We start from the raw sequence: 56,637 nt of genomic DNA, 5'->3' as shown, positions 1-56,637 counted from the left end.
GATCAGGTCAGGCCTGATCAATCGAGTGATGTGTTGCCAAGCAGGCGCCCGCCAAATCCCACCTTGATCAGGCGTTCGATAACCTGCTGGGCATGGACGGTATCACGGACTTCCAAAACCATATCGACGTCGGTCTGTTTTGCCGGCACGTCATAAAAATGACGCTGGTGATAGACTTCGATGATATTGGCTTCTTCTTCGCCGATCAGCGAACTGATGGTTGCCAGCGCACCCGGCACATCGGGAATTTCAATACGAACGCGAACAAGACGTCCCTGACGGGCCATGCCGCGCATCAGCACCTGGGCAAGAAGGCGGGTATCGATATTGCCGCCGCTGACAATCAGGCAAACTTTCTTGCCCTTGAATTTTTCGGGATGGTCAAGCAGGGCCGCAAGCGGCGCCGCACCGGCACCTTCGACCACGCTTTTTTCAATCTCGATCAGCATCTGGATGGACCGTTCGATACTGCTTTCATCAACCAGTACGACGTCGTCGAGCTTTTCCTTGCAGATTTCAAGCGTCAGACCACCGGGCTGTTTGACCGCAATGCCTTCGGCAATGGTGACACCACCGCCGGTATATTCTTCGCCGCGAATGCCCTCATACATGCTGGGATAAAGCTTGGTCTCGACACCGATAATCTCGATATCGGGGCGGCGTGATTTGACAGCCGTTGCCACCCCCGATGCCAGGCCACCACCGCCAATCGGCACGACGATGGTGTCGATATCGACATTTTCGTTCAGGATTTCGAGCCCGACCGTACCTTGGCCGGCAATGATATGGGCATCGTCAAACGGGTGGACAAAGGTCAGGCCGCGCTCTTTTTGAATGCGTCCGGCGGCCTCAAGGCTTTCGGCGAACACATTCCCGGTCAGGACAACTTCCGCCCCGTGGGATCGCGTATGATGGACCTTTGTAAAGGGGGTGTTTTTGGGCATGACGATGGTTGCCGGAATGCCAAGCCGCTTGGCGTTATAGGCAACACCTTGGGCATGGTTTCCGGCCGAAACGGCAATAACGCCGTTTTCGCGTTCTTCGGGCGTCAGGCTGGCAAGTTTGACATAGGCGCCACGTTCCTTGAACGAGGCGGTATATTGCTGGTTTTCAAGTTTAAGATAAACTTCTGCCTGGCAAATACTTGAAAGCGTAAGTGATTTTACCAGTGGTGTTTTGGCGACAATGCCATCAAGCAAGCCGGATGCGCGTACAATATCGTGATAGGAAACAGTCATAATTTCCATGCTCCTGCGGCCACCATCGGTGTGATGTGGTGGCAATAATATCATGTGGTGGGTGAATAACGGTAGTTAACCGGACCTGTCATCCGCAGATGACAGGGATCACATTCGCAGGTCGGAAATCCCCATAATCATGGCCATCGCACCGGCACGAAGCGTCGGACGGGAATGCGATGAAAGGATGTCAGTATATGCAGACATAGCCATGTTCTTTCTGGGTTAAAGATGTGTTTTCAAGCGGCAGCTTTGCGGATAAGTCGCCCAAGGTCAAGTGCCGCAATAGAAAAACCGGGTTGCGTGTACCGCAACCCGGCCAAGTGGAACGCCTGGTTTGGGGATCGGGCGTTATTCCATATTCAGAATGACGGTTTTCTTGTAGGTGAAATGTTCAAGCATGCTTTCAAGCGATGCTTCCTTGCCAAGTCCCGACAACTTGATGCCGCCATAGGACAGGTTCGGCTGAACAACAAGGTTCTGGTTGACCTGAACAAAGCCAGCTTCAAGGCGCTTGGTGGCGACAAGGGCGGTTTTCAGATCCGTGGTCCAGACCGTTGCCGCAAGGCCAAAGTCGCTGTCATTTGCCAGTTCAAGGGCTTCTTCAAAGGTCTTGAATTTGAAGACGCAGGCAACCGGGCCAAAGATTTCTTCGCGGGCGATCCGGGCATTCGGGTCAACATTGGTGAAAATTACCGGGCGGACAAAAAGGCCGTCGGAAAGCTCGGCGTCCGCGGGAAGGGTGCTGAGCTCGTGCTTGGTTGCACCTTCTTTTTCCCCGATATCGATATAGCCGCATACCTTGTCGAACTGTTTGCGGTTGATGATGGTGCCGATATCGGTTTCTTCATCAAGCGGGTTGCCCATTTTGAGGGTATTAACCTTGTCAATCAGTCGCTTGACGAACTCATCATGAAGTTTCTCATGAACCAGCATGCGTGACGATGCGGTGCAGCTCTGACCCTGACGGGTGAAGCGCATGCCGCCGATTGCGCCGGCAACCGCCTTGTCGAGATCGGCGTCATCCATCACGATCATCGGCGACTTGCCGCCAAGTTCAAGGGTGACCGGGATCAGCTTTTCAGCCGCGGCCTTATACACCGTGCGACCGGTTTCAACCGATCCGGTAAAGGAAACCTTTTTGACATCCTTGTGTTCCACAAGCGGGCCACCGCAAGACGGGCCAAAGCCCGACAGGATGTTCAAAACGCCAGCCGGAAGAATTTCCTGCATGATCTGGCAGACGCGCAGCACGGTAAGCGGGGTGTCTTCGGCGGATTTCACCACAACCGTGTTGCCGGCAACCAGCGCCGGGGCAACCTTGATCGCCATCAGAAGTAGCGGGACGTTCCACGGAATGATGGCGCCGACCACACCAACGGCTTCGCGGGTGGTCAGGGTCATCATGTTGGGGTTGAAGGGAACGGTTTCACCTTTGAGTTCCGAAGCAAGCCCGCCAAAGAAGACAAACATGTCGGCCAGAACCGATGCTTCGACGCGGCTTTCAGTGCGCAGCGCCTTGCCCGATTCCAGGGCGACCAGTCGTCCGAGTTCCTCTGTATGGGCCATCAGGACGCGACCGCATTCGGCAACCAGCTTGCCACGTTCACGGGCAGGGCGCTCTGCCCAGTCTTTCTGCGCTTTCTTGGCAATATCAACTGCAATTGCCACATCGTCGGCATCGCCGTCGGCTGCCTGACCGATAACCTTGCCGGTGGCCGGGTTGATGACGTCAAAGGTCTTGCCGTTTTTGGGGGCAACAAGTTTGCCATCAATCAGGTGGTGGCCGGAGAGTTCCGTCGCCAAAGACATCGGATCAAGGTTCGGTTCGAAAGGCATTTCAGGCTCCCTGTGGGTTGTGTGTGGTTGCGCTTTTTTGCGTGGGGCACACGATATTGGTTATTCGGTATTGGTTTACCAAATTATCGACAGGATGCCGCAATATCAAGATCAATTCGTGTTTACAGGCATGACAGTTTCGCAAAGGGCTGATAACCTTGTCGTGCAAAAAGGCCAGCCCGGCGGCGGTACGTGTCTGGGCGCCAGCATTTCGCAAACGATGGAGTATTTATGCCACGTCATTTCGATACGACGTTCGATGTTGTTAAGGAACTCAAGCCTTCCTATCCGGTTTATTGTCTCAGACCCAATATTCTTCGAGAAACAGCGCAGCGCTTTGTCGAAATGTTCCCGGGCGACGTCCTTTATGCCGTGAAATGTAATCCGCATCCCGAAGTGATGCGCTATCTCCATGAAGGGGGTGTTCGACATTTCGACACGGCATCGCCAGAAGAAATTTCGCTGGTGCGTCGCCAGTTTCCGGGCATGAAGGCCTATTTCATGCATCCGGTCAAAAGCCGCGATGCCATCCGGAATGCGCATCGTGTGTATGGCATTGATCACTATGTCATCGACACGATCGAAGAGCTCGAGAAAATCCGCGAAGAAACCGAAGGCGACAAGAACCTTGTCATTCATGTGCGCCTGGCAACGCCCCCGGCCGGGGCGACCTATAACCTGTCGGCGAAGTTTGGTGCGCGTCCGATGGTCGCCGCAGAGCTTCTTAAGAAGGTTGATGAATACGGATATGAAGCCGGTCTTTGCTTCCATGTCGGGTCGCAATGCACCACGCCGAACGGCTATCGGATCGCGGTTGAGCTGATCCGCCAGGTTGTCGATTTCTCAGGTGTTCAGGTCAAACACATCGACGTCGGTGGCGGTTTCCCGGGTCAGTATATGAACCAGCGCGGTGCCAGCCTTGAAGAATTCATGGACGAGATCAAGGATTGCATTCGCTGGCTTGATATGCCCGAAACGACCTTTATGTGCGAACCGGGTCGTGCACTTGTTTCAAGTGGCATTTCCCTGATTACCCAGGTTCACCTGCGCAAGGAAGATACCCTGTTTATCAATGACGGTGTGTATGGAAGCCTGTCTGAAACCGTGACGGGGCAGCTTCGATATCCGGTGCGGCCCATGCGGATCAATGGTGAATTCATCGAAGATGAAACGCTTGATTTCACCATTTATGGCCCGACCTGCGATAATATGGATGTGTTGCCAGCGGCTGTTTCCTTGCCGGCGGATATCCGCGAAGGGGACTGGATCGAATTTGGCCATATTGGGGCCTATAGCAACGCACTTGCGACCCACTTCAACGGGTTCTTCCCGGAAATGCAGGTCACGGTTGGCGAAGCATTCCCGTTTGTGGATGGCGAATTCCCCTATGTGGCCTGACCGCGCACCGAGTTGCGACGGTTAATTGATTACCGTGCGGGTAAGCAGTTTCTCTGCTTACCCGTTTTTCTTGGGGTGTCGCGTTTGGAAAATATCATTATCGGTAAAAAGGTACTTGTTTACCGATAATGATTGATTGCACTATGTTGCCCGCATTCGGAACCGGCAGGGGATCTGTCGGTCAAAAGACCAATCTTCGGGGAAGCAATACAGTGACCAACAGCCTTTTCATGCGTATCCGTGACCGGTTTCCAAAAGACCTTTCATCGGTTCTGATCGAAACGCCGACCGGCAAGACATACAGTTATGCCGACGCGGATACGTCATCGGCACAGATTGCCGGTTTGTTGACGTCACTTGGTGCGCGCAAAGGGGATCGGGTGGCTGTTCAGGTCGATAAATCCCCCGAGGCACTGTTCCTGTATCTGGGGTGCATCCGGGCTGGCTTGGTTTACTTGCCGCTGAACACCGCCTACCAGGCCGGGGAACTTTCATATTTCATGGGCAATGCATCTCCGGTGGTGTTTGTTTGTCAGCCCCATCGATTGGAAGAAGTCACCGCAATCGCCAAGGAGCAGGGCGTGACCCATGTTCTGACACTTGGCACCAGGGGTGATGGCAGTCTTATGGATGGTGCCGCCGGACAATCCGGGCGGTTTGCACCTGTGGCCTGTGCCGATGATGATCTGGCCGCGATCCTTTATACGTCAGGCACCACGGGAAAGCCCAAAGGCGCAATGATGACCCAGATGAACCTGTGGTCCAATGCGGCAACGCTTGAAAAGCTGTGGGGCTTTAACGGGGATGATACCCTTTTGCATGCCTTGCCGATTTTCCACACCCACGGGCTTTTCATCGCCTGTCACTGTGTGATGTTGTCGGGCTCAAAGATGTTCTTCCTGCCGAAATTTGACCGTGACGAGGTCATGGCGCTTTTGCCGCGCAGTACGGTGATGATGGGTGTTCCAACATTCTATGTGCGATTGCTGGCAGAAGATGACTTTGATGCGGATGTTACCGCTAACATGCGCTTGTTTATATCGGGATCCGCCCCGTTGTTGCCAGAAACTTTCACTGCGTTCAAGCAGCGTACAGGCAAGGCTTTGCTGGAACGTTATGGCATGACGGAAATGGGGATGGCGACGTCCAACCCGCTGGACGGGGAGCGTATTGTTCATACTGTTGGCCCGGCACTTCCCGATGTTGAGGTTCGCGTCTGTGATGGGGACGGTAACGTTCTGGGAACCGACGAGATCGGCGTTCTTGAAGCGCGCGGGCCGAATGTTTTTGCCGGTTACTGGCAGATGCCGGAAAAAACAGCAGAAGAATTTCGCCAGGACGGCTTTTTCATTACCGGCGATATCGCCAAGATCGACGCCAAGGGCTATGTCCATATTGTCGGACGGGCCAAGGATCTTGTGATTTCTGGCGGCTTTAACGTGTATCCGAAAGAAATCGAAACCCTGATCGATAAAATGGAAGGGGTTGTTGAAAGTGCCGTGATCGGTGTTCAACATCCCGACTTTGGCGAGGCGGTTGTTGCCATAATCGTTCCGACCCACAAGGAGGCCCTGTCAGAGGATGGGGTAATCGGCGCCATCAAATCGCAGCTTGCGAACTTCAAGGTGCCCAAGCGGGTGTTCTTTGTCGAAGAATTGCCACGCAATGCGATGGGCAAAGTCCAGAAGAATGTCCTGCGCGACGACTATAAGGGCCTGTTTGCAAGCTAGGCGATTGGGCCGCCACGATGTTGAGGCCGCATGAGTGCGGACGTGGCTGAATACTGACGATGCTGAAATGCGGACAAAGAAAAACCCCGGCAGATCATCTGCCGGGGTTTTTCTCAAGGACGCTACGGTCGTGGCTTAGCGACCGAAAGCAACACGGTGTGCTACATCGTCGATCATGTCGCGGTTCAGACCGATGTCAGCCAGTTCGCGCGTATCAAGTTTACGCAGCGCAACCTGGGTCTGGTACTGAACGCGAAGAGCGCGAAGGAAAGCGAAGATTTTAGTTACGATCATTTCATCACCTATTTCAAACCGGCCGTTTCACACGGCGTCTATTCAGATAACCGGCATGTTCTCACCGAAGGTATTCCGCGAAGGAATAGTTAACTGGTTTGACGTGTCGGTTTGTTTACAATGTATCGAATGATCATCTGCTTGATGGCGCATTTACCAGTCGATACGTCCTATTCATTTGGTGAAGGCAATCTACGTCTGATTGTTGTGTTAATCCAATGCGTTTTTTGCATGGCAGCGGCTTGGAAAGCGCAGAAAGTCACCAAATTGCAATGAATTGGCGATAATACGGTTACATGAGGCTTCTTTTGCAATTTTAATTGCTATGCTAATGGTGCATGGCTAATGAAATTGCGCGACGCGTGTCGGTTGATTTTGGCAGTTGCGCGCATTTAACAGGAATTGGGATGTATTTGGGGTCGCAATCAGCCGGAAAAGACCGTAACTTGCGCGACCAAATGCACGAACAGGAGAATTGACCATGAGCATCAATCGGCCGCGTTTGAATTTTACGCAGGCAATCGACGCATATTTGCAATATGCGCCGCGATTGCCGCAAGTGCAGGCTGATGCTGTTCCGGCAAAAACCGACTATGTCGAAAATCTTCTGGCGATTTCCGATCAGTTTGATCTGATTGTGTTTGACGCGTTTGGCGTTCTCAATAGCGGCCCGACGGCCATTCCCGGTGCTGTAAAAACCATCGCCACGCTTCAGGAAGCGGGCAAGAAGATTGCCGTTGTCACCAACGATGCGTCCAGTTCGGCAGAGGCCATCCTTGCCCGCCATCGCAAGCGCGGATTTGATTTTGACAACAGCAACCTGATCAGCAGCCAGCAATTCATTGCACCACTGATGCATGAACATGCCGATATTACCCATTGGGGGGCAATGGCCCCGGCGGACTGGCCGTTTCATGTCTTGCCCGACACTGTCGAGCCGCTTGGCGCGGACCGCGCACTCTATGACCGTGTCGATGGTTTTCTGTTGATTGATTCGGAAAACTGGTCAGATCAGCAGCAGGAAATGCTGGAACAAAGCCTTGCCGCCAATCCGCGGCCAATTTTGGTAGGCAATCCGGATATCTGTGCACCAATGGGGGACTTCCTGTCCGTGGAATCGGGCTATTTCGCCCATCTGGCGGCGGATGCATGCGGGGTGATTCCCCAATGTGTCGGCAAACCGTATCATCACGTGTTTGAAGAAGTTCTGCGCCGCCACCCGGATGTCAGCCGTGATCGCGTCCTGATGGTTGGCGATACGGTGCATACGGATGTCCTGGGCGGTCTTGCATCGGGGATCAAGACGCTTCTGGTGCATCAGGGGGGATTCCTTGATGGTCAGGATATCGAAAGTGTCTTTGCCAAATCCGGTCTGCGGCCACATTTCTGCGCGCGTGCAATCGGCCATGGTATCGCCGATCCGGTCAGCGAAGCGGCCTGTTGTGCCTGATCATCTGGCTTTATGATCCCGGGAAATGCAAAAGGGCCTCGTTTGAGGCCCTTTTTTGTGTTCTGGATCGGGATTGTGTGCCGTGGCTTATCCTTCAAGCGCCTCGGCGACTTCAATGGCGCTATAGGTCAGAACCCCGGATGCGCCCGCACGTTTGAAGCATGAAAGCGTTTCAATCGCGCAGCCGATATAATCCAGCCAGCCATTCTGGCCCGCAGCCCGCAACATCGCATATTCCCCCGATACCTGATAGGCAAAAACCGGCACACCAAATTCCTGGCGCACGCGATAGAGAACATCGAGATACGGAAGACCCGGTTTGACGATGACCGAGTCTGCACCTTCTTCGAGGTCATAGGCAACTTCACGCATCGCTTCGTCGCTATTGGCAGGGTCAAGCTGATAGGTTTTCTTGTCTGCCTTGCCCAGCGCGCTTGCAGAACCGATGGCGTCACGGAACGGTCCATAGAAAGAGGACGCGTATTTCGCGGAATAGGCCATGATCTGAACGTTCTTGAGACTTTCGCCTTCAAGTGTTTTGCGGATCGCACCGATGCGGCCATCCATCATGTCGGATGGCGCGACAACGTCACAACCTGCCTGGGCCTGGACAAGAGCCTGACGGACCAATGCTTCGGTGGTTTCGTCATTCAAAATCTGACCATCGACGACGATCCCGTCCTGACCGTCGGAATTGAACGGATCAAGGGCGACATCGGTGATGATGCCGATATTGGGGCAGGCATCCTTGATCGCCTTGGTCGCACGGCAGACGACATTGTCGGGGTTATAGGCTTCGCGCGCGTCCTTGGTTTTGAGGTTCGCTTCGATATAGGGAAACAGTGCCAGGGCAGGGATGCCAAGTTTTTCTGCATGTTTGGCGGTTTCGACCAATACATCGACAGACTGGCGTTCAACGCCGGGCATGGACGGGATCGGGGTGCGCTGGTTGGTGCCATCAATCACAAAGACCGGCAAAATCAGATCATGTGCGGTCAAGCGGCTTTCCGCGACCATGCGACGGGACCAATCGGACATGCGGTTACGACGCTGCCGGGTGCTGGGAAATGTGCCATAGGCGAATTTATTGGCCATGATCTGTACTCTGTTCTGTGAGGCGGGGCGAACCTTGGATCCTGCCCGAGGAGTGGACAGGCCAATTTATGGGACAGATTTCATGCGCAATCAACCATTGCTGGCGAATTGCAGCCGTGCACGCATGGTCAGAAGGTAAACCGGGATAATCAGGGCAAGGAAGCTGGCGGTGATGGCAAATGCTGTGACAAGGCCGGCCACCTGACCGATTGCGCCAATAATCGGCGGTCCTGCCATGATTGCCGAATAACCGGTGGCCGCGATGATCGACACCACCGCACCGCCACCTTTGCCCGTGGCCTTTGATGCCGCCGACAGCAAAAGCGGAAGAATAACCGCAAGCCCGGTGCCGGCAATGCCGCACCCGATCCAGGCCACGATATAATGCGGTGACAGGGCGATGATAAAGGTGCCAAGGGATGCCAGAACAGAGCTTGTCAAAAGAACCGGTGCACGGCCGAATTTCATCACCAGTGCATCACCCGACAGCCGGGTTGCAGCCATTGCGCAGGAATAAATGGCAAAGCCGACAGCGGCCATGGTCGCACCCGATGACAGCTCGCTATTCATAAAGACTGTCGCCCAATCGGTAATGACGCCTTCGCCGAATTGCCCGATAAAGGCACAAACACCGAACGGAAGCAGCATCAGGAACATGGGGCGGTCCTTTTGCGCGTCGGATGTTCCCGCATTCCCGGTGGCAGCATGGTCTGCCGTTTCCTGATTGTCCTGCAAGATGGCGATTGCATCCCGGTCGGACAAAAGTTTGGTTTGGGCAATGATATGGGCGATCAGAAAGACCGAAAGAATGACGGGCAGGTGATAGCTGTTATCAAAGGGCAGGGCGAACCATGCCGCGGCAATACCGGCACCGGCAAAGCCGCCAAGGCTCCAACAGCCATGAAGGCCTGACATGATGCTGCGTCCTTTGACCCGTTCGACATTCAGGCCATTGGCATTCATTGCCACATCAAGAAACGCACCGGAAAATCCAAGGGCAAACATCGCAACAGAGATGCTGACATAGGATTGCATGAAAACCGGAATGCCAACCGCGATGAAATAGGCCAGCCCGGAATAGCGCACGACCAGCTCGCTTCCGATGCGATCGGAAAGGCGGCCGGCGATCGGCATCACGGCAAGCACCCCAATGGCTGCAGCCAGCAGAATACCACCCAGTTCGTCATGACCAAGGCCAAGCCGTTCCTGCACCAGGGGGATATGCGGCACCCAGCTTGAAAAGGCAGCGCCATGCAAAAAGAAGATTGTGCGTACCCGGTTATGGGGCTGGGAATAATTTTGCATCTTTGGTGGCTCCGGTCACTGGGCGTTTGGGCAATCAGGCCTGAACAACGTTCATTCCGCGCTTGGCATAGTTTTTGAGATATCCGGCCGAAAGTTTGCGACCTGTTACAAGGTGGGATATCGCATCAATATCACACACCCGGAATGGCAGGCTGGTTTCAAGTTTGTCGGCGGTGGTGACAGCGATGATTTCGGCTGATTGGCTGATCATTGCGGCCTTTGATGCGCGTTCATCGGGGTGGCTGGTGGACAGTCCCGACTCAGGATGCAGGGCACAGGTCCCGAGCAATGCCAGATCTGCATTATATTTGCGGATTTCATCAATTGTGGTCGGTCCACAGACGACCATGTCATTTTTCAGAAGCGTACCGCCCAGCATGATAACCCGGGCGTTCGGGTGGGCGGCCAGCTCGACGGCAATCATCGGGTTGACGGTAATAACCGTGCCGCGAAAGGACGGTTTGAGGTGCCGTGCCACTTCGCAAATGGTGGTGCCACTGTCAAAAAATACCACGGCGTCATCCGGGATCAAATCGCGGGCGGTTTTCTGGGCAATGGCCGTGCGTTCGGGCTGAAGATCACGTGCGCGTTCTTCATAGGTTTCGCTTGGCTTGTTGGGAAGCACCGCGCCACCATGGATGCGGCGGAGCTGTCCTTCCTCTTCAAGCTGGCGCAAATCGCGGCGGATGGTATCAAGGGATGCATGAAACAGGGCAGCCAGGTCATGAATATGAACTGTTCCCATGTTTCGCAGCAGTTTCAGGATTTCATCCTGACGGGTAATGACGCTCGACATTGCGTTGCCTGTTTTGCATGTTGTGCATGTTTTGCCGATTTCATCTAGGCCTGTTTGCGAATTTGGTCAATGAAAAACCGGTCGAACGTTGGTTCGACCGGTTGCAGATGACGTCGCAAAGTTTTGCAATATCAGGCTTTATCAAGGGCCTGTGTCAGATCGGCCAGAATATCGTCAATATGTTCAATGCCGATGGACAGTCGGACATAACCGTCAGTCACACCCGATGACAGACGATCCTGTTCCGACAACTGGCTGTGAGTCGTCGTAGCCGGATGGATGGCAAGTGATCGCGTATCACCGATATTGGCGACGTGATAGAACAGCTCAAGCGCATTGATGAATTTCTCACCGGCGTCTTTGCCGCCCGCCAGTTCAAAGCCCATCAGTGACCCGTACCCACCTTTGAGATAGCTGTCTGCACGACGGCGGCTTTCACCGTCCTGTTTGCTGGGATGGATGACCTTGGTGACTTTCGGATGTGATGCCAGAAAGTCGGCAACCTTGTTGGCATTCTCGCAATGACGTTCCATGCGCAGCGGCAATGTTTCCATGCCCTGGATGGTCTGGAACGAATTGAACGGGGATGCAGCGGCACCGATGTCACGCAACAGCGTGCAGCGCAATTTGATCGCATAGGCAACCGGGCCAATCGGTTTGACAGCCTGCGTCCAGACCGCACCGTGATAGCTGGGATCAGGTTCGTTCAAAAGCGGGAAGCGTTTGGCATGTTTTTCCCAGTCAAATTTGCCGGAATCGACCACAACACCACCAACCGACGTGCCATGACCGGCAATGAATTTGGTGGTCGAATACATTACGATGCTTGCGCCATGTTCGATCGGTTTGCAGATGACCGGGGCGGCTGTGTTATCGACAATCAGCGGAATGCCAAGCGCGTCACCGATGGTGGCAACTTCGCGGATCGGGAAGACCTGTAATTTCGGGTTCGGCAGGGTTTCTGCATAAAAGGCACGGGTCTTGTCATCAGCGAGTTTGCGGAAGCTTTCCGGGTCAGCCGGATCTGCAAAGCGCACCTCGATGCCCATTTGCTTGAATGTATTGGCAAACAGGTTCCAGGTCCCGCCATACAAATCTGTCGAGCTGACAATATTGTCGCCGGCCTGTGCGATATTCAGCACGGCAAAAGTCGATGCCGCCTGACCCGAACCAAGTGCAACCGCAGCAGCGCCGCCTTCAAGGGCGGCAATGCGCTGTTCAAGCACATCATTGGTCGGGTTCATCAGGCGCGTATAGATATTGCCAAGTTCCTTAAGCGCGAAAAGGTCGGCGGCATGCTGCGTGTCGCGGAACTGATAACTGGTGGTCTGATACAGCGGAACCGCAACAGACCCGGTCGTCGGGTCGGCGCGATAGCCTGCATGAAGAACAATGGTTTCCGGTTTCGTGGACGACATGATGTGTTTCCCTGATTTATTGTTGTTCCTGACGCGGAGAAGGTAAGCCGACAGCACCATCATCAGCAAGAAACATTTGGTGAAAACGACTACGTGAATGCACGTAAACGGTGTGATTTTTTACTATTGTGATAATTCGGTACTGTTATACCGAATGAATTGACAAGAGGGTGTTTTCACGTTTACGTAAAGGGAAAACAGATAAACTTCAGAGGCGGCGATCCAATGGAATTCAACCTGTCTGACGATCAGCAGGCATTTGCCCAGGCTGCGCGTGATTTTGCCCAGAACGAAATGGCACCACATGCGGGTGAATGGGACGCAAAGCACATTTTCCCCGAAGAAACCCTGCGCAAGGCGGCAGAGCTTGGCTTTGCCGCGATCTATACGCGGGAAGAGTTCGGCGGAACCGGGCTTGGCCGTCTGGATGCGGCTGTCATCTTTGAAGAACTTGCGGCGGCGTGCCCATCTACTGCGGCTTATATCTCGATCCATAATATGGCTTGCTGGATGATCGATAGTTTCGGATCGGACACGCAGCGCGAAACATATCTGCCCAAGCTTGTGACGATGGAACATTTCGCAAGTTACTGCCTGACGGAGCCGGGCGCGGGGTCAGATGCCGGATCGCTTCGGACCCGGGCGGTTCGTGATGGCGATCATTATGTCCTTAATGGTGAAAAGGCGTTCATTTCCGGCGGATCACGCAGCGATATATATGTTGTGATGGCGCGTACCGGCGATGACGGCCCGAATGGCATTTCGACCTTTATCATTCCCAAGGACACTGACGGGCTTTCATTTGGCAAGCTTGAAGAAAAAATGGGCTGGAACAGTCAACCGACATCCGCCGTTATCTTCAGCAATTGCAAGGTGCCGGTGGAAAACCGTCTGGGCGAAGAGGGCGAAGGTTTCAAATTTGCCATGAAGGGTCTGGATGGCGGGCGGCTGAATATTGCGGCCTGTTCGATTGGCGGCGCCCGTGCTGCAATGGAACATGCCCGCGATCACATGAAAGTCCGCAAGCAGTTTGGCAAAAGCCTTGATCAGTTTCAGGCGTTGCAATTCAAGTTCGCCGATATGGTAACCGAGCTCGAAGCAGCGCGCCTTATGCTGCACAAGGGAGCATGGAAGCTTGATCAAAAGGCCGATGATGCAACGCAGTTCTGTGCCATGGCAAAACGTTTTGCCACCGATATCGGGTTCGAGGTCTGTAACCAGGCGCTGCAATTGCATGGCGGGTATGGCTATATTCGCGAATATCCGATCGAACGGCTGTTGCGCGACCTTCGTGTTCATCAGATCCTTGAAGGAACCAACGAAATCATGCGGCTGATCATTTCCCGTGCCGCTTTGAAAGACTAGGCCATGAATAACACGTCTGATACCCAAACCACTGTTGCTGACGCGCCCGTGCTTTTTTCCCAACAAGGTGCAATCGGGCAGATCGTTCTTAATCGCCCGCGTGCGCTTAATGCGCTTGATCTTGTGATGGTCGATATGATGATGGGGCAACTCAAATCATGGGAAACCGATCCGTCGATCAAGGCCGTTGTGATCGAAGGTGCCGGTGAAAAGGCCTTTTGTGCCGGTGGCGATATTCGCGGTCTTTATGATGCGCGCAAGAATGATGACGAAGATCTGCTTGATGCCTTTTACCGGCGCGAATATCACCTTAATCATTACATCGCCAATTATCCCAAACCCTATGTCGCATTGATGGATGGCATCACGATGGGCGGCGGGGTCGGTGTTTCGATACACGGCATGTTCCGGGTGGCGACTGAGCGGACCCTGTTTGCAATGCCTGAAACCGGAATCGGGTTTTTCCCCGATGTCGGGGGTGGCTATTTCCTGCCACGATGCCCGGGGCAGATCGGCATGTATCTTGGCCTGACCGGTGCGCGGATAAAGGCCGCGGACTGCTTTTATGCAGGTCTTGCAACCCACGGCGTTGCAACCGACAAGCTTGACAGTCTTAAAGCCGATCTTGCGGCGGCGTCCTATGAGGGTGATGCAAAAGCCGTGGTTGCAGATATTCTCAAGCGCTATGAAACGGCTTTTGGTGATGCGCCGCTTGCGACCCTTCGCGATGATATTGACCGGACGTTTGCCGGTGACAGCGTTGTTGCAATCTTCGAGGCGCTTGAACGTGAAGAAACCGCGTTTGGCAAAGAGACCCTTGATATTCTGGCGGCAAAGTCACCGACGGCACTGTGCGTCAGCTTTGACCAGATCCGTCAGGGTCGTGACATGACGCTGGCTTCGGTTCTGAATATGGAATACCGGATGTCACAACGAATGGTGCGCAAGCCCGACCTGTTTGAAGGGGTGCGAGCCGTGATCGTTGATAAGGATCATGCCCCGAAATGGCAGCATGGTGATATCGGCCAGGTCGATCCGCGTGAAATTGCCGAGTATTTCGAACCGCTTCCGGTGGAAAAAGAACTTAATCTTTAAAATGATCCGGGCCATTCTATGGTCCTGAAAAATCAAAACAAAAGTCCCGAACGGGATGTCAGAGGAGACTTCAAATGGCGACTATCGGTTTTATCGGTCTTGGCAATATGGGCGGCCCGATGGCGGCAAACCTTGTCAAGGCAGGGCACGACGTCAAGGTATTCGATCTGTCTGCGGATGCGGTGGCCAAGGCAGTTGATGGCGGTGCGGGCAAGGCCGCAACAGTGGCCGAAGCAGCAAGCAATGTTGAATTTGTTGTAACCGTGCTTCCGGCCGGAAAACATGTTCTTTCGGTATATGACGGCCCGGACGGGGTGATTGCCAATGCCAAGGCCGGTACAGTTCTGATCGACAGTTCCACGATCGAGGTCGATGCCGCGCGCAAGGCATCTGAGCTTGCCCGTGCGGCGGGCCTTGGTGCGGTGGATGCGCCGATTTCCGGCGGAACCGCCGGGGCCGCGGCCGGGACCCTGACCTTCATGGTTGGTGGTTCGGATGCGGATTTCGCCCGCGCAAAGCCGATCCTCGAAGGAATGGGCAGCAACATCATCCATGCAGGTGACAGTGGTGCCGGGCAGGCGGCAAAGATCTGCAACAACATGGTACTGGGGGTCAGCATGATTGCTGTTTCCGAGGCCTTCATGCTGGCCAAGCGTCTTGGCCTTGATGCCCAGAAGCTTTTTGACATCTCGTCAAAGGCATCTGGTCAGTGCTGGTCGCTGACCAGCTATTGCCCGGTTCCGGGGCCGGTGCCGACATCGCCGGCAAACCGTGATTATCAAGCGGGATTTGCAGTTGATATGATGCTTAAGGACCTGAAATTGGCCCAGCAGGCCTCGGCGGCATCGGGGGCGACAACGCCGATGGGGGCACTGGCTGAAAGCCTTTATGCGCTTTATTCCAATAGCGGCCATGGGGGCATGGATTTCTCGGCCATTGTAAAAATGCTGGACGGGGAAAAGTGATCTCGTTCTCAGATGCTATGTCAAAGCGGGTCCGGATTTCCGGGCCCGTTTTTGTTAACTATTGCGTTGTCCGAGAATGGGCGCACAATAGGGGGCGGTTACATTCCCAAGGATCATCAGCATTACAATGACCACGCGACACAATACGTCAAACGAGATTTACTTTGAACTTCGTCAGGTGGGAACCTATCTGCGTTGTACGGCGATTGATGGTAAAACCGGGGTGGAGGTAACCGTTGCGGGACCTGTGAGTCGGAATCCTGAACAGTTGAAAAGGGTCGCCGCACAAAAACTTGAATACGTCCTGAAAAAGGGATAATGTATACAATATAAAGAGCGGGTGGCTTATCGGATCAGTGTTTTATTCCAATATCAATTCCTGATTTGGTGATTTTCACTAAAATCTCAAAGCCGCTTGCAGCCTTTGAACACATGTGTCTAAGGTTCACGCTCTAATCGCGCTTTCGGAAGTAAGAACCACAAACAGAATGGTCGGCTCCGAAGGCTAAAACCGGGTCATACCCGATAACAATAAGACGGAGGCTTCGCGGGTTTGCAAGGGGGCAATGGGGAGACTATGTCTCATCCAATCAATACATATATATGTGGCTTGATGCCTTCTGCCGAGCTGGCGAGGACCTTGTTTGTCTGTGCCAAATCTAAGGTTGTGCAATGGATTGGGCTTATTTCCTACAACAATTGATCAACGGTCTGACGCTGGGAGCCATTTATGGTTTGATCGCCATCGGTTACACGATGGTGTACGGCATCATCGGCATGATCAACTTTGCGCACGGCGAGATTTACATGCTCGGTGCGTTTCATTCCCTGATTACCTTCCTGATCTGTCAGGCGGCAGGGATCAGCGGCATTCTTCCGCTCACACTTCTTTTGATGCTGTTCGTTTCAATGGTTCTGACCTCGATTTACGGTTGGGGCGTGGAACGTGTGGCATATCGGCCCTTGCGCGGATCCTTCCGACTGGCAGCCCTGATTTCTGCCATCGGCATGTCGATCTTCCTGCAGAACTTTGTTCAGATTTCGCAGGGCGCGCGCGTTAAGCCGATGCAGCCGCTTGTTGAGGGCGGCATTACCCTTATGGAAAGCGCGAATTTCGACGTCCAGCTCAGCTACATGCAGATCGTGATCATCGTTCTGACCTTTGTGCTGATGGTTGTCTTCTCGCTGCTGATCGCCAAAACCTCGCTTGGCCGTGCACAGCGCGCTTGTGAACAGGACCGCACCATGGCGGGCCTTCTGGGCGTGAATGTGGACCGCACGATTTCGACCACCTTTGTCATGGGGGCCGCACTGGCATCTGTCGCCGGGATGATGGTGACCCTTTATTACGGTGTGATCGACTTCTATATCGGCTTCCTGGCCGGTGTGAAGGCCTTCACCGCCGCCGTTCTTGGCGGTATCGGGTCGCTGCCGGGCGCCATGCTTGGTGGGTTGCTGATTGGTCTGATCGAAGCATTCTGGTCGGGATATCTCACGATTGAATACAAGGACGTTGCAACGTTCGGTATTCTGGTTCTCGTGCTGATCTTCCGCCCGTGGGGTCTGCTTGGCAAGCCGGAGGTTGAGAAAGTCTGATGTCATCTGCATTTGCATCAACTCGTACCAACGGCTCGGAAGTTGTTAAGGAACTCGCGTTCTTTGCAGTTGTCGCGCTGCTGATGTCGGTCATGATCCTTGGTGTTGAAACGGTTGACCGTCCGACCGGTCTGGAACTGGCTGTTCGCTGGGATCTTGTTCTGATTGCCATCGGATCAACCGTGGTCGGGCGTTTTGCCCTGATCATGCGCCGCGAAGGCATGTCCCGAATTGTCCAGGCATTGCTGATTACGGTGACTGCGGTTGCCGTATTCGAAATGTTTGTCCGTTTCCGTGACATGGATGACCGCTGGGCATCGCCGGTGGTTCTGGATATGGCATTTGGCAGTGTGCTTAGCACCGTTGTCGCCATCGCCTTTGTCGCCATCGTTTTTGCCATCGCCTATTTCTCGATGAAGGAAAAAGGCTCGGTTGAAGTCGATGAAAGCGCAAAGCTGTCGTCCAAGATCCAGCTGGTTTATCGCTCAAACACCAAAAAGATCGGTCTGGTGGGGATTATCTTCTTCATCATCTTCCCGTTCCTGTTCGGGGAAAACCGTTCCGCGATCGACCTTGCGACCCTCGTGATGATTTACATCATGCTGGGGTGGGGGCTTAATATCGTGGTTGGCCTGGCTGGTCTTCTTGATCTTGGCTATGTGGCATTTTATGCAGTGGGGGCTTATTCCTATGCATTGCTGTCACAGAACTTCGATCTGAGCTTCTGGCTTTGCCTGCCGCTTGCCGGGATCTTTGCGGCCAGCTTTGGCATCATTCTTGGCTTCCCGGTTCTGCGTTTGCGTGGGGACTATCTGGCCATCGTGACGCTGGGCTTTGGTGAAATCATCCGCGTTGTTCTGATCAACTGGTATGATCTGACCGGCGGCCCGGATGGCATTTCATCAATCGAACGTCCGAGCTTCTTTGGTCTTGCCGATTTCTCCCGCCGTGTGCCTGAGGGCTCCGTTGCCTTTAGCGACCTGTTCGGGATGGACTATTCGTCCATGCATCGCCTGATCTTCCTGTACTACCTGATCCTTGCACTGGCACTTGTGACCAACTTTGTCACCATGCGTCTGCGCAAACTGCCGATCGGTCGTGCATGGGAAGCGCTGCGTGAAGACGAAATCGCATGCCGTTCGCTTGGCATCAACCCGACCAACACCAAACTTTCGGCTTTTGCGATTGGTGCGATGTTCGGTGGATTTGCCGGGGCGTTCTTTGCCACCCGTCAGGGCTTTATCAGCCCGGAAAGCTTCACCTTCCTTGAATCTGCCGTGATTCTTGCGATCGTGGTTCTGGGCGGCATGGGCAGTCAGATCGGTGTGGTTTTGGCCGCCATCGTGATGATCGGTTTCCCGGAAATGTTCCGTGAACTTGCCGAATACCGCATGCTGATCTTTGGTGCCGGTATTGTTGCCATCATGTTGTGGCGTCCGCGCGGTCTGTTGTCCTTCCGTGACCCGACCATTCTGCTCAATATGAGCCAGAAAGAAAAAGTTGCCGGAGAGTTGAAATGACCGACAACAAACTGCTCGAAGTCGAACACCTGACCATGCGCTTTGGCGGTCTGGTCGCGATTGATGACCTGTCTTTCACGGCTAATAAAAGTGAAATCACAGCAATCATCGGCCCGAACGGTGCTGGCAAAACCACGGTGTTTAACTGCCTGACCGGGTTCTATGTCCCGACCGAGGGGCGTTTGACCCTGCATGCCAATGATGGCCCCCGTTTGCTGGAACGGACCGAAGGGTTCCGCATTCCGCGCAATAACGGTGTTGCACGTACATTCCAGAACATTCGCCTGTTTACCGGGATGACGGTTCTGGAAAACCTGATCGTTGCCCAGCATAACCGACTGATGGAAGCATCTGCGTTTTCCATTGCCGGGCTGTTTAACCTTGGCCGCTATGCAAAGGCGGAAAAGGAAGCGATCGAAAAGGCGAAGTTCTGGTTGAACAAGGTTGGTCTGTATGATCAGGCTGACTGGAATGCCGGTAACCTGCCATATGGTTCCCAGCGTCGTCTGGAAATCGCACGTGCAATGTGTACTGATCCGTCACTTCTTTGCCTGGATGAGCCGGCAGCGGGCCTTAACCCGCGTGAGTCGGCAGAACTGAACATCCTGTTGCAAAGCATCCGTGATGATCAGGGCGTTGGTTGCCTTCTGATCGAACATGACATGAGCGTCGTGATGCAGATTTCCGACCATGTGATCGTTCTTGATTACGGACGAAAGATTGCCGATGGCAATCCCGATGCCGTCAAGAATGATCCGGCCGTTATCCGCGCCTATCTTGGCGAAGAAGAGGATGACGAGCTTCCGCCGGAAGTTGCCGCCGACCTTAATGTTGATCCGAATGCGCACTGAGGGAGTTCATCGATATGTCCATGCTTAAAATCGAAGGTGTTCATACCTTCTATGGCAATATCGAAGCCCTCAAGGGCATTGATATGGAAGTCAACGAAGGTGAAATCGTTACCCTTATCGGCGCCAATGGTGCCGGTAAGACCACGTTGCTGATGACTTGCTGCGGTTCGCCGCAGGCAAGCAAGGGCCGGATTTTGTTCGAGGGTCAGGATATCAGTCGCATGCCTATGCATGAGATCTGCAATCTTGGCATTCAGCAATCGCCGGAAGGTCGTCGCATCTTCCCGCGGATGTCGGTTTATGAAAACCTTCAGATGGGGGCAATTACCCAGGACCCGAAACATTTCGATTCGGATCTTGAAATGGTGTTTGATCTGTTCCCGCGCCTGAAGGAACGCATCAGCCAGCGTGCAGGGACCATGTCCGGCGGCGAGCAGCAGATGCTTGCGATCGGCCGTGCCCTTATGGGACGTCCGCGTCTTTTGCTGCTGGATGAGCCGTCACTTGGTCTGGCACCGCTTGTGGTGAAGCAGATTTTCGAGACCGTTGAAAAGATTAACCGCGAAAACAAGGTAACTGTCTTCCTTGTCGAGCAGAACGCATTCCATGCGCTCAAGCTCGCTCATCGTGGTTATGTGATGGTCAATGGCAATATTACGCTCTCGGGGACGGGTGCGGAACTTCTGGCAAACCCGGAAGTTCGTGCAGCCTATCTCGAAGGCGGCCACTAAGGAGGTCTGATATGGAATCCATTACGGGGACCAGCATTGGCGTCACCATTGGCATGACCATCATTCTGATGGGCTTCTGTGCCTTTATGACCGGGCAGGCCATCGCCAATACCTGGCGGCCGTCATACCAGCTTTTGCCGTATGCGCTGTTGCTCGGTCTTGTTGATCGTTTCATGGTCTATGCGCTGTTCGAAGGCGAACTTCTTTCGCTTTCAGGCTATATTTTTGACACGGTAATCTTGTTTGCAATCATGCTGGGGGCCTTCCGGCTGACCCAGGTGAACAAGATGCTGTCGCAATATCCGTGGCTTTATGAACGCGTTGGTCCGTTTGCATATCGGGCCCGCGAAGGGGCGGATGTGCGCTGATTTTTGTGGTGGCGTTTTGCGCCACCACACCATTGCTAAATAATTGGCAATACACCAGTTTGTACTATTGCACACCAATTCAGGGGTGTTAAAGTACTAGGGAGCTGAAACCGGTAATCGGCGAAGAATATGAGCCGGTTTCGGGTCCGAAAAGATGGTTCTGTCATGGTGATGGAACCAACCTTTGGAACAGGGAGACTTCTCTAATGTCGAAAACCAAGCTCGGCCTTCTTGCCACTGCTTCCGCGCTTGTTCTTTCAATGGGTGCTGCCAAGGCTGACATCGTGATCGCGACCGTTGGTCCGATGACCGGTCCTTATGCGGCGTTCGGCGAACAGATGACCAAGGGCGCAGAGAAAGCGGTTGCTGACCTCAACGCTGCTGGCGGTGTGAATGGCGAAAAAGTCGTTCTCGAGATCGGCGATGACGCTTGCGATCCGAAACAGGCAGTTGCAGTTGCCAACCAGCTCGTCAGCAAAAACGTTGCTCTCGTTGCTGGTCACTTCTGCTCGGGTTCCTCGATCCCGGCATCGGAAGTGTATTTCGAAGAAGGCATCGTTCAGATTTCCCCGGCTTCGACCAACCCGCAGCTGACCGAGCGTGACATGGACAACGTGTTCCGTGTTTGCGGTCGTGATGACCAGCAGGGTGAAGTCGCAGGTAAATACCTGGCGGAAAACTATGGCGACAAGAAAATCGCCATCGTTCACGACAAACAGGCTTATTCCAAAGGTCTGGCTGACGAGACCAAGAAAAACCTGAATGCTGCTGGCGTTACCGAAGCCATGTACGAAGCAATCACCCCGGCCGAGAAAGACTACTCGGCACTGGTGACCAAGCTGAAATCAGAAGGCATCGACGTTCTGTATTATGGTGGTTACCACACCGAGCTTGGCCTGATCGTTCGTCAGATGCGCGCTCAGGGTATGGATACCCTTGCCATTTCGGGTGATGCTCTGAACTCGCTCGAATACTGGTCGATCACTGGCGACGCTGGTAAAGGCACGCTGTTCACCGCTGGTCCGGCTCTTGAAAAAGATCCGCGCAACGCTGAACTCGTCAAATACTTCGAAGGTCAGGGTTACAAGCCGGAAGGTTACACCCTTTACACCTATGGTGCGATCCAAGCTTGGGCACAGGCAGTTGCCAAAGCCGGCACCACTGATTCCGAAGCTGTTATCGAAGCTCTGCACAGCGGTGCAACCTTCGACACCGTTCTTGGTTCGATCTCGTTCGACGCCAAGGGTGATGTTGCGGCTCCGGGTTACGTATTCTACGAGTGGGACAACGGTTCCTACGACTACGCAAACTAATCAAATCATCCGATTTGGAAAAAGCCCGGCACATGCCGGGCTTTTTTTATGACCGGCATAAGAAAACGCCGTTCCTTTTCGGGAACGGCGTTTTCTTGTTAGCAAGACTGCAGATATGCAGGGCAGTCTGAAAGGTTACTTCGCCTTGCGACCAAGACCGATCTTTTTGGCAAACTGCGAACGCTGTTTGGCGTAGTTCGGTGCGACCATCGGGTAGTCGGCCGGCAGGCCCCATTTCGCACGGTATTCTTCCGGCGTCAGGTTGTAGGTCGTGCGCAGGTGGCGTTTGAGCATCTTGAGCTTTTTGCCGTCTTCAAGGCAGATGATGTAGTCATCGCCAATCGATTTACGCACAGGAACAGCGGGTTTGAGCGGTTCTTGTTCAGGTTCTTTTTCAACTTCACGAATGTCGTCAAGCGAAGAAAAGACAGTAGAAATCAGTTCAGGAATCTGCGCAGCAGCAAGTGCATTGTTGCTGACATATGCAGAAACAATATCAACGGTCATCTGCAAGAGTTCGTCGCGGTCAAGCACGCTGTTCTCAGTTTCGGCCATGATTGAAGTAACCCTTCATTTGAAAATTCACATTAAAACTAATGCACTATTCCAAACAGATAGTCAAACAACAGAAAATAACAAGGGTCATTTATCTGATGTTATCATCAGACAAGTATATAGGGGTGCGTATAAGGTTATCGTAATTAGTACTTTTACGCGCATAGTTATGCAGTGAGGGCAGATATTTTGACCAATTGGTTAATATTGTCTTCGTGATTAAATCTCTAATTCTTTGCCGGGACAGTAAAGGGACGCTACTTTGTGGTGTTTCTGGATTTCGCTTAATACTATTGCGTGTCAAATCCCACGGCCGGGTGGGTGACAATATATATGCGTCCATCAATGCGCATATCTGGGTTTCGCAAAACTTGCCATTCTGGCCGAGCTCTGCGTTGGCAGGGGCACCGCTATATGCTACAAGGCGCTCAATTTTACTCTTTGACTTTTGAATAAAGGCGCGCAGATGACCGTCAAAACCCTTGCCATTGCGTCCGACCATGGCGGCGTTGAACTGAAATCAGCCATTATCGAACTTCTGAAAGACCGTGGCGTCGAGGTTTCCGATCTTGGTACCAATGGGTCTGCATCGGTGGATTATCCGGACTTTGCACAGGCCGTTGCCAAATCGATCATTGACGGTTCAGCCGAGGCCGGCATTCTGGTTTGCGGTTCGGGTATCGGTATGAGCATCGCGGCCAACCGGTTCCCGCAGGTCCGTGCTGCCCTTGTTCATGACCGTCTTTCGGCCGAACTTTGCCGCCAGCATAATAACGCAAATGTTCTGTGCCTTGGCGCACGCCTGCTTGGCGAAGCGACGGCACTTGATTGTGTTGATGCATTCATTTCGACCGAATTCGAAGGCGGTCGTCATGAAGGCCGTATTGCAAAGATGTCCTGAGCAAACATATTTCACCGCCATCTGGCATTAACCAGACCGGGCAGGGTGCGTTTGATTGTTGCCCGTCCTGTGACCTTGCCCTGTAACCTTGCATCGAAAGAGGCCCCAGCATGTCGTTCAAAGGCTTTTTCTCTACCAGCTTGTCCGACGCCGATCCGGCATTGTTCAAATCCGTCACCGACGAACTTGCCCGTCAGCAGAACCAGATCGAAATGATCGCTTCGGAAAACATCGTTTCCAAAGCCGTTATCGAAGCACAGGGTACTGTCCTGACCAACAAATACGCCGAAGGTTACCCGTCGCGTCGTTATTATGGCGGTTGCGAATATGTTGACGTTGCCGAGGCCCTGGCGATCGAACGCGCCAAGGAAATCTTTGGCTGTGAATATGTCAACGTTCAGCCGCATTCTGGTGCACAGGCAAACGGTGCGGTCATGCTGGCACTTTGCAAGCCGGGCGATACCATTCTGGGCATGTCGCTGGATGCCGGTGGTCACCTGACGCATGGTGCGCGTCCGGCACTGTCGGGCAAATGGTTCAATGCGATCCAGTATGGCGTGCGTGAAGACGACCTGACCCTTGATTACGATCAGGTTGAAGCGCTGGCCGTTGAACACAAGCCGACCCTGATCATTGCCGGTGGTTCTGCCATTCCGCGCCAGATCGATTTCAAACGGTTCCGTGAAATCGCTGACAAGGTTGGCGCGCTTCTGATGGTTGATATGGCGCACTTTGCCGGTCTGGTTGCCGGTGGCGTTCATCCGAGCCCGCTTCCCTATGCTGACGTCGTCACCACCACCACGCACAAAACCCTTCGTGGTCCGCGTGGCGGCATGATCCTGTCGAACAATCTCGACATTGGTAAAAAGATCAATTCTGCGGTCTTCCCGGGCTTGCAGGGTGGTCCGCTGATGCATGTGATTGCAGCCAAGGCGGTTGCCTTTGGCGAAGCACTGCGTCCGGAATTCAAGGCATATGCCCAGCAGGTCGTCGACAATGCCAAGGCACTGGCCGAAGTTCTGGTCAAGCGCGGCTTTGACATCGTGACCGGTGGCACCGATACGCATCTGATGCTGGTTGACCTGCGTCCCAAGGGGCTTAAGGGCAACACCGCAGAAGTCGCACTTGAGCGTGCGGGCATCACCTGCAACAAGAACGGCATTCCGTTCGATAGCGAAAAGCCGACCGTTACCTCGGGTATTCGTCTTGGTACGCCGGCTGGTACGACCCGTGGCTTTGGTGTTGAAGAATTCAAACAGATCGGCGAGCTGATCGGTGACGTTCTTGATGCCATGGTTGACAACCCGGAAGGCAATTCCGAGGTCGAAGCCGCTGTTCGTGCGAAGGTCGAAGACCTTTGCAAACGCTTCCCGATCTATTCCTGATCGCAAGAGCCGAGTATAGATAATGCGTTGCCCGTTTTGCGGACATACTGATACCCAGGTCAAGGATTCCCGCCCGACAGAAGAGCATCATGCCATTCGTCGTCGTCGGTTCTGCCCGGCTTGCGGATCGCGCTTCACAACGTTTGAACGTGTGCAGTTGCGTGAATTGATGGTGGTCAAAACGGACGGGCAACGCGAATTGTTCGACCGCGACAAACTGGCGCGGTCGATCTTTCTTGCTTGCCGCAAGCGTCCGATTGAAGACGAGCGCGTCGAGAAGGCCTTGAATGGTATTCAGCGACGCCTTGAAAGCAGCGGGGAAAGCGACATTTCAACCGATACCATTGGTGAAATGGTGATGGAGGCGTTGAATGCCCTCGATCAGGTTGCCTATGTGCGTTACGCTTCGGTCTACAAGAATTTCCGCGAAGCACGCGACTTCGAACAATTCGTGGAAAAGATGAATGACGGGGAAGAAGAGGCGGACGCAGAGTAATGGCACCCCCCGCGTTTAGCGAAGACGACCGGCATTTCATGCGGGTCGCATTGAGCCTGTCAAAACGCGGTTTGGGAAATGTCTGGCCGAACCCGTCCGTCGGTTGCGTCCTTGTTTCAGCAGACGGCGTGATTGTCGGCCGTGGCCATACCAGGCCCGGTGGGCGTCCTCATGCCGAACGCGTTGCCCTGGATATGGCCGGTGATCGGGCCCGCGGGGCGACGGCCTATGTCACGCTTGAACCCTGTAGCCATTTCGGAAAATCTCCCCCTTGTGCGGCCGGCCTGATTGAAGCCGGTGTTACCCGTGTGGTCAGTGCATTGACCGATCCGGATGATCGTGTTTCGGGGCGGGGGCATGCGATGCTGCGCGGCGCGGGTATTTTCGTGGATGTCGGTCTGTTTTGCGACCAAGCCAGAAAAATCAATGAAGGTTTCCTGTCGCGGGTAGAGCGCAAAAGGCCATTTGTGACCTTGAAGCTTGCCGCCACCATGGATGCACGATCGGCAACCCGGTTTGGTGAAAGTCAATGGATCACCGGCGACGCGGCACGCGAACACGGACACCTGTTACGGGCCAATCACGATGCCATTCTGGTTGGGGCGAAAACGGTTATTGCAGATGACCCGACGCTGACCTGTCGGTTGCCGGGGCGCGCCCATCAATCACCGGTAAGGGTTATTCTGGACCGCCGGGGCGAGGTCCCCGAAACCGCGAAACTGATCCGGACGGCATCCGAGGTTGCCACCTGGGTCGTGACATCCGGCGCAAAATTTGCCGAACTATCGGAAAAGTTTGAAAAAACTTCGGTAAAAGTGATCGAAGCCGGATGCGACGGCGATCATTTGGACCTACATGACGTCATGCAAAAGCTTGGCGATGCCGGACTGACCAGGGTGCTTGTCGAAAGTGGCGGGGCCTTGGCCGCAGGGCTGATCACTGCGCAATGCGTTGATCGTATCGTGCATTTTGTTGCACCAGCCCTGTTGGGGGATGATGGCAAGGCAATGATCGCCGAACTTGGTGTTGAACGGCTTGTTGATATGCCGCGCTTTACCCGTACATCTGTTTGTGTTCTGGGTGAAGATATCGCGGTAACTTACGATTATAAAACGGGATAATTGCATGTTTACTGGCATCATTACCGATATCGCGACGGTGCGCGCAATCAAGAAAACCGGCGATACCCGGTTTGAATTCACGACATCTTTTGATACGTCGAAGATTGTGCTTGGGGCGTCGATCGCATGTAACGGTGCGTGCATGACCGTGATTGAGACCGGTGATGACTGGTTCGCGATCGAGGCATCGGCCGAAAGCCTTGACCGCACCACGTTGGGGGACCTGACGGTCGGAGCAAAGGTGAACCTTGAACAGGCGACCCGTGTCGGTGATGAGTTGGGTGGTCATATCGTCTCGGGGCATGTGGACGGTGTTGCAACCCTGACCAAACGCATTCCGGAAGGCGATTCTTTGCGTCTGACTTTTGAGGTGCCCGAAGAATTTTCAAAATATATCGCGTCCAAGGGCTCTGTGACCCTTGAAGGTGTTTCTTTGACCGTCAATGAGGTTGACGGAAACACATTTGGTATCAATCTGATACCACATACGCAAACGTATACGACCCTGGGTTCGAAACAGCCGGGTGACCGGATCAATTTCGAAATCGATATGCTTGCACGCTATGTCGCGCGCATGCTGGGTAAGGATTGATCATACATGTCGCATCAATATCTTTCGCCAATTGAAGAAGTCATTGAAGAAGCCCGCAATGGCCGGATGTTCATTCTGGTCGATGACGAAGATCGTGAAAATGAAGGCGATCTTGTCATTCCGGCACAGATGGCAACACCCGATGCCATCAATTTCATGGCGACCCACGGCCGCGGTCTGATTTGTCTGACCTTGGAATCTGAACGGTGTGACGAGCTTGGCCTGACCATGATGAGTGCCCATAACGGCACTCGCCATGAAACGGCATTTACCGTCTCGATCGAAGCAAAGACCGGGGTTACCACCGGCATTTCGGCACCCGATCGTGCGCGGACGGTTGCAGTTGCCATCGATCCGAATGCCGGGCGCCATGATATCGTGACGCCGGGGCATGTATTCCCGCTGCGTGCGCGTCCGGGCGGTGTTCTGGTTCGCGCCGGTCATACCGAGGCATCGGTTGATATCGCGCGTCTTGCCGGGCTGAACCCGTCAGGCGTGATTTGCGAAATCATGAGCGAAAATGGCGAAATGGCGCGTTTGCCGGAACTGGTGGAATTCGCCAAGAAGCATGGACTTAAAATCGCGCAGATTGCCGATCTGATCCGCTATCGCCGCAAACATGAAAAAGTTGTTCAGCGCAAGGCGACGACCAAAATCCAAAGTGTGAATGGCGGCGAATTTGATATGCATCTTTATGTCAACAACGTCACCTATGCCGAACATATCGCGCTGGTAAAGGGCGACATCAGCGATCCGGCACCCGTTTTGACCCGTGTGCATGCGCTAAATGTTCTTGAAGACGTTCTTGGCGATACCCAGACCGGGCATCACGGGCAACTGGCCGCTGCCATGCGCCAGATTGGCGAGGAGGGGCGCGGTGTTGTTGTTCTGATCCGTGAGCCGCGGCCAAACACGCTGTCATCATCGATTGCCAAACTGATCGAGCTTAATGGCGGCGATGGCGAATCCCTGCGTCAGGAACTTGCCGAGGCAACCGGTGATGCGGATTTGCGTGATTATGGTGTTGGTGCGCAAATCTTGCATGATCTGGGCATTCGCGACATGATTCTGCTTTCAAATACCAAACGCCACATTGTAGGACTTGACGGCTTCGGCCTAAATCTGGTTGATCAGCGTCCGCTTGTCGTCTCGGAGGAATAAAACCATGACCAATGCCCCCCACATTCTGATTGTGGATGCGCCATATTACACGCATATCGTTGAAGACCTTGTCAAAGGGGCTGCTGCGACTCTGGAAGCCGGTGGTGCTACGTGGGACCGTATTTCGGTGTCTGGTGCGTTCGAGGTGCCGATTGCGATCCGCTATGCCGTCCAGTCGATGGAAGAATTGGCAACCGGGCCGCGCTATGACGGGTATCTTGCACTTGGTTGCGTTATCCGCGGCGAGACGACACACTATGATCACATCTGCGAAGAAGCCAACCGTGCACTGATGCAGCTTTGCCTTGATTACAATCTTGCGATTGGCAACGGTATTCTGACCGTTGAAAATGAGGCACAGGCGCTGGCACGGGCCAAGGCGGACGAAAAGAACAAGGGCGGCGAAGCTGCCAATGCTGTTCTGCGCCAGATCGAAGTTCAAAACCATTTTGGAATACATCACAAGTAATGACCGATAAACCAAATGCATCAGCCGCCCAGCGGCGCAGCGCAGCGCGTTTCGCCGCAATTCAGGCGCTTTATCAGGCCGAATTGTCCCAACTTTCGGCCATCGACATCGTGCGCGAATATTCCGACTTCCGCCTTGATGGTGACGGTGGACGCGACCTTGATGTCAGCAATGAAGACCTGATCGATCCGGATCGCGGTTTCTTTGCCGATCTCGTGCAGGGTGTGGCTGCGCGGATGATCGATATTGACGCGCTGATTGACGGTGCGCTTGAAAAAGGCTGGACCACCAAGCGCCTTGAAACCGTCCTGCGCAGCATCCTGCGTGCGGGCACCTATGAGCTGATGGCGCGTGAAGACGTTCCGATGCGGGTGGTGATCACCGAATATGTCGATGCGGCACATTCGTTCTTTGACGAAAACGAACCCAAGCTCGTGAATGCTGTGCTTGACCGTATTGGCAAGAACCTGCGTCCTGGTGAAGCCGGGCAGAATTGATATGGCGGCGCGATCTGGCGAATTTGATCTGATCGCGCGGCACTTTGCGCCTATTGCGCAACGGGACCCGGCCGCATTGTCGCTTTTGGACGATGCGGCCGTTTTTTCGCCGCCGGCCGGGCACGAAGTCGTTGTGACGACTGACGCACTGGTGGCCGATGTCCATTTCCGAATCATCGACACCCCGGAAACGATCGCGCAAAAGGTATTGCGTGTGAACCTGTCTGACCTTGCCGCGATGGGGGCGAGACCCGGCGGGGTTGTTTTGACCACAGGGTATAATCGCGACGTATCCGAAGACTGGATTTCCCGGTTTGCCAAAAGTTTTGGCCAGGATTGTGCGTCTTATGACGTGTCGTTGCTTGGCGGTGATACCGTTGGCACACCCGGCCCGACATTTTTCAGTTTAACCGCATTTGGCTATGTTCCAGCGGGCAGGGCGCTTCGCCGCGATCAGGCGCGCCCGGGCGATGTTATTGCAGTATCCGGAACACTTGGCGATGCTGCACTGGGATTGTCGGTCTTAAGCGGTGATTTGAAGGGCGTTGCCCCAGCTATGGAAGATTTCCTTAAGGACCGTTACTGGGTGCCTCGGCCGCGGCTGGATGTGGCAAAGGCTTGTCTGGGCCTTGAAACCCGTATTGCCGCCATGGACCTGTCTGACGGGCTTGCCGGTGATTGCCGCAAGATTTGCGGCCCGTCAAAGGTCGGTATGGTCTTTGAACTGAAAGATATTCCGCTTTCGGATGCGGCACGGGCTGTCGTGGCATCCGATCCGTCACGCTGGAACCAGATTCTCGGGGGCGGTGACGACTATGAATTGCTGATTACCGGGGCGGAGAATGACATCGCGGCCCTGGGGGATCAGGTCACGGTTATCGGGTCGGTGACCGATCAGGTTGGCGAGGTTCTTGTGCGGGGGCTGGATGGTAAAATGGCCGAACTCGCACCGGGCGGGTTCGACCATTTCAAATAGGGTGGCAACGACCAAACGTTGCTGATCAGATTCTACTTGTTTTCACTGAACCGGCCAAGGTTGCCAAACAGCTGCTGAAGGATCGTTATTTCACGACCGGCAGTTGGAGTTACCCGGTCGGTCGGAATGACAGGCTTGCCGTCTTCAAGATCATACTGGCTCAGGATTTCGACACGGTTGGCGGCGTCAAAGCTGATCAGGATCACTTTCTGTTCGACGGTTTCCGGCTCGAAAAAGGCGACTGTTTCGGTCGTTCTGGAAATATAAAGCCAGACATTTTCGTCAAAGGCGGCAATCGTGGACGGAGAGCCAAGAATATCGGTGACATCACCCTTGGTCGATTCTCCCACCGAGATCTGTTCAAGCAGTTCTGGGTCCGGTGCGTTGCCGCGTGTGGCGATCCGCGGGCTGCATGCCGAGACATAGACAACAGCTAATCCTGCCAGCATGATCAGGGGAAAGCGGGTAATTTTGTTATGCATGAAGCTCACCAGAGCGACCCTCTTGTTGAAACCTAACCGGAATTGCCTTGAGTTTCTGCGCTAGGCGCATGATATTGCCGGGCAATGATCGGGGCAGAGATGACCCGAAAAAGATTTACGGCATTCTGCGTGCCATGACAGGAATGTCAACGAAGGAGTGTTACTGTTGTTTGGATGGCTTAAGAAAAAAGACCGCAAGCAAACTGCTGCCTTTGAACTTTACACCGCAATGGTAACCCAGGCACGCCAGCCGGACTTTTATGCAAAGCTGGGCGTTCCCGACACGATGGAGGGACGGTTTGACCTGATTCTGGTCCATGCATTTGTTCTGTTTCGTCGTTTGAAAGCCGACGAAGGGGACAAGGATCTGGCACAGAACATCTTTGATGTGATGTTTGCCGATCTTGATCAGAACATGCGCGAGATGGGCATTGGCGATGTCGGAATCCTCAAAAGGATCCGCAAGATGTCAGAATCCTATCATGGTCGGATCGTTGCCTATGAGGAAGGAGTTCAATCTGGCGCGGCTGAACTCGCCGCCGCATTGAACCGCAACCTTTATGCGGACACCGAGGTGTCCGATGAACAGCTTATGGCGATGGTCGGCTATGTGCATGATGCACTGGCGTCCCTTGCCAAACAGCCTATTTTAGATTTGCAGCGCGGTGTTGTGCATTTTCCAGATGCGCCCAAACTTGCCGTGACTGCCCCGTAATAGAAAGAAAGACCTGATGCCTGATACCTTCGCACCCGAATTTTCGCGTATCGTCAAAACGGACGAACAGGTAAGCGCGAAAGAAAAGCTGGCGATCGAAGCCAATGAAAAGGAACGCGCCGCACTGGCCAAGCGTTTCGAGCTTGTGTCCATTGACAGCCTGAAGGCGGAATTGACGATCAGTACCGCGTCGAATGGCGAAGTTACTGTGCGCGGACCGATGACGGCCGAAATCGTACAGAATTGCGTTGCGACGCTCGAACCGGTTCCTGAACTGGTCGAAGACACCATTGAAGTTCTGTTTTCACCGCATGTATCCGAAGACGATTTGCCGTCTGATCCGGATGATCTGGAAGACCTGTCAGAAGAAGAACTGATGGCGTTGCTTGATCAGCCGGAACCGTTGGTCGATGGCAAAATCGATCTGGGCGAGGTCGTGGCACAGTTTCTGGCCGTTGCCATGAACCCGTATCCGCGCAAGGAAGGTGCGGAGCTGCCAGCAGCGGTCAAAACCGAAGAAGAAGCTGACGAAGAAAAACGTCCGAACCCGTTTGCACAGCTTGCCGGTCTTAAAGACAAGCTTGAAAAGAAAAATTGACGGCTGCAAACGGCCAAAAGCCTGAGAATTAGGGTGCTTGAATATGCCGGTATTTACCGGCATTTCACTTTTGGCCGGCACTATGGCGGTGCGCAAAGAGGGGATGGTCTGTATAACTGGCTCGGCTTTACCTTGTATCTGGTCGAGAATTCCGGTAATTACGGGCGTTCCGGCCACCAGTTGACCGTGCTTAGCCATATGGCTGACCTGCCGGATATCCGGTTCAGAAATTTTAGAACAACCATAAGAGAATACGTTGCCTGAACAGGTTTGCATATCACTTGACGCGATGGGAGGAGACCACGCGCCAGAGATGGTCATAGCAGGTGCTGAAATCGCACTTAAACGGCTGCCCCATCTCAAGTTTCTGATGTTTGGTGATGAAGCACGGCTCAAGCCGATGCTTGCGAAATATCCTGCATTGGAAGCCGTAAGCGAGGTTCGCCACGCATCGCAGGAAGTCTCGATGGAAGACAAGCCTTCTGTCGCCCTGCGCCAGCGCCGTGATTCCAGTATGCGTCTTGCCATCAACGCCGTGAAAGAAGGGGACGCGCAAGGTGTCGTGTCTGCCGGAAACACCGGTGCCCTGATGGCCATGGCCAAGTTTGTGCTGAAAACCGTCCGCGGCATCGACCGCCCGGCAATCGCGACATACATGCCGACCCAGCGTGGCGAGACCGTCATGCTGGATCTGGGTGCCAATATTGAATGCGACGAAAACAACCTCGTGCAATTTGCACTGATGGGCGAAGTGTTTACCCGCATTTTGTTCGGCCTTGAAAAACCGTCGGTCGGTTTGCTCAATGTCGGGATCGAAGAACTTAAGGGTAACGAGTCTGTCAAAAAGGCGGCCGCGATCCTGCGCGATATCGATCTGCCAATCCGTTTTGAAGGCTTTGTCGAAGGCGATGACCTTGCCAAGGGCACGGTTGATGTGATTGTCACCGACGGCTTTACCGGTAACGTGGCGCTTAAAACCGCCGAAGGTACCGCCCGTCTTCTGGTGCATTTCCTGCGTGAAACATTCAAAAGCTCCTTCTTTGCGAAGGTCGGCTATTTGTTGGCCCGCCGCTCGTTGCAGCGTTTCCGCGACCGTATGGATCCGCGACGTTATAACGGCGCGATGCTGCTTGGGCTTAACGGTATTGCTGTGAAAAGTCATGGCGGCACCGATGCTCTCGGCTTTTCCAATGCCATTGGCGTTTGTCATGACCTTATCGTCAACAAGCTCAATGACAGCATCAAAGATGAACTTGCAGCTTTTGAACAGGCGATGACCGGACTGGAAAACGTCGAGCAGGAAGTCGCAGTTCCGGCTGGTCAAGCCGACTGATAAACTCACCAAAACATCAAGATAACTGGCGGTCCCCAAATCATGACAGTTCGTTCTCGCATTATTGGTTGCGGCTCATACCTTCCTGCAAATGTTGTAACCAATGATGATCTGGCAAAGCGCGTCGATACGTCTGATGAATGGATTGTGGCGCGTACCGGCATCCGTCAGCGCCACATTGCGGCCGATGGTGAAACCACCAGCGATCTTGCCTATGAAGCAGCCATCAAGGCAATGGATCATGCCGGTGTAACCGCCGAAGACATCGACCTGATCATTGTCGCGACGGCGACCCCGGACAACACATTTCCGGCAACCGCAACCAAGGTTCAGAACCGTCTTGGCGTTACGGGCTTTGCCTTTGACGTGCAGGCAGTATGTTCGGGCTTTGTCTATGGTTTGACGACGGCGGATATGTATATCCGCAACGGACAGGCCAAAACCGCGCTTGTCATCGGTGCAGAAACCTTTTCGCGCATCCTTGACTGGGAAGACCGCCGGACCTGTGTGTTGTTCGGTGATGGTGCCGGTGCCGTCGTTGTCCAGGCTGTCGAAGGGGCAGGGACCATCGATGACCAGGGGATCCTTGCCAGCCGTCTGCATTCCGATGGCAGCAAATACGAATTGCTGTATGTCGATGGCGGTCCGTCTGCGACGCAGACCGTCGGGCATCTGCGCATGGAAGGCAAGGAAGTCTTCCGTCATGCGGTGACCAATCTTGCCGGTGTTATTCGCGAAGTTCTTGCTGATACCGGAATTGATGCATCTGAAATTGACTGGCTGGTTCCCCATCAGGCCAACCGTCGTATTCTTGACAGTACGGCCAAAAAATTCGGTATTTCGCCTGACAAGGTTGTTGTCACCGTTGACCGGCATGCCAATACATCGGCGGCATCGATCCCGCTTGCGCTGTCCGAGGCAGTCCATGACGGTCGTATCCAGCGCGGCGACATCGTGATCCTTGAAGCAATGGGCGGCGGATTTACCTGGGGTGCTTCGCTGGTCCGCTGGTAAAACCCCGCGATCGGATTGCAGCTTTGGGGCGGAAAAACACGGCATTTCCGCAAAAATCACAACATTCCGCCGCAAAGCAGTGTATCCTGTTGATATTGACTGATTTCGCCACCAGATATAGCCTTGTGTATAAAGTCCCGTAATAAGGAGGCGGCCTGATATGTCGGAAACAACGATTACCCGTGCGGATCTCGCAGAAGCCGTTTACCAGGAAGTAGGTCTGTCGCGGAACGAGTCCGCCCAGCTACTCGAAACCGTTCTTGATGAAATTTCGACGGCGCTGATCAAAGACGAAGTAGTGAAGATTTCCTCGTTCGGGAGCTTCTCTGTTCGTCAGAAAGGACAGCGTATCGGTCGGAACCCGAAAACGGGCGAAGAAGTACCGATTCTTCCGCGGAAGGTGCTTGTTTTCCGGCCGTCACAGGTTCTGAAAGCCAGAATTAACGCTTAAGAAAAAGAACTCATGAAAACGAACTTGGGGGCTGCGGCGGGATCAACCCGCCGTTCAGCAAAGTCTGACTCTGCTTTTCGCACAATTAGCGAGGCCGCGAAGGAGCTTGGTCTTCAACAGCACGTGCTGAGATTCTGGGAATCCAAGTTTCCACAGATCCAGCCGATGAAACGTGCTGGTGGGCGTCGTTATTACCGTCCGGAAGATATCGACTTTCTGGCAAATATCCGCTCGCTGCTTCATGATCAGGGTTTCACCATCAAAGGTGTCCAGAAGCTTCTTGATCAGAACAAAGGCAAGTTGCCGTCTGAAATTACGGTCAGTGCTTCCGAAGCCGAACAGCAAAGCACATCCGCCCATGTTGCTGGCGGTGTGGCGTCTGGTACTGCTGACGCATCGATTGATAAATCGGCACTGCAAAGCGTTCTGGGTGAATTGCAAGAGCTGCAAGGCATCCTTCGGGCGAGCCTGCAGGAAGTCAAAAAAAATCCGTAAAAATCATTTGCGTCTTTGGCGTGGCGCCGCTATTTATCGAGCCGCGCCACAGAGCGCATCTATACGGTCGGAGCGTGGCGCAGCCTGGTAGCGCACCTGCATGGGGTGCAGGGGGTCGGAGGTTCGAATCCTCTCGCTCCGACCAATATCTTCCCAACAGAAATTTGATCACAAATGGTCGCTTGATCCGGTTATGGCATCAGACGGGCAAGTGTTTCTATTTTGCCGTTTTCCGTCGGCCTGATCAGAATGATTTCACCTGATCGGGGATATATTCCGGTCAGGGCCGTGATGTTGACCTGATGTGTTACCAACAGTGTTTTGGTGCCCGGCGGCAGTTCCGACAACAAATCGGTTATTTGGCGGGTTTGCACGCTTTCTGTGCTGCGATCGCGGAAGAATGAATTCAGTGATGGCTTCTTGCTGACCGGGCCCAGGTCCAGCAATGTCGCCGTATCGACACATCGGCACCATTCACTGCTTAGCACCAAATCAATCCTGATCCCCATTTCCCTGATTTTACGGCCGGTTTCGCGGGCCTGATCGCGACCGGTTTGATCAAGGTTTCGTTGTGTGCTGCAATCGCCAATGTGGAAATCGACCGGATCACCGGTTCCCGGGGCGACCGCATGGCGCATCAGGGCGTGCACACCATCCCGCTTCCAGATTTGCCACGGGTCGGCGTCATCAGCCTCATTTGCCTGTAACGGGCTGGGCAGGGCGCAACATATCAGGATGGTCAGGAAAACCGGCAGAGTTCTGAGCAAGGTCATGATGAACATGCATGTTGTGAACGGGGTATATATTGATACCCCGTGCCCGGATGATCGGATCAGTATGCTTTGGTGATGGGATGCAAATGACCGTGGTCGGTTTAATTGTCGCTGATGGCGCTTGCGACCCGGCGTCCTTCATCGGTCAGTTTGCAAATCAGCCAATCGGGTTTGACAGGGTTGTCAAACCATGGGGCCGCCCAGCCATGTTCAATGCAGCTGCGGACAGTTTTTTCGCTGATTTGTTTGCCGTTGCCATCAAATAGCGGCAATTTACCACCAGGTTGGCTTAAGCCACGGCGAAGCCATTCAAGTTGTACGTCGGTGGGTTTCGAATGTTTTTTCCCCGTCATCGGTACTCCCCGCACCGTTATGATATGATTGGTGTCATAAACATCGTCTGTTATCCAGTGTGACGGATTATCAACCATGGAGCAATCGCAATGACAGAAGCCGGATTTCAGGACAGTGAAATGTCGTTTCTTTATGTCACTGTACCGGACATGGAAATCGCACGCGTCATCGCCGGGGGTGCGATCCGTGAAAAGCTTGCTGCTTGTGCAAATGTTTTGCCCCAGATTACGGCGATTTATGAATGGAATGGCGATGTTGAAGAAGAAAGCGAACTGGTCGTGCTTCTGAAAACATCACGAAACAAGGCCCAGTTTCTGGCCAAATGGGTTGAAGAACATCATCCCTATGAGGTGCCCTGCATTCTTGAAATTCCATTGGGTCGTGGCAATCACGACTATGTTTCATGGTTACAGGGACAATTGGGAGCCGGATCACGGTTGATGTGATTGCATCGATTGTCTTGGCCCCCTAGGATGGCGCAAATTCAATTCATGAAGTGAAGTGCTTTTAATGAACCAGCTTACCAAAATGGCCCTGGAAATGGGGCCGTTGATCCTTTTCTTCGGGGTCAATGCGACGACCAATCTGATGACGGCAACGGCCGTATTTGTGGCAGCAACGGTTGTTGCGCTGATTACGTCCTATGTGATTGCCCGAACCATTCCGGTTATGCCGTTGATCGGCGGGGTTTTTGTGATCGTCTTTGGCGGGTTGACGCTGTATCTCGATGACGATCTGTTCATCAAGATCAAGCCGACAATTGTGAACCTGTTGTTCGCGGCCATCCTGTTTGGCGGTTTGATGGCGCGGAAGCTGTTCCTGAAACTGGTTCTTGAAAGCGCGTTCAAGGCAACCGACGAAGGGTGGCGCATTCTTACCTGGCGTTGGGCGTTCTTTTTTGTGTTTCTTGCCGTGGTGAATGAATTCGTCTGGCGCAATTTTTCGACCGATACCTGGGTGGCCTTCAAGGTCTGGGGAATTATGCCGATCACCATGGTCTTTGGCATGGCGCAGGTGCCGGTTTTGATGAAACATCAATTGCCGGAAGAAGAAGGCGGTTCCGCGGCCTCGTAAAAACGTCGGCCACACTGATATTCAAATACAAAGGGCAGGATCATAATCCTGCCCTTTGCTGTATCTATCGGACTTATCTCAGGTGAATGATCAGCCGATCGGCAGGGCAATGCTTGCCGCGGCCTGGGCGGCAATGCCTTCTTGGCGTCCGGAAAAGCCAAGGCGTTCGGTCGTGGTGGCTTTGACATTGACGCGATCGACATCGATTTCGAGAATTTCGGCCACCTTTTCGCGCATGGCTTTGGTGTGGGGGCCGATCTTGGGACGTTCACAAATCAGCGTCAGATCGACATTCACGATGCGGCCACCGCGCTTGCGGACAAGGCCGGCTGCATGTTTGAGGAAAATATCAGATGCGGCACCTTTCCATTGCATATCGCTGGGCGGAAAGTGCTGGCCGATATCGCCGGCTCCGATGGCCCCAAGAATGGCATCTGTCAGGGTGTGCAAGCCAACATCCGCGTCGGAGTGGCCGTCAAGACGTGCGGTATGCGGCACTTTGACACCGCACAGGATGCAATGGTCACCGGGTGCAAAACGGTGAACGTCAAAGCCGGTACCGGCACGGTATTCTTCCTGCTGCATAGATGCATTATCCTTGTTGGTGCTGTCGATCCAGTCGTGGGCGCGGTCAAAATCATCGCGTTTTGTGATCTTGTCATTTGCCGATGTGCCTTCGACGCACATCACGTCAAGTCCAAGTTCCTCAAGCAGTGCTGCATCATCTGTGAATTCCTGGCCTTCGAATTGTTCATGCGCGGCCAGAATGGTTTCAAAGACAAAGCCTTGTGGCGTTTGTGCGCGTTGCAATGTGTCGCGCGGGATGGTTTTCGTGATCACGCCATCGCGGGACGTCTGTTTGATGGTATCGGCGACCGGCAATGTGGGAATGGCACCGGCATGGGTTTCCAGCGCCTTGATCACGCGGGTAATCACGTCATCGGAAATACCCGGCCGTGCCGCATCATGGATCAGAACAATGTCGGGCTTTTGTGCTGACAGTGCACGCAGGCCATTCAGGACCGATTGCTGGCGCGTCACGCCGCCGCCAACCGGCGCGGGCAGGGTGGTGATATCAGCCCCGAGCGCTGCAATCGCGCCATCATACCAGTCCTGATGTGCGGGATTATACACCACCTGCACAAGTTCAGGCGATGTATGGCGGGCAAAACATTCGATACAATGGCCAAGCAGTGTTTTGCCGCCAAGCGTGTGATATTGTTTTGGTGTTGGGTCGCCAAATCTGTTACCGCTGCCAGCTGCAACGATGACAACCCCGATTTTTTTGGTCATAAACGTGATGCCATGGCTTGTCTGAATTGCGCCGCAGGCTATCTTTCTGCGAAGCCTTTGCCAAGTCGCCATTTGGTTTTTCAAGTCTTATCGAAGTCTTGTGACAGAAACGGACCAACACATGCTTGCTGCCTATATTCATATTCTGGCCTTGCTGCCGCTGACAGCCCAGATCATGCGGGCCGAACCCAAGCGTGACATATGGCTGTATGGATCGATTTGCCTGGCGGCGATCGGAACGATGGTCGTACTTGGTCTGAGTGGTGAGGAAGTCCAGTCGCGCGGGTTTGCAGCAGCCCTGCATTGGTCCGAACTGTCTGTGATCATGATTTTTGGCGGGCTTGTGATTTGCAAAGGCCCCCATCAGGTCTGGCGGCTTGCCGGATATATTGGCGGGTACCTGCTTCTGTTTGCGTTGCTTGCTGCGATCTTCAATCTGTTTGGCAAACATGTTCCGCCGACTGTAACCGGGCCTGCGCTTTATTCCGGCTGGCTGTGGGCGCATATCGGAAGTTCGCTTGTGACCTACGCGCTGGTAACATTGGCCGCGATTGCTGCGATGGCCTATATCGTGCAGGAACATGCCCTTAAACACCGCAAACCGACACGCTGGAGCCGCCGGTTGCCGCCACTTCGCGACAGCGAATATATGCTGGTCGGGTTTTTGAAATGGTCCGCCTGGGTTCTTATAATCGGGATCGTATCCGGCTTTGCGCTGCGTTATGTCGAAGGCAGCAGTCTTTGGGCAATTGATCACAAGATGCTTTTGACCTTGCTTGGGTTTGCCACGATCTGCGTTTTGATCTTCATCCATGAAAAATCAACGCTGCGCGGGCGCATGGCCGTGCGGTTTGTCCTTGGTGCATGGCTGCTTTTGACGCTGGCCTTTCCGGGGGTGCGGCTTGTCACCGGATATATTGTCGGCTAGACCCCGAAACCATAAAGTCAATAGTGTGGCCGTAGCGGATTGAGGCACTGTCGGCATCAGGGCGGATAGAGTGTCTGTTATCGTCTGAGCTGTGGTCTCTGCGTGTGATGGACCCGCGCCAGGCAACGATAATTTCCGCAAGACGCTTAGAGTTGTTGCAACTCGTAGCCAGTTTTATTAATCTGCCCAAGTTTTAGGCAATCGGATTACCTTCATGTCATTGCAGATCGGTTCTGTACATGTGCCAGAGAATGTTATTCTGGCACCAATGTCAGGTGTGACTGACCTTCCATTTCGTCAGCAGGTCCGCCAGTTTGGCGGACATCTTGTTGTGTCTGAAATGATTGCGTCGGATGCCATGACCCGCATCCAGCGACATGAAAAAGAAGTGCGCAAGATGCACGGTGATTGCGCAGCCGAAAGCCCGCTTTCTGTTCAGCTTGCCGGAACCGAGCCCGAAGAAATGGCCGAGGCCGCCCGCATGAACGAAGCGCGCGGGGCAATGATCATTGACATCAATATGGGCTGCCCGGCCAAAAAAGTTACAAAGGGCTATGCCGGATCAGCACTGATGCGCGACGAAAAACTTGCTGCGGATATCATCAAGGCAACGGTTGATGCTGTTTCTGTGCCGGTAACGCTGAAAATGCGGCTGGGCTGGGATGACGACAACCGCAATGCGCCGTCCCTTGCGAAAATTGCCGAGGATCTTGGCATCAAGATGCTGACCATCCATGGTCGAACCCGCTGCCAGTTCTATAAGGGGGACGCGGACTGGGATGCCATTGCACTGGTCAAGGATGCTGTTTCCATACCGGTGATCGGCAATGGTGACGTTACCAGCGAAGAAGACGCCGAAGAATTACTGCGTCGATCCGGTGCAGATGGTGTCATGGTCGGGCGCGGGGCACAGGGCCGACCGTGGTTTTTGGCGCAAGTATCGCACTATCTTAAAACCGGGGAAAAGCTGGCAGCACCGAGCCTTGAGGTGCAATTGCAAACGATCTTGCGCCATTACGATGCAATGATTGACCATCATGGCCGTCAGGGTGTGCGCATCGCACGCAAACATCTGGCCTGGTACTGCAACAGTTTGCGCAATGCCACGGAATTTCGGCGTGTTGTCAACGTGTTGGATAATCCTGATCAGGTAAAAGGTGAAATTCGCGCGTTTTATGAACCGCTGATCGAAAACGAAGTCAAATACAGTCAGGAAGCAGCCTGACTGCTCGATAACAATAATATGGCGATATAAAACTAACGTCGTCGGGGAAGAATTGAATGAGACTGGGATTTGGAAAAGGCAACGGGGTTGACCCGACCGGGGTGCTGAACGCAATTGCAAGCGCAGTTGTCGTCGCCAACCGGGATGGGAAGATCCGGTTTGTCAATCAGGCCACCGAACAGCTGTTTAACACCAGCGCCAGCGTTCTGTGCCGCAGCGATCTGAGCGACTTTATACCGTCAGACAGTCCGGTTTTTTCGCTGATCAAGCAGGCAATTGACGAGGCGACGCTGGTTGCCGATCACAATCTGCTGATTGAAAGCCCGAAAATCGGCAAGCATACCGTGAACCTTACCGTTGGTTCGATGCCCGATGACAGCGACTGCGCGGTTCTGACATTCGAGCCGCGCTCGATTGCCCAGAAAATCGATAACCAGCTTCTAAGCCGCAATTCTGCCCGTTCTGTCAGTGCGATGGCCGCCATTCTGGCCCATGAAATCAAAAACCCGCTATCGGGCATTCGCGGGGCGGCCCAGTTGCTTGAGCAAACCAGTAATGAGGACGACCGCGTTCTGACCCGGCTGATTTGTGACGAGGCTGACCGTATTGTCGAACTTGTCGACCGGATGGAGATTTTCTCCGACAAGCCGATGGAACGCGGGGCTGTCAACATTCATACGGTTCTTGAACATGTGCGCCGTCTGGCCGAAAACGGTTTTGCCAAGAATCTTGCGTTTGAGGAAATCTACGATCCGTCCTTGCCGCCGGTATTTGGCAACCGCGATCAGTTGATCCAGGTGTTTCTTAATCTTGTGAAGAACGCCGGCGAAGCCGTTGATCCGCAAGATGGCAAAATCATCATATCAACCCGCTACCAGCATGGCATCCGGCTGGCAGTTGCCGGGGGTGATGCGCGTGTGCATTTGCCGTTGGTGGTATCGGTCCGTGACAATGGTCCGGGCATTCCGCAAGACATGCGCGAAAGCCTGTTTGATCCGTTTGTCACGACGAAACCGACCGGTTCCGGGCTTGGTCTGGCGCTTGTTGCGAAAATCATCAATGACCATGGTGGTGTGATCGAAGTGAAGGATGTGCCGGGGGGCGGCGCAGAATTCCAGATCATGCTGCCGATTTATAATCGTGCGCTGGCCGAGGGGGCCAGTGAACAACCGATAATAATCGATAACAGGGAACACACCGCATGAGCACGAGCCCTGCAAGAATTCTGGTCGCTGACGATGACCGGGCCATCCGTACCGTATTGACGCAGGCATTGTCGCGTCAGGGTCACGAAGTCCGCAGCACCGGTCACGGCCGCACGCTTTGGGACTGGATCGCCGATGGGGACGGTGATCTGGTGATTACCGATGTCATGATGCCCGACGAAAACGGTCTGGACATGGTGCCGCGTATTCGAAAATTGCGCCCGGATCTGCGCGTCATTGTCATGAGCGCGCAAAACACGCTGATGACGGCGGTCAAGGCCGCGCAGCGCGGGGCATTCGAATATCTGCCAAAGCCCTTTGATCTTAATGAGTTGATGGGCATTGTTGATCGGGCACTTGAAACCCCGCAGGAAAGCCAGTCTGGCAAGTCAGCAGATGAAGAGGGTGATGATCGCCTTCCGCTGATTGGACGTTCGGCAGCCATGCAGGAAATCTATCGTGCCTTGGCGCGCCTGATGAATACCGATCTGACCGTTATGGTGACCGGTGAAAGTGGAACCGGTAAGGAACTGGTTGCGCGCGCCCTGCACGAATATGGCGGGCGTCGCCACGGACCGTTTGTTGCGATCAATATGGCGGCAATTCCGCGCGAACTGATTGAAAGCGAACTGTTCGGTCACGAAAAAGGTGCCTTCACCGGCGCGAACGAACGTAAGGTCGGCCGGTTCGAACAGGCCGAAGGCGGCACGCTGTTTCTTGATGAAATTGGCGATATGCCGCTTGAGGCACAAACCCGTTTGCTGCGTGTTCTTCAGGAAGGCGAATATACCCGTGTCGGTGGTCGCACGCCGATCCGGGTCAATGTGCGTATTGTTGCCGCAACCCACCGTGATCTTCGCAAACTGATCCGCGAAGGCACATTCCGCGAAGATTTGTTCTATCGCCTGAATGTCGTGCCGATCCGTTTGCCATCGCTGCGTGAACGTCTTGAAGATATTCCTGAACTGGTCAATCATTTCCTGATGCAGGCCAGCGAAGAAGGATTGCCGCGCAAGACCTTGTCGGCAGAAGCCATGGCGCGTCTCAAGGCGCATCGCTGGCCGGGCAATATTCGTGAACTGGAAAATATGGTGCGGCGTCTGACGGCGCTTTATTCCCATGATGTGATTGGCGTTGATGTCATTGAAACCGAATTTTCGGAAAACAATGTCAGCGAAGCAGCACCCAGTGCCGAGCCGCAATCCTTGTCGGAATCCATTGAACGTCACGTCCGTGAATATTTCGATGCACATGAAGAAGACCTGCCGTCAAACGGGCTTTACGATCGCATCCTGCGCGAAATGGAACGCCCGCTTTTGAATGTGACGCTTGAAGCAACCCGCGGCAACCAGGTCAAAGCCGCCGAAGTACTTGGTCTGAACCGCAATACGCTCCGCAAAAAGATCCGTGATCTTGGGCTGGAAGTCGTCAGGGGCACGAAATGAACAATGCGGAAAGTTCGATCTCCAACCGGATATTGAGATCGGGCTTCGTAAGGTTTCTGGGGCGTCTGGGCCAATCGCGACGGTTCGCGTTCGGTCTGGTTGCTGCTGCACTGGTTTCGGTAACGGCCACCTATCTTGCGATGACGGGGACGGCGCCGTTCCGTCCTGACCCGCGCCTGATTTTGCTTTTGCTGAATATCGATCTGGTGCTGGTGTTGTTGCTGGCTACCCTTGTGGCCCGCAAGCTGGTTCAGATCTGGGTTGAACGCAGGCGCGGTGTTGCCGGGGCAAAGCTTCACACCCGCATGGTGTTGATGTTTTCGCTGGTGGCTGTGACGCCCGCGATTGTTGTTGCCGTATTTTCAGCGCTCTTCCTGCATTTCGGTATTCAGGGCTGGTTCAGTGACCGCATTCGAACAGCTGTCGAAGAAAGCATGGTCATTGCCGATGCCTATCTTAAGGAGCATCAGGAACTTATCCGTGCCGATGTTCTGGCAACCACGGCCGATTTGCAGCGGTTCGGGGTGAATTTTTCCACCAGTCCTGAACGGATTTCCGATCTTTTGACCGATCAGGCACTCGCGCGTGGTTTGCCCGAAGTCATGATGATTGACGGTTCGGGCCAAATCATCGCCCAGTCGGAATACAGCTTTTCCTATGATACCGATCAGGCGTCCATTCCCGCCGAAGTCTATGACGAAGCACGCGAAAAAGACGTGGTTCTGATGATTGGGAACAGCGACAACCGCATTCGGGCGCTGGCCAAAATTCCAAGCTTCATCGATGCGTTTTTGCTGGTCGGGCGGTTTGTCGATCCCAATGTGCTTGATCGTATCGACAAGGCACGGCGGGCCGTTGACGCCTATGAAAGCCTTGAAGGTGAACGATCCGGGATCGTGATTACCTTTGTCATGATCTTTGTGCTGATTTCTGTGGTTTTGCTGCTGGCGGCTGTCACGCTTGGCCTTATGGTGGCAACAAGACTTGTTCAACCGGTATCGCAACTGATCACCGGTGCCGAACGGGTGCGCGATGGCGACTTGTCTTTCCGTGTGCCGCTTGACGGGCAGGGGGATGAACTTGAAGCACTAAGCCGCGCGTTCAACCGTATGACCGCCCAGCTTGAAACCCAGCGCAATGAGCTGATTGCCGCCAACCGTCTTAATGACGAACGCCGGCGCTTTACCGAGGCCATTCTGGGCGGTGTTACCGCGGGCGTGATCGGCCTTGATCCGGATCGCAAGATCGATCTGCCCAACCGAAGTGCATCTGATCTGTTGGCTATCGACCTTGAGGGGCATCTTGGGCAGGAACTTACGGAAGTCATCCCGGAATTTTCCCCGTTATTTGATGATTTCAGCCGTGATGGTGATCGCAGCAAGCCGCGCCAGATCGAAATTCGTCGCGATGGTGTCAATCTGACATTGCTTGCCCGGGTCACCGCCGAGTGGGCCGATGATGGCACGGTGTTCGGGTATGTTGTGACCTTTGATGATGTGACCGAACTGCAAACCGCACAGCGCATGGCGGCCTGGGCCGATGTCGCACGCCGTATCGCCCATGAAATCAAGAACCCGCTGACCCCGATCCAGCTTTCGGCAGAGCGCCTTAAACGGCGCTATCTGAAACAGATCGAAGATGACAAGGATGTGTTCCAGACCTGTACTGACACGATCATTCGCCAGGTTTCAGATATCGGACGTATGGTGGACGAGTTTTCCAGTTTTGCCCGGATGCCGTCCCCGAAAATGCGAATGGAAAACCTTAGTGAACTGGTAAAAAGTGCGGTCTTTTTGCAGAAGCAGGCGCATAGCAACATTACCTATGACTTTGACCGGTCCGGGATCGAGGATTTGCAGATTTCGTGTGACGCCCATCAGGTTAACCAATGTCTGATCAACACGCTTAAAAACGCAGCCGAGGCCATCGAAGGGCGGGAAAAACCCGAAGACGGCGAATTGCCGCGTGGACGCATTGAAATTTCGATTGCCGTGTCACCAAACAATCAACATGTCTTTGTGGCTGTTTCTGATAACGGTAAAGGACTTCCGGCCGAGCATCGCGAACGTTTGACCGAGCCGTATGTCACGACGCGGTCAAAGGGAACGGGGCTTGGTCTTGCGATCGTCAAGAAAATCATGGAAGACCATGGCGGAGAGCTTATACTCTCCGACGGCGTTGAAAGTGGGGCGACCGTGACACTATCTTTCCCGCAACCTACTGATGCCGAAATTGAAACAGGGGCGCAGGGCGCTTCTTCCTCGGGCAATTGATAAATTGCCAAAATCGCAACAATAATAAGATTGATTTGGTTCCGACATGGCGCACGACATTCTGATTGTCGATGATGAACAAGACATTCGAGCGTTGATTTCCGGTATTCTGGAAGACGAAGGCTACACGACCCGACAAGCCGGTTCGAGCCAGGAAGCCCTGGCCGAGGTGTCCGCACGTCGCCCAAGTCTGGTGGTGCTCGATATCTGGATGGATGAAAGCGATCACGACGGGATCGAGACGCTTAAACTGATCAAACGCGAGCATAGCGAAGTTCCCGTTGTCATGATTTCAGGTCATGGCAACATTGAAACCGCGCTCGAAGCATCCCGTATCGGGGCCTATGATTTCATTGAAAAGCCGTTCAATACCGACCGTCTTTTGATGGTTGTGGAACGCGCAATTGATGATGCGCGTCTGCGCCGCGAAAACCGCGAACTGACGCTGCGGGCCGGTGGCGATACAGAACTGCTGGGAAAATCGTCGGTCATCAATAATTTACGCCAGTCTGTTGACCGTGTTGCGCGAACAGGCAGTCGTATTCTGATCCATGGCCCGGCCGGTTCGGGCAAGGAAGTAGTCGCACGGCTGATTCATCAGAAATCCGCCCGGGCCGAAGCCCCGTTTGTGGTTCTGAATTGCGCGAATATTTCACCGGAAACCATGGAAGAATCCCTGTTTGGGGCGGTTGCAACTGCGGATCGCGAAGCACGGACCGGTGTGCTTGAACTGGCGCATGGCGGGACTTTGCTGCTTGATGAAGTGGCTGATATGCCCCTTGAGACCCAGGGGAAAATCGTTCGGGTGCTTCAGGATCAGACATTTGAACGTGTCGGCGGATCGGTTCCGGTCAGTGTCGATGTCCGGGTGATTGCAACAACGGCGCGTGATCTTGAACAACGGATTGCCGAACAGACATTCCGTCAGGATCTTTATTACCGGCTTAATGTCGTGCCGCTCGAAGTGCCGTCCTTGCAGCAGCGTCGCGACGATATTCCCGAATTGGCGGAACGTTTCCTTGAACGGTATGCGGATGCAACCGGGCTTCCGAAACGCAAATTGTCACCCGAAGCCATGGCAACCCTTCATGCCTATGACTGGCCGGGCAATGTTCGTCAGTTGCGCAATGTCATCGAAAGATTGATGATCATGGCGCCGGATGACGACAAAACGGATCTGATCAGCGGTAAAATGCTGCCATCTGAACTGTTTTCTGATGTGCCGACGTCGCTAAGTTTTGACAAGACCAGTGAAATCATGGCATTGCCGCTGCGAGAAGCACGCGAGATGTTTGAAAAAGAATATCTCCAAACCCAGATTGACCGGTTTGGGGGAAATATTTCCAAGACGGCGAGTTTTGTCGGCATGGAACGTTCAGCGTTGCATCGCAAGCTGAAAAGCCTTGGTGTGAACAGCTGATCGGGCCATTCCCATCTTGGACTGTTGTGAACGGGAGATAACAAGATGAAGGTCATCATTTGCGGCGCCGGGCAGGTGGGGTTCCACATTGCCAAATATCTGGCTGCGGAAAACAATGATGTCACCGTGATCGACCAGTCGGAAGAACTGGTTCGCAAGATTTCAGACACCCTGGAAGTCAAGGGCATTATCGGGTTCGGATCGCATCCCGATGTGTTGCAGCAGGCGGGTGCGGACGAGGCCGACATGCTGATCGCTGTTACCTTTGCCGATGAAGTCAATATGACGGCCTGTCAGGTCGCCCATTCACTGTTTAACGTGCCGACCAAAATTGCCCGTATCCGAAGCCAGACTTATCTGCAGCCGGAATGGGCAAGCCTGTTCGGGCGCGAAAAGCTTCCGATTGATGTGGTGATTTCACCGGAAATGGAAGTCGCCCGTGCGGTCGCGCGTCGTCTGCAGGCGCCCGGCGCGTTTGACATGATCCCGTTTGCCGATGACAAGGTCAAAATCCTTGGCCTGCGGTGTAACGAAGATTGCCCGGTGATCAACACGCCGCTGCGTCAATTGCATCAGCTGTTCCCGGATCTGAATATTTCGATCCTGGGCATGATCCGCGATGATAAGCCGGTCTATCCCAAGGGCGATGATCAGATGCTGGCCGGGGATCTTGTCTATCTGGCTGTTTCAAGCGATCAGGTATCCCGTGCGATGTCGGCATTCGGGCATGAAGACCCCGAAGCACGCCGCATTGTCATCTTTGGCGGCGGCAACATTGCGCTGTTCCTGGCCGAAGAAATCAACAAGAACTTCCCGGGTGTTACCACCCGCCTGGTTGAAGCCGATCCGGAACGTGCGCGTTATGTCGCCCAGAAGCTCCCGAAGAAAAGCGTTGTCCTGCGCGGCGATGTGCTTGATCCGGAGCTGCTCGAAGAGGCAAATGTCGGCAATGCCGAGGCCGTTGTTGCACTGACCAATGATGACGAGACCAATATTCTCGCATCCCTGCTGGCCAAACGGTATGGCTGCCCGCGCGCCCTGACGCTGATTAACAAAAGCACTTATAACTCGCTGGTTTCCGAACTTGGCGTTGATGTCGTGATCAGCCCACGTATGACGACGGTGTCAACGATCCTGCATCATGTCCGCCGCGGGCGTATTCGCGCGGTACACAGCCTTTCAGAGGGCTTTGGCGAAGTGCTTGAGGCAGAGGCACTCGAAACCGCGCCGATCGTTGGCAAGGCGATCAAGGATATCGCGATGCCGGCCAGTGTGGTGTTCGGCGCCATTTTGCGTGATGGCGAAGTTGTGATGCCGCGCGCCAATACGGTGATTGAAGCCAACGACCGGATTGTCGTGTTTGCCGGTTCCGAGCAGATCAAAAAGGTCGAGAAAATGTTTGCTGTTCGACTGGAATATTTCTGATCGACGGCGGGGAAAATTATTCCTCATACCAATAAACGCCCCTCATATCACCGGAAGACCAAATGTCTGACAAATTGCCCCATCCGCCAAAGGCCGTCATTTTTGACTGGGATAACACCCTTGTTGATAGCTGGGGAACCATTCAGGCAGCCCTGAATATGACCTTTGACGATTTCGGCAAGGATCGCTGGACGCTTGATGAAACAAAGCAGCGCGTTGCACGCTCGTTGCGTGACAGTTTTCCGGTGCTGTTTGGCGAAGATCGCTGGGAAGCAGCCAAAGACAGCTTTTATGCCCATTTCAGATCAATCCATCTTGAAACGCTGACGCCATTGGCCGGGGCATATGATTTGTTGTGTGCGCTGCGTGACAACGGCACCTATATCGGTGTTGTCAGCAACAAGAACGGTGATTTTCTTCGTAAAGAAGCCGAGCATCTTGAATGGACGCCGTTTTTCGGAAAGATCGTCGGGGCAACCGATGCGCCAAACGACAAACCGGCACCCGATCCGGTCCATATGGCAATGGGCGACTCTTCGGCGTCGCAATATGAGAATCTCTGGTTTGTTGGGGATAGTGTGGTCGATATTCAATGCGCGCGCAATGTCGGGGCCACGGCAATCCTGATTGGTGATGAATTAACCGGTCACAGTGAGACGCAGAATTCTGCGACTCTTAGCCCTGATTGGCATTTCGCTGATTGCGAGGCGCTTGTAAGGGTTGTAAAAGGCTTCTCGAAAGTCTTATAGTTCAGACTGGTCATTAAAAATGGGGCAGGGGTCGTGACGGACCTTAACGTCGACGGCTCCACATTTTCCTTGACCGCCCGAAACCAAAAAAACGCTCATAAAAGAAGGCTAGGTCTAACCAATGGCGGAAAAATCACAGAATGTTCAGGACGTATTCCTGAATTATTGCCGTAAAAACAAAACGCCGGTTACCGTGTTTCTGGTCAACGGAGTCAAATTGCAGGGCATCATCACCTGGTTTGACAATTTCTCTGTTTTGCTGCGGCGCGATGCTCACACCCAGCTCGTGTACAAACACGCGATTTCGACGGTAATGCCGACGACACCGATTAAACTGTTTGATCCGAGCCAGCCAGCGACGGAAGAAGAAAATAGCTGACGAGTCTCTGACTTCGGGGGGAGGCACGACGCCAGACGCCCCCCGGGTCCTGGTTTTCCATCCAGAACTAAAACGCGCCGACCAGACAGCGTCTTGGCGCGATGCATCTTCGCGACTGGATGAAGCTGTCAGTTTGACTGGCGCACTTGAATTTGATGTGGTGGGCGCGGATATCGTGCCCATTGCTAAAACACGTCCGGCAACCCTGTTCGGGACCGGTGTTGTTGAACGGCTTGGTCTGCAGATCAAGGCCGAAGAAGCCGATATCGTGATGATCAACGGCCAGCTTTCCCCGATCCAGCAACGTAACCTGGAACGCGAATGGAAGTGCAAGGTTATTGACCGCACCGGCTTGATCCTTGAAATTTTTGCTGATCGCGCGCGCACCCGTGAGGGGCGCTTGCAGGTCCAGTTGGCGTTGCTGAGCTATCAGCGATCCCGCCTTGTCCGGACCTGGACGCACCTTGAACGTCAGCGCGGCGGACGTGGCTTCCTGGCCGGTCCGGGTGAACGTCAGATCGAGATTGACCGCCGTTTGATTGGCGACAAGCTGGCCAAGCTTCGTCGTGAACTTGAAGAAGTCAAACGGACCCGTGAACTTCACCGCGAGGCACGCCGACGGGTTCCATACCCGATCGTTGCGCTTGTCGGCTATACCAACGCCGGGAAATCGACGCTGTTCAACCAGTTGACGGTATCGGAAGTCTTTGCCGAAGACATGTTGTTCGCAACGCTTGATCCGACCATGCGTGGTTTGATCCTGCCAAGCGGGCGCAAGGTCATTCTGTCCGATACGGTGGGGTTTGTTTCCGATTTGCCGCACGATCTTGTTGCGGCGTTCCGGGCCACACTTGAAGAAGTTCTTGAAGCGGATTTGATCGTACATGTCCGCGACGCATCATCGCCGGAAACCGAAGCCCAAAAGCTTGACGTGCTTGAAGTTCTCAAGGCGCTGGGACTGCAAAAGGCAATTGATGGCGAAGAGCTGGTCGAGGCCCTGAATAAAATCGATCTGCTTGAAGGTGATGATCTTCAGGCGGTGACGGAATATGCAGGCAGGCACGACAATACCATCGCAATTTCAGCGGTTAAGGGTCGGAATTGTGATGCGTTGCTTGAGCTGATCGAAAGCCGTCTGACCGAAGATATGCCGGTTTTCGAACTGTGCGTACCTTATTCGGATGGCAAGTCACTGGCCCGTCTTTATGAACAGGGCGAAGTGCTTCAGCGCAGCGAAGGTGCCGACGGAATATCAATCCAGGTACGTGTGGACACCACACGTGTCGGGCGGTTTGAAGACTGGTGCGCAAAGGCCGGGCTTCAAATTCATGTGGTTTAGTGCGTAATCAAGTTTACCCGATGGGAGAAGTAGCGTGGCGATAACAGTCGATATGGATAAGGTTACCGAAATTATCCGCGAGGTATCGGCAACTGAAATCGCCCCGCGCTTCGGCCAGCTTGACGACGCAGATATTGACACCAAATCCCACGCCCTTGATCTGGTTACCATCGCAGATACCGAAGCCGAACGTGTCTTGACCGCGCGCCTGACCGACTTGCTGCCCGGAAGTCTGGCACTTGGCGAAGAGGCTGCCCATGCCGATGCCAAGTTACAGGATCGGGTCTTTGCCGGTTCTGATCCGTTCTGGATCATTGATCCGGTCGATGGCACCAAGAACTTTGCCCATCATCGTCAGCCATTTCGATGCATGGTCGGGCTTTATCACGGTGGTGAGACGGTAGCAGCCTGGATTATTGATCCGATCGAAGGGCATGCAACCGTTGCCGAAAAGGGATCTGGAACCCGTTATCAGGATCAGCCGGTTTCGGTTCGATCCAACATCAAGAATGCGCGCGATGCGAAGGGTTTCCTGATTTCCTATGCCCGCGACCGCATCCGGAAACATTACGGGCATCTCGATTTCTTTGACGAGGTCGCACATTATTCCTGCTGTGGCGCGGAATATGAAGAAACGGCCCGCGGTGCATACGACTTTTGTGCTTATCGCACGTTGAAACCGTGGGATCACGCACCGGGTACGTTACTTGTGCGGGAGGCCGGCGGCTTTGCACGTTATATCATGACCGACAAGGACAATGAATATAACGCCAATGCCAAAGCACCGGGACTTCTGTGCGCAAGTTCGGAAGAACTGTGGCACGAAATAAACGAGATTCTGTTGCCGCTGTTCTCGTAACTTCACGCGGCCTATTTGTGGGTGTGAGCCAATCGTTGCCGCCATCCGGTGAAGAAGTTCTCGACGGTCCGTGTTCCGAGGATGCTGAACAACCCGCGCAACGTTCCACTAATCGGACTTCTGATCGAAATCTATATGCGGCAGAAAAACCAAGCCGTTGGCCCAAGATCGCATTCAGAGCGGTCTTGGGTAACTATGCCTGACCCCGTTCGACTTTTTTGGCGAGGTTCCAGAGCGCATCCATTTCATCAAGATCGGATTGTGCGGCGGTGCGTCCGTCGCGGGCAAGTTCGTCTTCGATGAAATGAAAGCGCTTGGTGAATTTGTGATTGGCGCCGCGCAAGGCAACTTCGGGATCCACACCGATTTTGCGGGCCAGATTGGCCATCACAAAAAGCATGTCACCCAGTTCATCCTGCAAGCGTGCGGGATCGGGGTTTTCAGTCATCTCGGCTTTGAGTTCGTCGATTTCTTCGTGAAGCTTGTCAAACACTTCGTCAGTGCTGGGCCAATCAAACCCGACACGGGCGGCGCGTTTGGTCAATTTCTCTGCGCGCATCAATGCGGGCAGGGCGCTTGCAATCCCGTCAAGGGCGCTGGGACGTTCATGTCCCTTGGTTTCGGCCTTTTGGGCGCGTTCGGCGGCCTTGATCTTTTCCCAGGTCTGATTGACGCCCTCGGTCGTGGTGGCATCACCATCGCCAAAAACATGTGGATGACGGCTGATCATCTTTGCAACGATGCTTTGTGCGACGTCTTCGAAGTCGAAATGACCGGCTTCTTTGGCCATCTGGGCATGGAAAACGACCTGAAGCAGCAAATCACCCAATTCATTGCACAGTTCGGGCATGTCATTATCGGCAATCGCATCGGCCACTTCATAGGCTTCTTCGATCGTGTAGGGGGCAATGGTGGAAAAATCCTGTTCGAGATCCCAGGGGCAGCCGCCATCCGGATCGCGGAGCTTTGCCATGACGTCAAGCAACTCGTTGATGGCTTTGCTGTTATGGGTGCTCATGACGGGATCCTTTTAAGCCGGAACAGAACAATGTTTTAGTCCTATCGCGCTGCATCATGGCTGGCAAGTACGGGATGCGGTCAAAAAAACCCGCAAGGCAACAGGTGCACTTGCGGGTTCTGGTCTTGGTAGGGACGCGATCAGGATCAGGCGGCTTTAAGCTTTGCCTGCTTGTTAGCGCTATCATCCGCGGTGTTGTCGGCGTGGGCTTTGCCTTCGACCAGGCCGCGATGAAGGGCGATGACGGCCTTGTTGAAGTCGCCTTCGGCAACCACGAACTGAAGATCGACCCGGCGGCTCGGATAGTGGGAAGCCACCAGTTCAACACCGGCATCATCAAGAACCGACACGGCACGGGCAAACAGGCCCGGCTGGGCGATATTGGCACCGATCACCGATACGATTGCGACTTTACGGGTCTGAACCGTTGCTTCGGGGTGCTTGGCTTCGATCTCGTCAACGCAACGACGGATCTGCTTGAGCGGTGCCGACACGTAATGGGTGATCGTATTGGCATTAAGGTTCTTGGTGACGGTCGGAACCTTATAGCGTTTCAGAACGCTAAGAATGGATTCCTCACCACCAGGAACGCCAACCATGTCCTGATTGAAAACTTCGATCTCGAACGCGGTCGGAACGCCGGTCACGATTTCAACACGGCTGCTTTCCGGATTCCAGTGGTCATCAATCACCGTACCCGGATGTTCCGGTTCAAACGTGTTGGCAATACGCAGCGGAATATCATTCTGGCGCAGACCTTTGGCCGCGCGCGGATGAATGGCTTCCATACCCATATTGGAAAGCTGATCGGCAACATCATAACTGGTACGGCCAATCGGGCGAACGGAATCTTCACCAACAATGCGCGGATCGGCGCTTGAAAGGTGGAATTCCTTATGAATGATGGCTTCCTGCGCCTGGGTCAGGCAGGCAATCCGCGAGAAAGTCACCTCGCTATAGCCGCGGCCATAGATGCTCATCAGACCTTCGCTGCACTGGGCATAGCCGGTTGCAATCGCAAGCTGGCTTGAAATGTCGATATCTTCGAAAACCTTTTCGATCCGGCCATCAAGGGTAGAGGCCTCCGGCTCGCGCCAGCCCGAAAGGTCTGCGAACACAGCATTGACGCCCTTGGCACGCAGCAGAAGCATCGTGTTATGGGCACTATGTGCTTCGCCAATGGCCGAGAGCATTTCGCGAACGGTCAAAAGATGCTTTTCCAGTTTGAAATGACCAAAGCTGCACAGGCGATGAAGATCCATCAGACAGCTGCGTGTCCCTTCAATACGTTCCTGAACAAACGCATTGGCCAGTTTCAGTTCCGGTGCGTCACCAAAGATCTGCTCGTTAATTTCGCACATCTTTTCGGAAACGCCGGTCAGGGCATCACCCCAGGCCCAATCGGTTTCCGAGCCGGCATAAAGCTGATAGACACCCGGCTCACCGGTTTTCTTGTTTTCCAGCAAAAGATCGGTAAAACCGCCATATGCCGAAACGACAAAGACCCGGTTATAGAGTTCGTCTTCTTTACGATTGCCGACCAGAATATTGTCCATGACCGCATCAACCTGGGTCATCGACGTACCACCGATCTTGTGAACGCTATGCCCAGCGTCCGATTTTTTCTGGGCTGAAAGCATGTTGCCTCCTTTGGGGGCGTTTCCTTGAAAGTTTATTGGCTTAAGAAAGTCTGAGGCGGTCGTTGCCGGCCGCCTCAAACAAGAGTCTTAGCTGGCGAGCGCATCACCATCGAGCGGGTAGACGCCGTTTTCGTCATGGACTTCGCGGCCGTTCAAAGGCGGGTTGAACGCGCATGCGACAACCATGTCCTCGGTGCCGCCACGCAGATAGTGACGGTCATGTTTGTTGAGGATGTAAACCGTGCCCGGCTCGATCTTGTATTTCTTGCCATCTTCGATGGTTTCGACTTCGCCATTGCCCGAAATGCAATAAACCGTCTCGAAATGGTTGGCATAGCAGATTTCGGTTTCGGTGCCGGCATAGATGGTGGTGATGTGGAACGAGAAACCCATGCCATCATCGGCAAGCGACAGGCGGGTGCTTTCCCAGTTGTCCGAAACCACGCGACGGCCGGATGCTTCACATTCTTTCAGTGTGCGAACAATCATTTTTAACTCTTTGATTTTATGAAGTTGTGGGGCGCGGGCGACACCCGGGGATGTCGCCCAACCTGGCTATTATTCAGCTGCTGCTTTGGCCGGTGCAACATCCTTGCCCATGGCTTTGGCGGTTGCCATTTCAAGAATATCAAGACCATGTGCCAAATCCTGCTTGGAGATGATCAGCGGCACAAGGCATTTCACCACTTCGTCTTCCGGTCCACTGGTTTCGATGACCAGGTTATGCTTGAAGCATTCCTTGGTGACTTTCGATGCCATGTCACCGCTTTCAAAGCAGATGCCCTGCATCAGGCCGCGGCCCTTGCGGTACAATTTGCCATCGCCATAGCGCTGCGCAATTTCTTCAAGGCGGTTGCCAAGAAATTCGGCCTTGTCGCGGACATCGGCTGCGAATTTGTCATCCGACCAGAAATGATCCAGAGCGGCGGCGGCCGTAACAAACGCGTGGTTGTTGCCGCGGAAGGTGCCGTTATGTTCGCCCGGATGCCAGATATCGAATTCCGGCTTGATCAGGACAACAGCCAGCGGAAGACCATAAGCCGAGAGCGATTTCGACAGGGTGATCATATCTGGCTTGATACCGGCCGGTTCAAAGCTGAAGAAAGTACCGGTACGACCACAGCCAGCCTGAATGTCATCGACAATCAGAAGGATGTCGTGCTTGCGGCACACAGCTTCGAGGTTTTTCAGCCAGCCGAAATCAGCGGCATTAAGGCCACCTTCACCCTGAAGCGTCTCGACGATGACAGCAGCGGGCAGGGCGACGCCACTTGAATTGTCCGACAGGACCCGATCAAGATATTCGGTGGTATCAGCACCATCACCCATGTAGCCGTCAAACGGAACAGCAACAGCATTGTCAAGCGACACGCCGGCAGCGCCCCGGTGATGTTCGTTACCGGTAATGGCGAGCGAACCAAGGGTGCAGCCATGGAAGCCGTTGGTAAACGAGATCACGGTTTCACGACCTTTGACGCGGCGCGCCAGTTTAAGGGCAGCTTCGACCGCATTGGTGCCGGTCGGGCCGGTAAACTGGACCTTGTATTCCATGTCGCGCGGCTTGAGGATTTTGGTTTCAAGTGCCTCAAGGAATGCGGCCTTGGCCTTGGTATGCATGTCCAGGCCGTGG

At 53.9% G+C, this 56,637-nt stretch carries 58 protein-coding genes and 1 tRNA gene (1 of these 59 only partly in view); 43 read left to right on the top strand and 16 right to left on the bottom strand.

Going from position 1 to position 56,637, the window contains the following annotated elements:
• Nucleotides 1–17 precede the first annotated feature (17 nt).
• Nucleotides 18–1,238 (bottom strand): threonine ammonia-lyase, encoded by a 1,221-nt coding sequence (locus WA429_RS12890; protein ID WP_287464989.1) that lies wholly within the window; start codon nt 1,236–1,238, stop codon nt 18–20.
• Between the two features lie 351 nt (nt 1,239–1,589).
• Nucleotides 1,590–3,077, bottom strand: coding sequence for an aldehyde dehydrogenase family protein (locus tag WA429_RS12885; RefSeq protein WP_287464990.1), 1,488 nt, complete (start codon nt 3,075–3,077; stop codon nt 1,590–1,592).
• A gap of 231 nt (nt 3,078–3,308) precedes the next feature.
• Between WA429_RS12885 and WA429_RS12880 the strand changes: the two genes are divergently transcribed.
• Both WA429_RS12880 and WA429_RS12875 read left to right on the top strand, forming a co-directional pair.
• Nucleotides 3,309–4,475 (top strand): type III PLP-dependent enzyme, encoded by a 1,167-nt coding sequence (locus WA429_RS12880; RefSeq protein WP_068519001.1) that lies wholly within the window; start codon nt 3,309–3,311, stop codon nt 4,473–4,475.
• Between the two features lie 212 nt (nt 4,476–4,687).
• The gene (locus tag WA429_RS12875; RefSeq protein WP_287464991.1) at nt 4,688–6,205 is read left to right on the top strand and encodes a malonate--CoA ligase; all 1,518 of its coding nucleotides are present in this window, start codon (nt 4,688–4,690) and stop codon (nt 6,203–6,205) included.
• Nucleotides 6,206–6,340: 135 nt separating this feature from the next.
• Here the strand turns inward: WA429_RS12875 and WA429_RS12870 are convergent, their stop codons facing one another.
• Nucleotides 6,341–6,499, bottom strand: a complete 159-nt coding sequence (locus WA429_RS12870) for a DUF1127 domain-containing protein (protein ID WP_082817820.1) — start codon at nt 6,497–6,499, stop codon at nt 6,341–6,343.
• 481 nt (nt 6,500–6,980) lie between these two features.
• On the opposite strand from WA429_RS12870, the gene WA429_RS12865 reads away from it, so the two are divergent.
• Nucleotides 6,981–7,949 carry an HAD-IIA family hydrolase gene (locus tag WA429_RS12865; protein ID WP_287464992.1) on the top strand — a complete coding sequence of 323 codons (969 nt, stop codon included), beginning with the start codon at nt 6,981–6,983 and terminating at the stop codon, nt 7,947–7,949.
• Between the two features lie 87 nt (nt 7,950–8,036).
• On the opposite strand, the gene hemB is transcribed toward WA429_RS12865, so the two are convergent.
• From hemB to WA429_RS12845, 4 genes are all read right to left on the bottom strand, one after another.
• On the bottom strand, nt 8,037–9,044 hold the full coding sequence (gene hemB, locus WA429_RS12860) for a porphobilinogen synthase (protein ID WP_068519004.1): 1,008 nt from the start codon (nt 9,042–9,044) through the stop codon (nt 8,037–8,039).
• A gap of 90 nt (nt 9,045–9,134) precedes the next feature.
• Nucleotides 9,135–10,349 carry an MFS transporter gene (locus WA429_RS12855; protein WP_287464994.1) on the bottom strand — a complete coding sequence of 405 codons (1,215 nt, stop codon included), beginning with the start codon at nt 10,347–10,349 and terminating at the stop codon, nt 9,135–9,137.
• Nucleotides 10,350–10,383: 34 nt separating this feature from the next.
• Complete coding sequence (locus WA429_RS12850) at nt 10,384–11,145, bottom strand: DeoR/GlpR family DNA-binding transcription regulator (protein ID WP_287464995.1); 762 nt, start codon at nt 11,143–11,145, stop codon at nt 10,384–10,386.
• Nucleotides 11,146–11,276: 131 nt separating this feature from the next.
• Nucleotides 11,277–12,563, bottom strand: a complete 1,287-nt coding sequence (locus tag WA429_RS12845) for an O-acetylhomoserine aminocarboxypropyltransferase/cysteine synthase family protein (protein ID WP_101246284.1) — start codon at nt 12,561–12,563, stop codon at nt 11,277–11,279.
• 225 nt (nt 12,564–12,788) lie between these two features.
• Here WA429_RS12845 and WA429_RS12840 point away from each other — a divergent pair, with 225 nt between their 5' ends.
• From WA429_RS12840 to WA429_RS12800, 10 genes are all read left to right on the top strand, one after another.
• A complete protein-coding gene (locus WA429_RS12840; protein ID WP_287464997.1) occupies nt 12,789–13,928 on the top strand; it encodes an isobutyryl-CoA dehydrogenase in 1,140 nt (379 codons plus the stop codon).
• A 3-nt stretch (nt 13,929–13,931) separates the two neighbouring features.
• Nucleotides 13,932–15,023 (top strand): enoyl-CoA hydratase/isomerase family protein, encoded by a 1,092-nt coding sequence (locus WA429_RS12835; protein WP_287464998.1) that lies wholly within the window; start codon nt 13,932–13,934, stop codon nt 15,021–15,023.
• 74 nt (nt 15,024–15,097) lie between these two features.
• A complete protein-coding gene (gene mmsB / locus WA429_RS12830) occupies nt 15,098–15,988 on the top strand; it encodes a 3-hydroxyisobutyrate dehydrogenase (RefSeq protein WP_068519010.1) in 891 nt (296 codons plus the stop codon).
• Between the two features lie 127 nt (nt 15,989–16,115).
• Nucleotides 16,116–16,307 (top strand): DUF6898 family protein, encoded by a 192-nt coding sequence (locus WA429_RS21445; protein WP_101246281.1) that lies wholly within the window; start codon nt 16,116–16,118, stop codon nt 16,305–16,307.
• Nucleotides 16,308–16,660: 353 nt separating this feature from the next.
• Nucleotides 16,661–17,584, top strand: a complete 924-nt coding sequence (locus WA429_RS12825) for an ABC transporter permease subunit (RefSeq protein WP_068519011.1) — start codon at nt 16,661–16,663, stop codon at nt 17,582–17,584.
• Nucleotides 17,584–19,104: a high-affinity branched-chain amino acid ABC transporter permease LivM gene (gene livM, locus WA429_RS12820; RefSeq protein WP_287465000.1), complete on the top strand. Its 1,521-nt coding sequence runs from the start codon at nt 17,584–17,586 to the stop codon at nt 19,102–19,104. The genes WA429_RS12825 and livM overlap by 1 nt, the downstream gene beginning before the upstream one ends.
• Nucleotides 19,101–19,955 carry an ABC transporter ATP-binding protein gene (locus tag WA429_RS12815; protein ID WP_068519013.1) on the top strand — a complete coding sequence of 285 codons (855 nt, stop codon included), beginning with the start codon at nt 19,101–19,103 and terminating at the stop codon, nt 19,953–19,955. Before livM ends, WA429_RS12815 begins: the two co-directional genes overlap by 4 nt.
• 20 nt (nt 19,956–19,975) lie before the next feature.
• Nucleotides 19,976–20,686 carry an ABC transporter ATP-binding protein gene (locus WA429_RS12810; RefSeq protein WP_068519204.1) on the top strand — a complete coding sequence of 237 codons (711 nt, stop codon included), beginning with the start codon at nt 19,976–19,978 and terminating at the stop codon, nt 20,684–20,686.
• Between the two features lie 11 nt (nt 20,687–20,697).
• Nucleotides 20,698–21,054 carry a DUF6867 family protein gene (locus WA429_RS12805; protein ID WP_068519014.1) on the top strand — a complete coding sequence of 119 codons (357 nt, stop codon included), beginning with the start codon at nt 20,698–20,700 and terminating at the stop codon, nt 21,052–21,054.
• Between the two features lie 206 nt (nt 21,055–21,260).
• Nucleotides 21,261–22,367 (top strand): branched-chain amino acid ABC transporter substrate-binding protein, encoded by a 1,107-nt coding sequence (locus tag WA429_RS12800; RefSeq protein ID WP_068519015.1) that lies wholly within the window; start codon nt 21,261–21,263, stop codon nt 22,365–22,367.
• 135 nt (nt 22,368–22,502) lie between these two features.
• Here WA429_RS12800 and WA429_RS12795 read toward each other — a convergent pair whose 3' ends face one another.
• Nucleotides 22,503–22,922 (bottom strand): MucR family transcriptional regulator, encoded by a 420-nt coding sequence (locus WA429_RS12795; RefSeq protein ID WP_068519016.1) that lies wholly within the window; start codon nt 22,920–22,922, stop codon nt 22,503–22,505.
• 466 nt (nt 22,923–23,388) lie between these two features.
• Here WA429_RS12795 and rpiB point away from each other — a divergent pair, with 466 nt between their 5' ends.
• From rpiB to thiL, 9 genes are all read left to right on the top strand, one after another.
• Entirely contained in the window at nt 23,389–23,823 is a 435-nt protein-coding gene (gene rpiB, locus WA429_RS12790; protein WP_101246278.1) for a ribose 5-phosphate isomerase B, read from the top strand.
• Nucleotides 23,824–23,933: 110 nt separating this feature from the next.
• A complete protein-coding gene (glyA, locus tag WA429_RS12785; RefSeq protein ID WP_287465001.1) occupies nt 23,934–25,208 on the top strand; it encodes a serine hydroxymethyltransferase in 1,275 nt (424 codons plus the stop codon).
• A 22-nt stretch (nt 25,209–25,230) separates the two neighbouring features.
• Nucleotides 25,231–25,704, top strand: a complete 474-nt coding sequence (gene nrdR / locus WA429_RS12780; protein WP_068519019.1) for a transcriptional regulator NrdR — start codon at nt 25,231–25,233, stop codon at nt 25,702–25,704.
• Nucleotides 25,704–26,825 (top strand): bifunctional diaminohydroxyphosphoribosylaminopyrimidine deaminase/5-amino-6-(5-phosphoribosylamino)uracil reductase RibD, encoded by a 1,122-nt coding sequence (gene ribD / locus WA429_RS12775; RefSeq protein ID WP_287465002.1) that lies wholly within the window; start codon nt 25,704–25,706, stop codon nt 26,823–26,825. Before nrdR ends, ribD begins: the two co-directional genes overlap by 1 nt.
• Before the next feature lie 4 nt (nt 26,826–26,829).
• Nucleotides 26,830–27,417, top strand: a complete 588-nt coding sequence (locus WA429_RS12770) for a riboflavin synthase (RefSeq protein ID WP_287465003.1) — start codon at nt 26,830–26,832, stop codon at nt 27,415–27,417.
• Nucleotides 27,418–27,423: 6 nt separating this feature from the next.
• Nucleotides 27,424–28,578 carry a 3,4-dihydroxy-2-butanone-4-phosphate synthase gene (gene ribB / locus WA429_RS12765; protein ID WP_068519022.1) on the top strand — a complete coding sequence of 385 codons (1,155 nt, stop codon included), beginning with the start codon at nt 27,424–27,426 and terminating at the stop codon, nt 28,576–28,578.
• 4 nt (nt 28,579–28,582) lie between these two features.
• Entirely contained in the window at nt 28,583–29,047 is a 465-nt protein-coding gene (ribH, locus tag WA429_RS12760) for a 6,7-dimethyl-8-ribityllumazine synthase (RefSeq protein WP_068519023.1), read from the top strand.
• The gene (gene nusB / locus WA429_RS12755; protein ID WP_287465004.1) at nt 29,047–29,544 is read left to right on the top strand and encodes a transcription antitermination factor NusB; all 498 of its coding nucleotides are present in this window, start codon (nt 29,047–29,049) and stop codon (nt 29,542–29,544) included. Before ribH ends, nusB begins: the two co-directional genes overlap by 1 nt.
• A gap of 1 nt (nt 29,545) precedes the next feature.
• Nucleotides 29,546–30,520 (top strand): thiamine-phosphate kinase, encoded by a 975-nt coding sequence (gene thiL / locus WA429_RS12750; RefSeq protein ID WP_287465005.1) that lies wholly within the window; start codon nt 29,546–29,548, stop codon nt 30,518–30,520.
• Nucleotides 30,521–30,552: 32 nt separating this feature from the next.
• On the opposite strand, the gene WA429_RS12745 is transcribed toward thiL, so the two are convergent.
• Nucleotides 30,553–31,002, bottom strand: coding sequence for an outer membrane protein assembly factor BamE (locus tag WA429_RS12745; protein WP_068519026.1), 450 nt, complete (start codon nt 31,000–31,002; stop codon nt 30,553–30,555).
• A 166-nt stretch (nt 31,003–31,168) separates the two neighbouring features.
• Between WA429_RS12745 and WA429_RS12740 the strand changes: the two genes are divergently transcribed.
• The 8 genes from WA429_RS12740 to WA429_RS12705 all read left to right on the top strand — a co-directional run bounded on the left by WA429_RS12740 (nt 31,169) and on the right by WA429_RS12705 (nt 35,753).
• A complete protein-coding gene (locus tag WA429_RS12740; RefSeq protein ID WP_101246460.1) occupies nt 31,169–31,717 on the top strand; it encodes a ubiquinol-cytochrome C chaperone family protein in 549 nt (182 codons plus the stop codon).
• 16 nt (nt 31,718–31,733) lie between these two features.
• A complete protein-coding gene (locus WA429_RS12735; RefSeq protein ID WP_068519028.1) occupies nt 31,734–32,315 on the top strand; it encodes a YceD family protein in 582 nt (193 codons plus the stop codon).
• A 33-nt stretch (nt 32,316–32,348) separates the two neighbouring features.
• Nucleotides 32,349–32,579, top strand: coding sequence for a hypothetical protein (locus tag WA429_RS12730; protein WP_147250622.1), 231 nt, complete (start codon nt 32,349–32,351; stop codon nt 32,577–32,579).
• Entirely contained in the window at nt 32,572–33,648 is a 1,077-nt protein-coding gene (gene plsX / locus WA429_RS12725) for a phosphate acyltransferase PlsX (RefSeq protein ID WP_206927638.1), read from the top strand. Before WA429_RS12730 ends, plsX begins: the two co-directional genes overlap by 8 nt.
• A gap of 42 nt (nt 33,649–33,690) precedes the next feature.
• Nucleotides 33,691–34,662, top strand: a complete 972-nt coding sequence (locus tag WA429_RS12720) for a beta-ketoacyl-ACP synthase III (protein WP_114113285.1) — start codon at nt 33,691–33,693, stop codon at nt 34,660–34,662.
• Between the two features lie 160 nt (nt 34,663–34,822).
• Nucleotides 34,823–35,113 carry an integration host factor subunit alpha gene (locus WA429_RS12715; protein WP_033069712.1) on the top strand — a complete coding sequence of 97 codons (291 nt, stop codon included), beginning with the start codon at nt 34,823–34,825 and terminating at the stop codon, nt 35,111–35,113.
• Nucleotides 35,114–35,125: 12 nt separating this feature from the next.
• Nucleotides 35,126–35,608, top strand: a complete 483-nt coding sequence (locus tag WA429_RS12710; RefSeq protein WP_287465007.1) for a MerR family transcriptional regulator — start codon at nt 35,126–35,128, stop codon at nt 35,606–35,608.
• A gap of 68 nt (nt 35,609–35,676) precedes the next feature.
• Nucleotides 35,677–35,753, top strand: a tRNA-Pro gene (locus WA429_RS12705).
• Nucleotides 35,754–35,799: 46 nt separating this feature from the next.
• Here WA429_RS12705 and WA429_RS12700 read toward each other — a convergent pair.
• Nucleotides 35,800–36,381 carry a histidine phosphatase family protein gene (locus WA429_RS12700; RefSeq protein WP_233433031.1) on the bottom strand — a complete coding sequence of 194 codons (582 nt, stop codon included), beginning with the start codon at nt 36,379–36,381 and terminating at the stop codon, nt 35,800–35,802.
• A 101-nt stretch (nt 36,382–36,482) separates the two neighbouring features.
• Nucleotides 36,483–36,812, bottom strand: a complete 330-nt coding sequence (locus tag WA429_RS12695) for a hypothetical protein (RefSeq protein ID WP_318271663.1) — start codon at nt 36,810–36,812, stop codon at nt 36,483–36,485.
• Nucleotides 36,813–36,824: 12 nt separating this feature from the next.
• Between WA429_RS12695 and cutA the strand changes: the two genes are divergently transcribed.
• Nucleotides 36,825–37,181 carry a divalent-cation tolerance protein CutA gene (gene cutA / locus WA429_RS12690; RefSeq protein ID WP_287465009.1) on the top strand — a complete coding sequence of 119 codons (357 nt, stop codon included), beginning with the start codon at nt 36,825–36,827 and terminating at the stop codon, nt 37,179–37,181.
• 64 nt (nt 37,182–37,245) lie between these two features.
• A complete protein-coding gene (locus WA429_RS12685; RefSeq protein WP_068519033.1) occupies nt 37,246–37,809 on the top strand; it encodes a septation protein A in 564 nt (187 codons plus the stop codon).
• A gap of 90 nt (nt 37,810–37,899) precedes the next feature.
• Here WA429_RS12685 and WA429_RS12680 read toward each other — a convergent pair whose 3' ends face one another.
• Nucleotides 37,900–39,102: a bifunctional 2-C-methyl-D-erythritol 4-phosphate cytidylyltransferase/2-C-methyl-D-erythritol 2,4-cyclodiphosphate synthase gene (locus WA429_RS12680; RefSeq protein ID WP_287465011.1), complete on the bottom strand. Its 1,203-nt coding sequence runs from the start codon at nt 39,100–39,102 to the stop codon at nt 37,900–37,902.
• 121 nt (nt 39,103–39,223) lie between these two features.
• On the opposite strand from WA429_RS12680, the gene ccsA reads away from it, so the two are divergent.
• From ccsA to WA429_RS12625, 11 genes are all read left to right on the top strand, one after another.
• Nucleotides 39,224–40,030, top strand: coding sequence for a cytochrome c biogenesis protein CcsA (gene ccsA, locus WA429_RS12675; protein ID WP_068519035.1), 807 nt, complete (start codon nt 39,224–39,226; stop codon nt 40,028–40,030).
• A 214-nt stretch (nt 40,031–40,244) separates the two neighbouring features.
• Nucleotides 40,245–41,255 carry a tRNA dihydrouridine synthase DusB gene (gene dusB / locus WA429_RS12670; RefSeq protein WP_101246267.1) on the top strand — a complete coding sequence of 337 codons (1,011 nt, stop codon included), beginning with the start codon at nt 40,245–40,247 and terminating at the stop codon, nt 41,253–41,255.
• A 56-nt stretch (nt 41,256–41,311) separates the two neighbouring features.
• Nucleotides 41,312–42,460, top strand: a complete 1,149-nt coding sequence (locus tag WA429_RS12665) for a two-component system sensor histidine kinase NtrB (RefSeq protein WP_068519037.1) — start codon at nt 41,312–41,314, stop codon at nt 42,458–42,460.
• A complete protein-coding gene (ntrC, locus tag WA429_RS12660; RefSeq protein ID WP_068519038.1) occupies nt 42,457–43,905 on the top strand; it encodes a nitrogen regulation protein NR(I) in 1,449 nt (482 codons plus the stop codon). The genes WA429_RS12665 and ntrC overlap by 4 nt, the downstream gene beginning before the upstream one ends.
• Complete coding sequence (locus WA429_RS12655) at nt 43,902–46,178, top strand: sensor histidine kinase NtrY-like (RefSeq protein WP_101246266.1); 2,277 nt, start codon at nt 43,902–43,904, stop codon at nt 46,176–46,178. The genes ntrC and WA429_RS12655 overlap by 4 nt, the downstream gene beginning before the upstream one ends.
• 46 nt (nt 46,179–46,224) lie before the next feature.
• Nucleotides 46,225–47,598, top strand: a complete 1,374-nt coding sequence (gene ntrX, locus WA429_RS12650; protein ID WP_068519040.1) for a nitrogen assimilation response regulator NtrX — start codon at nt 46,225–46,227, stop codon at nt 47,596–47,598.
• Between the two features lie 45 nt (nt 47,599–47,643).
• Complete coding sequence (gene trkA, locus WA429_RS12645) at nt 47,644–49,023, top strand: Trk system potassium transporter TrkA (RefSeq protein ID WP_068519041.1); 1,380 nt, start codon at nt 47,644–47,646, stop codon at nt 49,021–49,023.
• A gap of 62 nt (nt 49,024–49,085) precedes the next feature.
• Nucleotides 49,086–49,772: an HAD family hydrolase gene (locus tag WA429_RS12640; RefSeq protein ID WP_101246265.1), complete on the top strand. Its 687-nt coding sequence runs from the start codon at nt 49,086–49,088 to the stop codon at nt 49,770–49,772.
• A gap of 121 nt (nt 49,773–49,893) precedes the next feature.
• On the top strand, nt 49,894–50,151 hold the full coding sequence (hfq, locus tag WA429_RS12635; protein WP_008891082.1) for an RNA chaperone Hfq: 258 nt from the start codon (nt 49,894–49,896) through the stop codon (nt 50,149–50,151).
• Nucleotides 50,152–50,158: 7 nt separating this feature from the next.
• Nucleotides 50,159–51,490 (top strand): GTPase HflX, encoded by a 1,332-nt coding sequence (gene hflX / locus WA429_RS12630; protein ID WP_443082685.1) that lies wholly within the window; start codon nt 50,159–50,161, stop codon nt 51,488–51,490.
• Nucleotides 51,491–51,524: 34 nt separating this feature from the next.
• Nucleotides 51,525–52,349: an inositol monophosphatase family protein gene (locus WA429_RS12625; protein WP_287465016.1), complete on the top strand. Its 825-nt coding sequence runs from the start codon at nt 51,525–51,527 to the stop codon at nt 52,347–52,349.
• A gap of 193 nt (nt 52,350–52,542) precedes the next feature.
• Here the strand turns inward: WA429_RS12625 and mazG are convergent, their stop codons facing one another.
• The 4 genes from mazG to ectB form a co-directional block, all read right to left on the bottom strand.
• Nucleotides 52,543–53,367, bottom strand: coding sequence for a nucleoside triphosphate pyrophosphohydrolase (gene mazG, locus WA429_RS12620; RefSeq protein WP_287465017.1), 825 nt, complete (start codon nt 53,365–53,367; stop codon nt 52,543–52,545).
• A 146-nt stretch (nt 53,368–53,513) separates the two neighbouring features.
• Nucleotides 53,514–55,007, bottom strand: a complete 1,494-nt coding sequence (locus tag WA429_RS12615) for an aspartate kinase (RefSeq protein ID WP_287465019.1) — start codon at nt 55,005–55,007, stop codon at nt 53,514–53,516.
• Nucleotides 55,008–55,094: 87 nt separating this feature from the next.
• Nucleotides 55,095–55,496, bottom strand: a complete 402-nt coding sequence (locus tag WA429_RS12610; protein ID WP_068519046.1) for an ectoine synthase — start codon at nt 55,494–55,496, stop codon at nt 55,095–55,097.
• A 69-nt stretch (nt 55,497–55,565) separates the two neighbouring features.
• Nucleotides 55,566–56,637: the 3' portion of a diaminobutyrate--2-oxoglutarate transaminase gene (gene ectB / locus WA429_RS12605; RefSeq protein WP_287465021.1), read on the bottom strand. The gene runs 254 nt beyond the window's last position; only the last 1,072 of its 1,326 coding nucleotides appear in the window; the start codon falls outside the window, past its right edge; it ends in the stop codon at nt 55,566–55,568.

This window comes from Thalassospira sp. CH_XMU1420-2, assembly GCF_037029325.1.
Taxonomy (GTDB): domain Bacteria; phylum Pseudomonadota; class Alphaproteobacteria; order Rhodospirillales; family Thalassospiraceae; genus Thalassospira; species Thalassospira povalilytica.
Note: the sequence above shows the minus strand (reverse complement) of the source record. Positions and strands in the feature narration are given on the sequence as shown.

What these genes read in the sequence shown, in the direction of transcription:
- WA429_RS12695 (WP_318271663.1), bottom strand. Translation starts at nt 36,812, where the DNA reads ATGGTTGATAATCCGTCACACTGGATAACAGACGATGTTTATGACACC.
- WA429_RS12805 (WP_068519014.1), top strand. Translation starts at nt 20,698, where the DNA reads ATGGAATCCATTACGGGGACCAGCATTGGCGTCACCATTGGCATGACC.
- WA429_RS12715 (WP_033069712.1), top strand. Translation starts at nt 34,823, where the DNA reads ATGTCGGAAACAACGATTACCCGTGCGGATCTCGCAGAAGCCGTTTAC.
- WA429_RS12710 (WP_287465007.1), top strand. Translation starts at nt 35,126, where the DNA reads ATGAAAACGAACTTGGGGGCTGCGGCGGGATCAACCCGCCGTTCAGCA.
- hemB (WP_068519004.1), bottom strand. Translation starts at nt 9,044, where the DNA reads ATGGCCAATAAATTCGCCTATGGCACATTTCCCAGCACCCGGCAGCGT.
- ribB (WP_068519022.1), top strand. Translation starts at nt 27,424, where the DNA reads ATGTCGCATCAATATCTTTCGCCAATTGAAGAAGTCATTGAAGAAGCC.
- ntrX (WP_068519040.1), top strand. Translation starts at nt 46,225, where the DNA reads ATGGCGCACGACATTCTGATTGTCGATGATGAACAAGACATTCGAGCG.
- WA429_RS12640 (WP_101246265.1), top strand. Translation starts at nt 49,086, where the DNA reads ATGTCTGACAAATTGCCCCATCCGCCAAAGGCCGTCATTTTTGACTGG.
- ccsA (WP_068519035.1), top strand. Translation starts at nt 39,224, where the DNA reads ATGCTTGCTGCCTATATTCATATTCTGGCCTTGCTGCCGCTGACAGCC.
- WA429_RS12745 (WP_068519026.1), bottom strand. Translation starts at nt 31,002, where the DNA reads ATGCATAACAAAATTACCCGCTTTCCCCTGATCATGCTGGCAGGATTA.
- trkA (WP_068519041.1), top strand. Translation starts at nt 47,644, where the DNA reads ATGAAGGTCATCATTTGCGGCGCCGGGCAGGTGGGGTTCCACATTGCC.
- WA429_RS12865 (WP_287464992.1), top strand. Translation starts at nt 6,981, where the DNA reads ATGAGCATCAATCGGCCGCGTTTGAATTTTACGCAGGCAATCGACGCA.
- WA429_RS12610 (WP_068519046.1), bottom strand. Translation starts at nt 55,496, where the DNA reads ATGATTGTTCGCACACTGAAAGAATGTGAAGCATCCGGCCGTCGCGTG.
- WA429_RS12825 (WP_068519011.1), top strand. Translation starts at nt 16,661, where the DNA reads ATGGATTGGGCTTATTTCCTACAACAATTGATCAACGGTCTGACGCTG.
- cutA (WP_287465009.1), top strand. Translation starts at nt 36,825, where the DNA reads ATGACAGAAGCCGGATTTCAGGACAGTGAAATGTCGTTTCTTTATGTC.
- WA429_RS12770 (WP_287465003.1), top strand. Translation starts at nt 26,830, where the DNA reads ATGTTTACTGGCATCATTACCGATATCGCGACGGTGCGCGCAATCAAG.
- WA429_RS12680 (WP_287465011.1), bottom strand. Translation starts at nt 39,102, where the DNA reads ATGACCAAAAAAATCGGGGTTGTCATCGTTGCAGCTGGCAGCGGTAAC.
- WA429_RS12795 (WP_068519016.1), bottom strand. Translation starts at nt 22,922, where the DNA reads ATGGCCGAAACTGAGAACAGCGTGCTTGACCGCGACGAACTCTTGCAG.
- mazG (WP_287465017.1), bottom strand. Translation starts at nt 53,367, where the DNA reads ATGAGCACCCATAACAGCAAAGCCATCAACGAGTTGCTTGACGTCATG.
- WA429_RS12700 (WP_233433031.1), bottom strand. Translation starts at nt 36,381, where the DNA reads ATGACCTTGCTCAGAACTCTGCCGGTTTTCCTGACCATCCTGATATGT.
- mmsB (WP_068519010.1), top strand. Translation starts at nt 15,098, where the DNA reads ATGGCGACTATCGGTTTTATCGGTCTTGGCAATATGGGCGGCCCGATG.
- WA429_RS21445 (WP_101246281.1), top strand. Translation starts at nt 16,116, where the DNA reads ATGACCACGCGACACAATACGTCAAACGAGATTTACTTTGAACTTCGT.
- WA429_RS12885 (WP_287464990.1), bottom strand. Translation starts at nt 3,077, where the DNA reads ATGCCTTTCGAACCGAACCTTGATCCGATGTCTTTGGCGACGGAACTC.
- ribD (WP_287465002.1), top strand. Translation starts at nt 25,704, where the DNA reads ATGGCACCCCCCGCGTTTAGCGAAGACGACCGGCATTTCATGCGGGTC.
- WA429_RS12800 (WP_068519015.1), top strand. Translation starts at nt 21,261, where the DNA reads ATGTCGAAAACCAAGCTCGGCCTTCTTGCCACTGCTTCCGCGCTTGTT.
- WA429_RS12850 (WP_287464995.1), bottom strand. Translation starts at nt 11,145, where the DNA reads ATGTCGAGCGTCATTACCCGTCAGGATGAAATCCTGAAACTGCTGCGA.
- ribH (WP_068519023.1), top strand. Translation starts at nt 28,583, where the DNA reads ATGACCAATGCCCCCCACATTCTGATTGTGGATGCGCCATATTACACG.
- WA429_RS12665 (WP_068519037.1), top strand. Translation starts at nt 41,312, where the DNA reads ATGAGACTGGGATTTGGAAAAGGCAACGGGGTTGACCCGACCGGGGTG.
- WA429_RS12890 (WP_287464989.1), bottom strand. Translation starts at nt 1,238, where the DNA reads ATGACTGTTTCCTATCACGATATTGTACGCGCATCCGGCTTGCTTGAT.
- WA429_RS12855 (WP_287464994.1), bottom strand. Translation starts at nt 10,349, where the DNA reads ATGCAAAATTATTCCCAGCCCCATAACCGGGTACGCACAATCTTCTTT.
- dusB (WP_101246267.1), top strand. Translation starts at nt 40,245, where the DNA reads ATGTCATTGCAGATCGGTTCTGTACATGTGCCAGAGAATGTTATTCTG.
- WA429_RS12810 (WP_068519204.1), top strand. Translation starts at nt 19,976, where the DNA reads ATGCTTAAAATCGAAGGTGTTCATACCTTCTATGGCAATATCGAAGCC.
- hfq (WP_008891082.1), top strand. Translation starts at nt 49,894, where the DNA reads ATGGCGGAAAAATCACAGAATGTTCAGGACGTATTCCTGAATTATTGC.
- nusB (WP_287465004.1), top strand. Translation starts at nt 29,047, where the DNA reads ATGACCGATAAACCAAATGCATCAGCCGCCCAGCGGCGCAGCGCAGCG.
- thiL (WP_287465005.1), top strand. Translation starts at nt 29,546, where the DNA reads ATGGCGGCGCGATCTGGCGAATTTGATCTGATCGCGCGGCACTTTGCG.
- WA429_RS12685 (WP_068519033.1), top strand. Translation starts at nt 37,246, where the DNA reads ATGAACCAGCTTACCAAAATGGCCCTGGAAATGGGGCCGTTGATCCTT.
- glyA (WP_287465001.1), top strand. Translation starts at nt 23,934, where the DNA reads ATGTCGTTCAAAGGCTTTTTCTCTACCAGCTTGTCCGACGCCGATCCG.
- livM (WP_287465000.1), top strand. Translation starts at nt 17,584, where the DNA reads ATGTCATCTGCATTTGCATCAACTCGTACCAACGGCTCGGAAGTTGTT.
- WA429_RS12615 (WP_287465019.1), bottom strand. Translation starts at nt 55,007, where the DNA reads ATGCTTTCAGCCCAGAAAAAATCGGACGCTGGGCATAGCGTTCACAAG.
- WA429_RS12815 (WP_068519013.1), top strand. Translation starts at nt 19,101, where the DNA reads ATGACCGACAACAAACTGCTCGAAGTCGAACACCTGACCATGCGCTTT.
- WA429_RS12870 (WP_082817820.1), bottom strand. Translation starts at nt 6,499, where the DNA reads ATGATCGTAACTAAAATCTTCGCTTTCCTTCGCGCTCTTCGCGTTCAG.
- WA429_RS12720 (WP_114113285.1), top strand. Translation starts at nt 33,691, where the DNA reads ATGACAGTTCGTTCTCGCATTATTGGTTGCGGCTCATACCTTCCTGCA.
- WA429_RS12840 (WP_287464997.1), top strand. Translation starts at nt 12,789, where the DNA reads ATGGAATTCAACCTGTCTGACGATCAGCAGGCATTTGCCCAGGCTGCG.
- WA429_RS12845 (WP_101246284.1), bottom strand. Translation starts at nt 12,563, where the DNA reads ATGTCGTCCACGAAACCGGAAACCATTGTTCTTCATGCAGGCTATCGC.
- rpiB (WP_101246278.1), top strand. Translation starts at nt 23,389, where the DNA reads ATGACCGTCAAAACCCTTGCCATTGCGTCCGACCATGGCGGCGTTGAA.
- ntrC (WP_068519038.1), top strand. Translation starts at nt 42,457, where the DNA reads ATGAGCACGAGCCCTGCAAGAATTCTGGTCGCTGACGATGACCGGGCC.
- WA429_RS12835 (WP_287464998.1), top strand. Translation starts at nt 13,932, where the DNA reads ATGAATAACACGTCTGATACCCAAACCACTGTTGCTGACGCGCCCGTG.
- nrdR (WP_068519019.1), top strand. Translation starts at nt 25,231, where the DNA reads ATGCGTTGCCCGTTTTGCGGACATACTGATACCCAGGTCAAGGATTCC.
- WA429_RS12735 (WP_068519028.1), top strand. Translation starts at nt 31,734, where the DNA reads ATGCCTGATACCTTCGCACCCGAATTTTCGCGTATCGTCAAAACGGAC.
- WA429_RS12880 (WP_068519001.1), top strand. Translation starts at nt 3,309, where the DNA reads ATGCCACGTCATTTCGATACGACGTTCGATGTTGTTAAGGAACTCAAG.
- WA429_RS12655 (WP_101246266.1), top strand. Translation starts at nt 43,902, where the DNA reads ATGAACAATGCGGAAAGTTCGATCTCCAACCGGATATTGAGATCGGGC.